Origin of the sequence: Solimonas marina (genome assembly GCF_012241385.1) — a bacterium.
Lineage (GTDB): Bacteria > Pseudomonadota > Gammaproteobacteria > Nevskiales > Nevskiaceae > Solimonas > Solimonas marina.
Window position 1 is genome coordinate 1 of record NZ_JAAVXB010000003.1, and the last position, 55,096, is coordinate 55,096.

Consider the following 55,096-nt stretch of genomic DNA (forward strand, 5'->3'; position numbering starts at 1 on the left):
CGATTGCAACCCGATTTCAACGCGCGCTATCGGCGCCTGCGTCACGCCGGAAAGTGCGCCAAAGTCGCCATCACGGCATGCATGCGTGTCCTCATCACCCGGCTCAACGCCATGGTCCGCGACCAGGCCGTATGGAAAATGAGCCCCGCCCCATAAGACAGTTGCTCCTACAACGCTCTCCAGGTGTTTTGCGAATTCCCCGAACCGTTCATGCCGAGTGCCGCGCGTAGCGCGGTGTATCGAGGCACGCGCAAGGTCCGGATCTGCAGCCGCCGCGACGACACAGTTGCTCCTACAAGGGGGGCGCTTGTAGGAGCGGCGCAAGCCGCGACCTCCGCTCTAACCGTAACGACGCCCACTCGCTTCTGAATCCGCGCAATCTGCGTCATCTGCGGCTCCAGTGCTGTTGCCGCCCGCGGCTCAAGTCTCCAGCAGCCCTGCACGCAGCGCGATCATCGCCAGCTGTGCCTGATTGTCGGCGCCGAGTTTCTGCTTGATGTTGTACAGATGCGTGCCGACGGTGCGCGGCGACAGGTTCAGGGTTTCGGCGATGCCGTTGACCGAGCCCCCCTTGGCCAGCGCGACGAACACCTCGAACTCGCGCGCCGACAGGATGTCGACCGGATTCTGCGTCGCCGACAGTTGTTGCAGCGCCATCTGCTGCGCGACGCGCGCCTCCATGTACATCTGACCGGCGGCGACCTGGCGGATCGTGCGGATCAGCTCGTCGGCGGCGCTGCGCTTGCTCAGATAGCCGCTGGCGCCGGCCTTGATCGCACGGCGCGGATGAATGCTGTCCTCGTGCGCCGACAGCACCAGGATGCGCAGCCCGGCGTGTTTGGCGACCAGGCGCGCGATCGCCTCCAGGCCGCCGATGCCCGGCATCGACAGGTCCATGACGACCACGTCCGGTAGCGACGTCGCGCACTCGCGAATCGCGTCCTCGCCGGTATCGACTTCGGACACGACCTCGATGTCGTGCGTGTTCGACAGCAGCATACGAAAGCCCATGCGCACGACGGCGTGGTCGTCGACGAGCATGACGCGAATCTTCTCGGCTTGGCTCATGGTCGGCTCAGTCGCGGCGGTCGGGTGTGCGCGGAATGTCGGCATGAATGCAGGTGCCGCCGTCGGCGACGCGCTCCACGTGCAGGTTGCCGCCGAGTCCTTGCACGCGCTCGCGCATGCCCAGCAGGCCGTTGCGACCGGAGTCGCGCAGACGCTCGTCGGCGATGCCGACGCCATCATCGCAGACCTGCAGCGTTACGGTGCCGGGCTGGACGTCGAGGATCAGCCCCACCTGCGTCGCTCGTGCATGGCGCGCGGCGTTGGTGACAGCCTCCTGGGCGATGCGAAACAGCGCGATCTCGATTTCGTCGCCGAGTCGCGGCACGTCGGCCGGCGCCCGCAGCGTGATCCGCAGCCCGGGATAGAGCGCGCGCCATTCGCTGACGGCTTCGTCGAGCGTGTCGGCCAGCCCCATCTGCTCCAGCGCCATCGGTCGCAGCCGGCGGATGATGCGGTGCACGGCATCGTAGATCTGCGCGGCGGAGCCGACGATCGCGCAATTGGCTTCCTCGGTCTGCGGGTCGCGCCCGGCGGCGCGGGTCGCGGTGGCCTGCGCCAGCGTCTGGATCGCGGTCAGGTGCTGACCCAGCTCGTCGTGCAGTTCGCGCGCCAGTACCCGCCGTTCTTCTTCGAGGTGCGACTGGATCAGCTGCGTGAACTGGCGATTCTCGGCCAGCTCGCGCTCGGCGGCGACGCTGCGCTGTAGATCGGTGAGCATGCGGTTGAAGCCGTCGCCGATGATCTGCAGCTCAGGCAGCGCGTAGTGCGGCAGGCGCACCGACAGATCGCCGCTGCCGGCTTGAACGAGGCCGCGCACCACCGATTGCACCGGTCGCAGCGAGCGGCTGACCACGGTATAGAGCAGCACGTTGACGAGCACGAAGAAGCCGATCGCCAGCCACGCGAACTTGCTCAGGTTGTCCCAGGCATCGAGCACGCTGCGCGACGCGTCCGGCACGATCTCGACGACGAAGCTGTCGGCGCGCAGCCGCGCCGTCGACAGGGTCGGTCCCACCAGGCGCGTGAACCAGGCCGGCGCACTGCGCCCGGCCTTGTAGGTTGAAGGCGGCGAGACGTAGACGCGCTTGCCGTGCGGATCGATCAGGCGAATCTCGTTGGCGCGCACACGGCCCAGGCCCTGCAGGAAGTCCTGTACCGTCGCCTGCTGCTGCAGGCCGTACGAGAACAGCCGGCTGCTGAACAGTACCGCCGCCATCATCTGCGCGGTGACGCGGTTCGACGCGCTGATCTCCTCGCGGATCTGATCGCGCGTCTGCTCGATCAGCAAATAGGCGCTGGCGACGATGAACAACAGCGTCAGCCCGGTCACCAGCAGATGGATGCGCGCGCGCAGGCTCATGGCCGGGCCTCGCGCAGCCTGTCCATCACGCCGACCAGCGCGCTGCGCAGCGCCGGCTCGAAGGCGCTGTGGCCGGCGCAGACCCACTGCAGGCGCGCATGCGGCAGGCGCTGCGCCAGTTCCCAGGCGCTGACCGGCGGGCACACCACGTCGAGCGTGCCCTGCACGATGTCGATCGGCACGTCCGGCAGCGCGTCGGCGGCGTCCAGCAGTTCGCCGTCCTGCAGGAAGAAGTCGTGCGCCATGTAGTGCATGTAAACCCGAGTGCGTGCGGCCAGCGGATCGCCGATCGGTGTCGGCGGCTTGCCCTGCGTCAGTGCCATCGCCTCGGCCTCCATCGTCAGCCAGGCGCTGGCGGCGGCGCGCGCGTCGGCGGGTTCGCCGTGCAACACGGTCTGTGCGCAGCGCTGCGCCAAAGCGCCACCGCGGGCGCTGGTTTCATCGGCAAAGCCCAACGCCTGCGCCAGCCCCTGCCAGGCTTGCGGCACGAACGCACGCAGGCCACAGGCGAAGGCGTCGACTTCGCTGCGGCGCGCCAGGAACACCCCACGCAGCACCAGCGCCCGCACCGGCGTCGGGTGGCGCCGCGCATAGTCGAGCGCCACGGTCGAACCCCAGGAGCCGCCGAACACGATCCACCGCGCGATGCCCAGATGCGCGCGCAGCCGTTCGAGATCGGCGCTCAGATCGGCGGTCGTGTTCGCGTCCAGTCGCGCTGCCGGCCGGCTGCGGCCGCAACCACGCTGGTCGAACAACACGATGCGGTAATGCTGCGGATCGAAGAAGCGGCGGTGCTCGGCCACACAGCCGCTGCCGGGGCCGCCGTGCACGAACACCACGGGCTGGCCGTGCGCGGCGCCGCAGCTTTCCCAATAGACCTCGTGGCCGTCGCCGACGGCCAGCCAGCCGTGCGCGTGCGGCTCGATCGGCGGGTACAACGGACGGTCCGGTTCACTCATGCGAGGCTCGTGGCAGATGCGGGCGCCACCATACCGCAGCCGTCTGCGCCGCCGCGCACAGCTCATGATTTTCATGAGGTGCGATCGCGCGCAATCGCGATAGCCAGCAGCGGCCGGCGACGCGCAGCATCGAATCAGGCCGGGCATTCGCGCGGCCGGCCGCCACCGGCGGTCTCACAACGTCAACGAGGAGCTTTGCATGGCCTGGACCAAACCCGCTGCCGTCGATCTGCGTTACGGCTTCGAAATCAACCTGTACATCTCGGCACGCTGAGAAGGCGGCGCGAACCGGCCCCGGCCGCGGTTTCTTCCCGCCGCGGTCGCCCGGTTCGCCCGTTGCCGAACCATCCCGCACAGGCCGCACCATGTACGCCGAACCCGCGCCGCCGTGGAGTCGCCCAGCCTTCGAAGAGCAGCTTCGCGGCAAGTCGACGAGCTACCACATCCATCATCCGTTTCACGTGATGATGGCCGAAGGCCGCCTGACGCCCGCGCAGCTGCGCGGCTGGGTCGCCAACCGCTTCTATTACCAGATCAGCATCCCGCGCAAGGACGCGGCGATCCTGTCGAATTGCCCGGATCGCGAAGTTCGTCGCGAATGGGCGCAGCGCATTCTCGATCACGACGGTTATGGCGATGACGACGGCGGCATCGAGGCCTGGATCGGGCTCGGTCAGGCGGTCGGCCTGAGTCGTGACGACGTCACGTCGCTGCGCTACGTCGTCCCGGCGGCGCGCTTCGCGGTCGACGCCTACGTCAATTTCGCCCGGCAGGCGAGCTGGCAGGAGGCCGTCGCGTCCAGTCTCACTGAGCTGTTCGCCCCGCATATCCATCAGCAGCGCATCGACACCTGGCCGCAGCACTACCCGTGGGTCGACGTCGAAGGCCTGCGCTATTTCAAGAGCCGGCTGACGCAGGCGCGCCGCGACGTGCAGCACGGCCTGCATCTGACGCTCGACTATTTCAGCCGCTCGCGCGAGTTGCAGGAGCGCGCGCTGGACATCCTGCAGTTCAAGCTCGACGTGCTGTGGGCGCTGGCCGACGCCATCATGCTCAGCCAATGCGAGATCGAGATCAAAGGGCCGAAGGCATGAGCGTCGCCGCCGATCAGGTCTACACGGTGGCGCGCCTGTTCCGTCTGCAATGGGAGCCGGCGCAGAACGCCTGGGTGCTGCTCTATCCGGAAGGCATGGTGCAGCTCAACCAGAGCGCCGGCGAAATCATGAAGCGGCTCGACGGCACGCGCACGCTGGCCGACGTCACCGCCGGCTGCGAGGCAGACTTCGCCACCACCGGCTTGCTCGACGATGTGCTCGGCTTCGTCGCCGGCGCCGTCGAACAGGGTTGGGTGCGCCGTGTCTGAGCGGCGCGACGTCGGCCCGCCGCTGTGGCTGCTGGCCGAGCTGACCTACCGCTGCCCACTGCATTGCGTGTTCTGCTACAACCCGGTCGACTACGCCGGGCAGGGCGCCGAGCTGAGCACCGACGACTGGAAGCGCGTGCTGCGTGAAGGTCGCGCGCTCGGTGCCGCGCAGCTCGGCCTGTCGGGCGGCGAACCGCTGCTGCGCGACGACCTCGAAGCGATCGTGCGCGAGGCCCGCCAGCTCGGCTACTACATCAACCTGCTGACCTCCGGCGTCGGCCTCACCGAGACGCGCATTGCCGCGTTGCGCGACGCCGGTCTCGATCACATCCAGCTGTCGTTCCAGGACTCGACCCGGGAAATGAACGATTTCCTGTCGAGCACGCGCACCTTCGATCTGAAGAACCGCGTCGCACAGTTGATCAAGCAGTACGACTACCCGATGGTGCTGAACTGCGTGCTGCATCGCTACAACATCGACCATGTGCAGCAGATTCTCGAAATGGCCGAGGCGATGGGCGCCGAATACGTCGAGCTGGCCAACACGCAGTACTACTCCTGGGCTTATCTGAATCGCGAGCAGCTGATGCCGACGCGCGAGCAGGTCGAACGCGCCGAAGCGGTCACCGACGCCTATCGCGAGAAAGTGAAGGCCCGCATGCGGCTGTTCTTCGTGCCGCCGGATTACCACGGGTCCAGACCCAAGAAGTGCACCAACGGTTGGGGTCAGGTGTTCATGACCGTGCGCGCCGACGGCAGCGTCCTGCCCTGTCACACCGCCGGCATGCTGCCCGGCCTCGAATTTCCGAACGTGCGCGAGCACAGCCTGGCCTGGGCCTGGTACGACTCGCCGGGCTTCAACCGCTTCCGCGGCACTGCCTGGATGAAGGAGCCGTGCCGCAGTTGTCCGGAGCAGGAGAAAGATCTTGGTGGTTGTCGCTGCCAGGCGTGGATGATGACTGGCGACGCCGAAGCCGCCGATCCGGTTTGCGACCGTTCGCCGCATCATGCCCAGGTCACCGACATGGTCGCCGCGGCCGGTACGCCGGCCGTCATCGAACGGCCCGTCGTATTCCGCACCGACCGCACGTCGCGCGCATTGATCGACGAGCGCGTCGCCGGCACCCCGACGGCCGATCGTGCGCGCCTGTTCGAGCCGGCGCTGATTGCCGACTGCGGAGGCGAACGGTGAAGGCCGTGATCCTCGGTGCCGCCGCCGGCGGCGGCTTCCCGCAATGGAACTCCAATGCCGCCGGCTGCCGCCGTGCGCGGTCCGGCGATCCGGCCGCGCCGGTGCGCACGCAGGCCTCGGTCGCGGTCAGCGCCGACGGCGAACACTGGTTCCTGCTCAATGCCTCGCCCGATCTGCGCCAGCAGATCGAGGCGAACCCGGTGCTGCATCCGCAGCACGGGCTGCGTTCGACGCCGATCGCCGGGGTGCTGCTCAGCGGCGGCGACGTCGATGCGATCGCCGGCTTGCTCAATCTACGCGAACGGCAGCCGCTGACGGTTTACGCCGACGCGTCGGTGCAGGGCATTCTCGACGCCAATCCGATCTTCCGCGTGTTGGCCGACGACGTCGTTGCACGCCAGACCGTCACGCTCGACACGCCGTTCGCGCTGCAACTGCCCGACGGCCGACCGTCCGGGCTGGAGGCGGAGCTGTTCGCCGTGCCCGGCAAGGTGCCGCTCTATGCCGAAACCTCGGACGAACTGCCGGCGCTGGTCGAAGACGGGCGCACGGTCGGCGTGCGCATCAGCAGTGCCGAGCGCACGCTGTTCTTCATTCCCGGCTGCGCGGCGATGAGTCCGCGCCTCGCCGAACGCCTGCAGGGCGCCGAGCTGGTGCTGTTCGACGGCACGTTGTACCGCGACGACGAAATGGTTCGCGCCGGACTCGGCCACAAGACCGGCATGCGCATGGGCCATATGAGCCTGTCCGGGCCGGGCGGCACGATGGCGGCGTTCGCGCCGCTGAACGTGCAGCGCAAGGTGCTGATCCACATCAACAACTCCAACCCCGTGCTGCTCGCCGACAGTGCCGAGCGCGCCACCGTCGAAGCGGCGGGCTGGGCTGTTGGTTACGACGGGATGGCCTTGTAGCGGATCACGCGCACAAAAAAGCCGGGCATCAGCCCGGCTTTTTTGTGCGGCAGCGCTCAGGCCGAGCGCGCGTGACGCAAACGGCGCTGCTCGACGCTGTTGGCGAGGTGGCGCAGCAGCTCGGTGGTGTCGTCCCAGTGGATGCAGGCGTCGGTGATCGACTTGCCGTAGCTCATGTCGGGGCCGGCGTCCTGGCGGCCTTCCTGCAGATGCGATTCGATCATCACGCCGATGATGCGCTCGTCGCCGCCGGCGATCTGATGCGCGATGTCCTGGCCGACGACGATCTGCCGCTTGTGCTGCTTGCTCGAATTGGCGTGACTGCAGTCGATCATGACCTGCGGCCGCAGACCGGCCTTGGTCAGACCGGCGCAGGCCGCGTCGACGCTCTTGGCGTCGTAGTTGGTGCCGGAGCTGCCGCCGCGCAGGATGACGTGGCAGTCCTCGTTGCCGGTGGTCTCGAAAATGCCGACCTGGCCGTGCGCGTTCAGCGACAGGAAGCGATGCGGGTGCTTGGCCGACATCACCGCATCGACCGCGACCTTGACCGAACCCTCGGTGCCGTTCTTGAAGCCGACCGGGCACGACAGTGCCGACGCCAGCTCGCGATGCAGCTGCGATTCGGTGGTGCGCGCGCCGATCGCGCCCCAGGCGACGAGGTCGGTGAGGTATTGCGGCGTCAGGATGTCGAGGTATTCGACACCGGCCGGGATGCCCATTTCGTTGAGCTGCAGCAACAGCTGCCGGCCGAGGCGCAGGCCCTTGTTGATGTCGAAGCTGTCGTTGAGGTCCGGATCGTTGATCAGGCCCTTCCAGCCGACCGTGGTGCGCGGCTTCTCGAAGTAGACACGCATGACGATCAGCAGATGCTTGTCGAGCTGCGCGCGCAGGGCCTTCAGGCGGCTCGCGTACTCGAGCGCGGCCTTCGGGTCATGGATCGAGCACGGGCCGACGATCACCAGCAGGCGATCATCGCGGCCATGCAGCACGTCCTGGATTTCGCGGCGGGCGTCGAACGTGGTCTGTTGCGCCAGTTCGCTGGCCGGCAGCTCGGACTGCACCTCAGCCGGCGTCGACACCGGGCTGATCGACTTGATTCGCGTATTTTCGGTAACCAGACGCATGACAACACCTGCTTTTGAAGCGCGCAACGGGGTCGGGATGCTAACAGGTTCAGCCCGTCATTTGGGTGTTTCCCCCGTAGCGCCGCGGCAGGCACAATCGTTCACATTATTCGTATTTGGGGGAGTTTCGATGCCGTTTCCGAGCCGCCGGATCCTGTTGTCTGGCCTCTGCGCCGTCCTGGTCAGCCCGCTCGCCGCGGCAGCCGACGACGCGCCTTTCGTCTTCGGCACCTTCAATCAGGCGACGCTGGCGCGTTTCGCGCCGCTGCCGACGCCGCAGGCCGACAGCACCGGCAGCGGCTACCGCGTCGCGGTCGACTGGAGCAATGAATACGTCGCCGACGAGAACGGCCAGGAGACGGTGCTGCTCGACGGCGAAAGCCTGCGCCTCGGCCTGAGCGGCAGGGTTGCGGTTGGTTCATGGTTGTTCGGTGCCGAACTGCCGCTGCTGTTCAACGGCGGCGGCGTGCTCGACGGCCTGATCGAGAACTGGCACAGCTGGTTCAGCCTGCCCAACGGCGGCCGCGAGGAGCGGCCGCACGGCAAGTACACGTTCCGCTACACCGACAACGGCCAGACCCTGCTCGATGTCGAGCACGGTCATGACGGCATCGGCGATGCGCGCCTGTTCGCGGCGCGCTGCAACGACAGCGGCGGTTGTCTGCGCACGATGCTGCAGTTGCCGACCGGCAATGCCGACGATCTGCTCGGTGGCGGCCTCGGTGCCGCGGCCTGGTACGAGCAGGGCTTTCGCGCCAAGACGCTGGGCCCGTGGAGCGGCGCGCTGGCGGCTGGCGTCAGCGGCGTGCACGGCAGCGGCCCGCTCAAGGATCGTCAGGAACATTTCATTCCGTTCGGTTGGGCGTCGCTCGGTTATTCCTTGACGTCGTGGCTGGACGCCGGTGCGCAGTTCTACCTGCACGCGCCGCTGTACAAGGACTCCGACCTCGACACGCTGTCTCGGGTTGGCGGCCAGTTGTCGTTCGGTTTTCGCGCACGCAGTGCGTCCGGGATATCGACCTGGCTCGGCATCCAGGAAGACCTGATCACCGAATCGTCGCCGGACTTTTCGATCCACATCGCCGCCGACTTCCACTGAGGATCACCAGCGCCATCCCCAAAACCGGGCGCCGCACGCGGCCGCCGATTGGCGCAGAATAGAGCCGACATCGCGGTCGCGAATCTTGCGCCGCGATGTTCGTGGCCGCCGTCGACGGCGGCTACAGGGGAGCGGGGGCTCTTGGGGGATCGTCGATATGCGTTTGACTTTGGATGCGCTCGAGACGCTGGATGCGATCGAGCAGCAAGGAAGCTTTGCTCGCGCGGCTGAGGTCCTGCACCGCGTGCCGTCGGCCGTGACGTACACGGTGCAAAAGCTCGAATCGGACCTGGGCGTGCAGTTGTTCGACCGTGCCGGCAAGCGTGCGCGTCTGACCGATGCCGGCCGCGCCCTGGTCGAGCGCGGACGTCATTTACTGCGCGAGGCCGAGACGCTGGAAAACTGCGTCAAGCGCGTCGCGCATGGCTGGGAAGTGCAGCTGACGCTGGCGATCGACGAAATCATTCCGATGTCGCTGATCTACCCGTTGATCGCCGAGTTCGACGCCCTGGGCAGCGGTACGCGCCTGCGCCTGACGCGTGAAACCTTTGGCGGCGGCTGGGATGCGCTGATCGATCGGCGCGCCGACCTGACGATCGGCGCCGCCGGGCAGATGCCGCAGGGTCACGGCCTGGCCAGCCGTGCGTGGTGCAACGTGCCGTTCGTGTTCGCGGTGGCGCCGCATCATCCACTGGCGTCACTGCCCGAGCCGCTGAAGTTCGACGATGTCGTCGCGCATCGCGCGATCGTTGCCGCCGACTCGTCGCGCAAGCTGGCGCCGCGTGCCAGCGGCATCCTCGACGGTCAGGACGCGCTGATCGTGCCGTCGCTGAGCACCAAACGCGAGGCGCAGATCGCCGGCCTCGGCGTCGGCTTTCTGCCCGACTACATGATTGCCGATGACCTGCACGCCGGCCGCCTGCTGGTGCGCGAGGTCGATGCGCCGCGCGGTCCGGCGTTGCTGCACCTGGCCTGGCGCGCCGGCGAGGATGGGCGCGCGCTCAGCTGGTTCCGCGAGCGCGTGCAAGGCGATGCCGAACTGCCAGCGGCGATGCATGCCAGCGGATGACCCCCAGATTAGGGTAGTGCCGCAGATTTGCACTGTGTGACGATCCGCGTGCGCACCGGGGTGTGCGTCTTCAACAGGGGATTTTCATGCGTCAATCAGCAGTGCTGCTCGTTGCGGCGGGCCTGGTCTGTGCCTGCGCGACTGCCAGTGCCCAGGAATCCGAATCCACCGGCGGTGCCACCGCCGCAGCACCGGCGCCGCGCTCGACGCACGGCGCCGCCGTGCGCTTCGGCACCGACGGTTTCGGTCTGGCCTACACCTTCGGCCTGAATCGCTACGTCGATCTGCGTGCCGGCTATCAGTTCGGCGCGTATTCGTACACCGATACCGAGGACGGTACCGACTACAAGGCCAAGCTCAAGCTCAACGCGCTGACCGGCATGGTCGACATCAAGCCGTTCGCCGGCGGCTTCCGCGTGAGCGCCGGCCTGTACGGCAAGGCGCCGGAACTGGACATGCACGCGCACGGCTACGACGACTACGACATCGGCGACGAAACCTATCGTGGTGATCTGGCGCTGAAAGGCCATACCGATCTCGGCAAGGTCTCGCCGTACCTCGGCATCGGCTGGGGCGGCACGTCGAACGGCAAGGGCTTTGGTGTGTCGTTCGACATGGGCGTGATCTTCGGCAAGTCGCCGAAAATCGATCTGGCCGCGTCGGGCATGGCCTGCAACGCCAGCGCCGACCCGTCCTGTGATCCCAACGGTCCGGAAGGCTTCGACGTCAACGACAACGCCGACTTCCAGGCCGAGTTGGAAAAGGAACGCAAGAACATCGAGGACGATGCCAAGGACTACCGCTACTGGCCGGTCCTCAACCTCGGCCTGCACTACCGTTTCTAACGAGCGCTGCCGCGCCGCTGCCCGGGACTTTCGCGGTCCCGGGCGGCGCGCATCACCGTCACAGTACGTGCATGGCGCGCAGCACGCCGGCGAACAGCACGACAAAGCCGCCGATCTCGGCGAGCGACAGCACCACCATGAAGGCCAGCAAGCCGTGTCGCGGCAGTTGAATGCGGCCGATGCGCTGCGGCCGCGCAAACTGATTGTCGGTGTCGTTCAGCCAGCCGTGCAGCACATAGCCGCCGATCGCCGCTGCGAAGAACGCCAGCGGCAGTGCCGTCGCCCAGAAATTGACGCGGGCCGGCCATGCCGAAAGTTGCGCGAACGCGGCCAGCAGCAGCGCCGCGAAGGCGTAAAGCAAGGCGCTGCGGTGCGCAACGTCGACATAGACCGGTGCCTGCGCGCGGTCGCGCGTGGCGATATGCGCGTACTTCCAGACGCCGGTGACCAGTCCGGCGAGAAAGAATACCCCGGCGCTGATCAAGGCAATGCGTGTGGCCGGTGCCAGCAAGGCGGCGTCCATGCTCATTTGGAGATCATCGGCATGAAGCCGGGCTGCGCTTCGACGCGCGCCAGCCAGGCACGGATCTGCGGATAGGCATCGAGTGAAAAGTCGCCCTCGTGCGCGACGTGCGTGTATGCCCACAGGGCAATGTCGGCGATCGTGTACGCCTCGCCGACCAGAAACGGCGTCTTGCGCAGCTGCGTTTCGAGCACGTCGAGCGCCGCATAGCCGCGCGTGCGCGTCTCGGCGATCTTCACCGCCCACTCGTCACGCTTGCCGAGATAGCGGATCCAGTAACGCACGGTGGCGATGTACGGCTCGTGGCTGTACTGCTCGAAGAACAGCCATTGCAGGACCAGCGCACGCAGCCAGCGGTCGTCGGGAAGCAGCGGCGAACCCTCGGCCAGATAACAGAGCATCGCGTTCGATTCGGCGAGCACGCGGCCGTCGTCGAACACCAGCGTCGGCACCTTGCCGTTCGGATTGAGCGCCAGAAATTCGGGCGTGCGCGAGCCGCCGTGGACGATGTCGATCTCGATCCAGCGATGCTCGATGCCAAGCTGATGCATCAGCAACGCCGCCTTGTGGCAGTTGCCGGATCCGCTCATCCCATAAAGCGTCAGCATCACGATGCCCCTTGCTCGACATGACAGAACGTCAAGGCGCGCGAGTATCGCCTGCGGCCGGTCTGCATCCAAGCGCGACGTCTCTGCAAATGAATGGACCGCGGACCGTCAGCAATTTGTCAGCATAAAACGGGGCATGCGCTGCCGGTCCACCTGTCCGTGCCCGCTGCCGCAACGCCTCGCTTTGGTGCTGCCTTAGGGCCGCGCCTGACGTTGGTCAGGGCCCGGCTGCGCAACGGCTTGCCGCGGTGGCCGCCGCGACCACGCGCTACGGCGGTGCGCGACCCCAGCCTTCCGGTGCCCTTAATTACTATGCCAATCGGTATAGTAAAAATTCACTGAGAGGTTTTCCTTTTCAGGATTCTGCTTGTTTTTCCCGCACGATGGCCATTGGGGATGTGGCCGCCCACGGCCACCGTATTACCGATCAGGTTCGGGGACTACATGAAGCGGATTCTCTTTACGGGCGCGCTCGCGCTCGGTGCGGCGACGGCCGCCGGTGCAGCGCAGCCGACGCTGAAGAACTACGACGCGTTCTGGGCCACGCAGAAGAAGACAGCGTACGCGCAGCTGCTGCAGACCAAGGCGGCGCGCACGGACCGTCACTACGATGCGCAGCTGGGCGGTTCGACCTTCGTCTGGGCCGACCGCGTCGCCAGCGCACCGACCGTTGCGCTCGGCGCCAGCAATCGCCGCGGCCAGCTCGAAACCTTCGCGCGCCAGTTCCTGCGCAAGCAAGCCGGCCATCTGGCGATCAAGTCCAGCAGCGTCGAGACCGCGGTGTTGACCGATCTGCAGGATCTTGGCCACGGCCCGGTGATCGCGCGCTTCCGGCAGAAGGTTGGCGGTGTCGAAGTCTTCAACCGCGAAGTCAATGTGATGCTGGACCGCAGCGGTCGTCCGGTCGCCGCGTCCGGCTATTTTGCGACCAGCGACGATGTCCGCAGCCCGCAGGCCTTTGCCGGCGACGCCGCCAAGACCGCCATCGTCAAGGCGTTCGCGCAACTCGGCGTGAGCGTCAGCAGCGGCCTGTTGCAGAAGAACGAAACGCAGGGCGACTACGGTTTGTTCTCGCTCAACACCATCCTCAGCAACTTCGCCATCACGCGTCAGCCGCGCGTGAAGAAGGTCTACTACGCCAAGCAGGACAAGCTGGTGCCGGCGTACTACGTCGAACTGTTCGGCCGCTACGCCGACAAGAGCGGCACCACGGCGTGGTCGTTCGTGATCGGCGCCGACGGCAGCAAGCTGTTCGCCAAGGATCTGGTCGCCTACGACAACGCGCCGTTCAGCTACCGCGTGTTCGCCGACAGCGACGGCATCCATCAGCCGTTCGACGCGCCGCTGGGCAACGGCTATGTGCCGTTCCCGGGGTCGGCCGTCGGTGAGGAACTGACGCGGACCAGTGCCACCGCCAATCTGGTGACGCTGGTCAGCGGTCCGATCTCGACCGCCGATCCGTGGCTGGCCGACGATGCGACCACCACCACCGGCAACAACGCCGACGCGTTCCTCGACACCGGCCCGCAGCTGGCGATTCCGCTGAATCTGCCGGACCCGATCGGCACGCTGACCGGCGACGGCTATATCCCGTATTCGGGTGATCTGCGCGTCGCGCTGACCGGCGATCGCACGTTCGACTATGCGATCGCCGCCGACGATGATCCGTCGACCGACAGCGCCAAGAACGCCGCCATCGTCAACCTGTTCTACATGAACAACTGGCTGCACGACTGGTGGTACGACCACGGTTTCAACGAGGCGGCCGGCAACGCGCAGGACGACAACTACGGCCGTGGCGGCGAAGAAGGCGACGCGATTTCCGCACAGGGCCAGGACTCGTCGGGGCGCAACAACGCCAATATGGCGACGCCGGCCGACGGCGGCTCGCCGACCATGCAGATGTATCTGTTCGACGGTCCGCTCAGCGGCGAAGTCTCGGTGACCGAGCCGACCGGGCTCGATCCGTTCAAGTTCACCGGTGCCAGCTTCGGCCCGAACACCTTCGACGTCAGCGGCGAGATCGCGCTGGCGAACGATGCGGTCGGCGAGCCGGCCGACGGCTGCGCCGGCGATGTCAGCGTGCCGATCACCGGCACCACGATCCCGGCGCCGCCGCAGCCCTCGCTACTCGGCAAGATCGCCATCGTTGATCGTGGCACCTGCTCGTTCACGACCAAGGAGCAGTTCGCGACGCTGTCCGGCGCCAAGGCGCTGGTCGTCGTCAACAACGCCGACGGCAACCCGATCACGATGGGCAACGCCGACATCCCGATCTCGATCGGCATCACCACCGACCAGCTCTACGTGCTGCCGGCGGTGATGATCAGCAAGGCCGACGGTCAGAAGCTCAAGGATCTGGTTGCTGCCGGTACATCGGTGACGATGCACGTCGAGCGTGATCCATCGATCGACTACGACGGCACGATGGACGAGATGGTGATCTCGCACGAGTTCTTCCATCACGTCAGCAATCGCCTGGTCGGCAACGGCTCGGGTCTGTCGAACACCCAGGGCGGTGGCATGGGCGAGGGCTGGAGCGATGTCGACTCGCTGCTGCTCGTGGTGCGCCCGGAAGACGTCAGCGCCGGCTCGGCGACGTATCCGAACGATCACTGGCAGGGCGCCTATCCGACCGGCTTCTACGTCATTCCGGACTACTACTTCGGCATCCGCCGCGCGCCGTACTCGACGCGCATGGACGTCAATCCGCTGACCTTCAAGCACATCACCGAGGGCGTGCCGATCGAAGGTGCGCCGGTGTCGTTCGGCGCCGACGGCACCAACAACTCCGAAGTGCACGACGTCGGCGAAGTCTGGGCCAACATGCTGTGGGAGGTGTACGCGGCGCTGCTCAATCATCACGACTTCGACACCGCGCAGTCGCGGATGAAGGACTACGTGATCGCCGGCCTGAAGATGACGCCGTCGTCGCCGACCTTCACCGAAGCGCGTGACGGCGTGCTGGCGGCGGCGCTGGCCACCGACCCGGCCGACTACGCGCTGGCCGCGCGTGCGTTCGCCAAGCGTGGCATGGGCGTCGACGCCGTCTCGCCGGACCGCAGCAGCACCACCAACGACGGCGTCGTCGAAAGCTATGTCGCGTTCGAGGCGCCGCTGCCGACACTGAAGGCCGGTATCGGCAGTGTCGCCGAAGGTTTCGACGATTGTGATCACGACGGCGTGCTCGACGCCGGCGAGACCGGCCTGCTGACGTTCTCACTGTTCAACAACGGCGCGTATACGCCGGGCGATACCGTCACGGTTTCCGTCGCCTCGACCAACGGCGAGCTGACGCTGGCCGGCGGCACCCTGAGCTTCGTGGCGCCGGCGATCGGCGAGACCGCCGACGCCAGCATCACCGCGACGCTGGCCAGCACCGCCGCTTCGCCGCTCAGCGTCGGCTTGACGCTGACGGTCGAACCGCCGGCGACGGACGACGGTTCGGTGCTCTATCCGGATCCGGGCACGGTCACGCTGCTGACCAACTACGACATTGCCAAGACCGCGACCAGCGATGACTTCGAGTACCCGACGATCGCGGCCTCGGGCTGGACGCGCAGTTCGACCGGGACCACCTCACAGTGGGACATCGTCGACGACAACGACGATCTCGGCACCGGCAAGATCTGGTACGCGCCGGATCCGGAGTCGACGTCCGATCTGTACCTGGTGACGCCGGCGTTCTCGGTGCCGAGCGACGCTACGCTCTCGATCAGCTTCGACCATCACTATGACTTCGAATCGCTGCTGCCGATTCCGTACATCGGCACCGGCTGGGACGGCGGCATGGTCGAAGTCAGCACCGATGGCGGCGCGACGTGGACCGAAGTCACCGACTTCGGCGCCTCGTTCACGCAGAACGGCTACAACGGCACGGCCCAGGTCTTCAGCCACCGCGCGTTCGTCAACAGCAACAGCGGCATGCAGACCTCGGTGCTCGACTTCGCGAAGCTGCTCGCCGGCCAGACCGCGCAGCTGCGTTTCCACGTGGGGGCCGACGAGGTCAACGGCGGCTATGGCTGGGCGGTCGACAACGTCGCGATGACCGGCACCAGCGGCCCGGTCTTCAACAGCGTGTCGGCCGACGACGGCGAGTGCCTGACCCCCGGCGGCACGACCGGCGGCAGCACCACGGGGGGCGGTACCGGTGCGACCGATGCCACGGCGGCACTGACGGCGACGCCGACCAGCGGCGACATCCCGCTGCAGGTGGCGTTCGACGCGTCCACTTCGGCCGGCGCCGACGGTGCGGCGATCACGCAGTACACCTTCGTCTTCGGCGACGGCAGCGACCCGGTGACCACGACCTCGCCGACGCTGAGCTACACGTATACGGCGGCCGGTACGTTTGAAGCCGAAGTCGTCGTCACCGATGCCGACGGCCACACCGCCGAATCGTCGATCGTGACGATCAAGCCGACCACGACCATCGTCGTCGGCGGTTCCGACCATCCGGTTGCGGCGCTGGTCGTGACGCCGACTTCGGGCACGGCGCCACTGAACGTCTCGTTCGACGGCTCGCGCTCGTTTTCCTCGGATGGCGCGTCGATCACCGGCTATCGCTGGAACTTCGGTGATGGCTCGGCTGTTGTCACCACCACCCGCCCCACCACCACGCACGTCTACACGCAGGTCGGCACGTTTACGCCGTCGTTGACGGTCACCGACAGCGAAGGCAGCTCGTCCGATGCCGTGGTCGCGCAGGTCAAGACCGTGGCGGCCGGCGGCGGCGGCGGCACCACGACCGGCGGCACAGGCGGTGGCGGTTCGGGCAGCGGCGGTGGTAGCGGCGGGGCCAGCAACAGCGGCAACAACGGTGGTGCGATGGGCCTCGGCTCTGTGCTGGCACTGGGCGCGGCGGCATTGCTGCGGCGTCGCAAGCCGGGCTTGCGTCGCGGGCGCTGATTGCCGTCTTACGCGGGGGTGTAAGGGGGAGGGCGGCGGACTTCGGTTCGCCGCCTTTTTTGTTACACACGTATTCAGCCGCGCGCACGGCGGATACGGCACAATGCGCGCACGATGCGCCATCCCATTGCCAAGCTCACTCCGCTGCTGCTCGTGCTGCTCGCCGGCTGCGCGCACGATCGGCCCAAGCCTGACCAGCAGCTGCGCGAGCAGTTCAAACAGGCCGATCAGAATGGCGACGAGCAGCTGACACCGGAAGAGTTCAAGGCCCTGAAGCTGCCAGGCGTGAGCTTCCAGATGGTCGACACCGACGGCAATGGCCTCGTTACGCTCGCCGAACTCGAAAACTACATCACCTGGCGCCGTGTTCAGGATGAGGGTCGACGCCGCTACGAGCAGCTCCAGCGCCAGGAGCATCTGCCGCCGACGCCATGACGGCGCTCGACATCGCGATCACGCTGGTCGGTTTCGGAACCGCCGCGTTGTCCGGTGCAGCGGGTCTGGGCGGCGGCACCATCCTGATCGGCGTGTTCTATGCAATCGGCATGACGCCGGCCGAAGCCGTGCCCTTGTTCGCCGCCGTGCAGTTCGTTTCCAACAGCTCCCGTACGGTGGCCTATGTTCGTCATGTCGAATGGTCGGCCGCCGGCTGGTTTCTGCTGGCCGGCATTCCGGCGACGCTGATCGTTGCGCCGTTCATTGCCGACGTCGACGGCGACGTGGTCAAGCTGGTGCTGGCGGGCCTCATCCTCGCGTCGCTGGCGCCGCAGGCCAGCGCCAAGCCGATGCCGGCGCGGCCGGCGTTTGCGCTGGCCGGCTTTCTGAACGGCAGCATCGGCTTGTTCGTTGGTGCCACGGGTTTGTTTGTCGGGCGCCTGTTCTTCCGTCCGGATTGGCGCAAGGAAACGGTGATCGGCACGCTGGCGATGACCCAGATGCTCGGCCATGGCCTGCGGGTGCTGGCTTATGGTCTCGCCGGCTTTTCGGCCATCGCTGCGCCGCAACGGCTGATTCCGCTGTGCATCGCCGTCATCCTTGGCACGATGTTCGGCAAGCGGCTCAACGGCTGGATCAGCGACCGCGCCTTCGCGCGGCTGTTCCGCGTCATTCTCATCGTCCTGTCGTGCAAGCTGATCTGGGACGCCCTGCGAGGTTACGGATGGATCTGAAACTCGATGCGGCCGCCGTGCAGGCGCTGATTCGCGACGGTCTGGTCGCCGCTGGTCGTGGCGGGTTGGTCGTCGAGGAAGTGCGCGTCAACTATGCGCGCATCTGCCTGCCGTTCGAGGACGGCATGCTGAGGCCTGGCCGCGTGATTTCCGGGCCGACGCTGTTCACCGCGGCAGACAGTGCGATGTACGCGCTGGTGCTGGCCCACCTCGGTCCGGCGCTGATGGCGGTGACCAGCGACATGAACCTGCGCTTTCTCGCCAAGGCGCGCCCCGGCGATGTGATCGGCGAGGCGATCTTTCTGAAACTCGGGCGCCGTTTGGCGGTCATGGAAGCAAGGCTTTCGAGCCGCGCCGAGCCTGACCGCATCGTCGCGCATGCGACCGGCAGTTATGCATTGCCGATCGCGAGTGATCATGCGTAAGGCCCGGTTGCGGCGCTGCTCGTGATTGGAGGCGTCGTGAAGAGGCCCAAGCGTGAATGGCCACGTGTGCTGGCCGCTGTATTGTTCACTTCATTGATGGTGGTGGCCTGCCATGAGGCGGGCGCGCCGCCAAAACAAAAAGGCGAAGCGTCAGTTGCCGATGCGGTGGCGGCGACGCTGGAAGCGCCACGCGGCTTTGAAGATCGCGTCTGGCGCGTCAGCGAGTCCACGGCCGTTGCGCCCGGCACGCTCTACGCATTCCTGTCCGACGGCACGCTGCTGGTCACCGCACCCGGCAACAAGCCGTCGCTGGGCGCCTGGGCGTACGAACACGGCAGCCTGACGATGACCGAACAGGGACAGACCTACCCGACCGAGATTCTGACGCTCAAGGCCGACGAGTTCCGCATTCGCAGCCACAATCCGGGCACGCCGGTCGACATCACGCTGCGGCCGGCACCGGCCGCGCTGCGGACCTGAGCGATGTTGGATCACCGCGCGGCGGCGTCGATCTTCGCGGATGGACTCGAAGTGACGCGGCCGTTGGCCTGCGGCGCTTTCCAGAAACACAGATAAGCGCCCTCGATCGCGGCGGCGATGCCGACCATCACGATCAAGACCCAGAGCTGCGCGGCGTCGGTCTGCAGCGTATGCCAGACCAGCGCGCCGAGCGCGAAGGCGCAGGCCAGCGTGCCCAGGCCGGCGATCAGACGGCTGCTGCCGACGGCATGCGCCTGTTTGAAGTTGGCGGCGTTGACGATGGCAAAGATCACCAGAAAGCCGGCGCTGCCCATGGTCGAGATGCTCGACAGGTCGACGAGATTGGCCAGCAGCAAGGCCAGCACCGTCGTGACGAACAGTCCAACCAGTGGCTGGTTCCAGATGCGCTCTTTGAGAAAGCCCGGCAGCTCGCCCTCGGTGGCGATCACATAGCTGAGCCGGGCGGCGCCGTAGAGCGTCGCGTTGATCGCCGACAGCGTCGCCAGCACCGCGGCGGTGGCGACCAGGGTGAAGCCGACCATGCCCAGCGACGGCTTGGCCGCCTGCGCCAGCGCGAAGTCCTTGGCCGCGGCGATCTGGTCGGGTGCGATCGAGCCGACGGTGACGATGGCAACGAGCACATAAAGCACGATGACGAAGCCGACCGACGCGTAATACGCGCGCGGCAACGTGCGTCTGTAGTCGCGGACGTCCGGTGCGGTATTGGCGATCAGCTCGAAGCCTTCGTAGGCGACGAAGATGATCATGCCGCCGCCGACCATCTGCGAGAACGACGTCCAGGTCTCCGGCGCCAGCCGCGCGGGATCGACGTTGGCAAACCCGGCGATCACCACCAGCAGCAAGATGGCGATCTTGATGCCGACGATGGTCGACTCCGCACGACTGATCAGCGAGCTGCTCAGGAAGTTCAGCAGCATCGGCAGAACGATGCCGGCGCTGATCAACAGGTGCCGAATGCCGGCGGACTGCAGACTGTCCGGCAAAAAGGTCTGGGCGTAATTGCCGAACGCCACCGCGTACAACGCCAGCGTGACGATGTAACCGACCCACAGCAGATTGTTCGATGTGCCGGTGAAGAAGTCGACGCCGAATGCCCGGTCAATGAAGACCACCGTGCCGCCGCGGCTCGGATACGCGACCGAGAGCTTGGCGTACGAATAGCTGGTCAGCAGCGCGACGATGCCGGCGACCAGGAATGAGGCCGGCGTTGCACCGCCGGCGAGTTCGACGGCCAGCCCCAGCACCGCAAAGATGCCGCCGCCGACCATGCCGCCGATGCCGATCGAGATCGCACCGAGCAGGCTGACGCTAGAGTTCTGGGCTGGCGGTTTCACGGTTTCATTGCATGCTCGGGGGCTGCGTAGTATCGCAATGATCGACGCGCTTGCGCGCATCAGTTGTTCGGCAGTGGCAATCCTTGTGCGCGCAGGAAACTCAGCTTGTCCCAATAGCCGCGCTGAAAAACGATGCGTCCGTCGACGATGTGAAAGAAGCCGCAGCCGCGCAGGCCGAGCGGATCGCGCCATTCGAGCATCGCCCATTCGCCGTCCTCGAACAGATTCTCGACGAGGCAGACCATGTCCGCGCTGGCGAACTCGTCGGCGAACATCCGGCGAATGGCCGCGCGGCCGCTGACCGGCGATTCAGCCACCTGATGATTGACGGCATCGTCGGCGTACAGCGCGGCCAGTGCGTCGGCATCGGCGCGGTTGAACGCTTCGACCCAGCGGTGCACGACATCCTTTGGTGACATCACATGAGACTCAGAGGCCAGAGCCGCCGAGCGGCTCGGTCTCGATGCGGATTTCAAAACCGGCGATCAGCGGCTTGGCCTGCGCAATGGCCTCGCGGATCGCCGGCAGTTCCAGCGACGCCTGATGGTGCGCGGCGTCGACCCAGACCTCGGTCACCCACAGGGCATCGGCGTCGGCCGGGTCCTGTGCAATCACGTAGCTGAGACAGCCCGGCATGCCGGTCGTCGCCTCGAGCAGGAGGGCCGCCAGCGCATCACGCTCGCCGCACATGGCGCGCATCTTTGCGATCAGTCCGTACATGGCCGCCGACCTCCTCGATGGTTTTGCGTCTTGCCTGCGTGCCGTTGCCGCAGCATATCGCGTCGCGCCCGGCGCGTGCGCTTAGCGCAAGACGGCATGCCCGGCGTCGCGCGGCAGCGTCAGGCTGTCGAGGATCGCCAGTGTCGCCAGGCCGGCGATCAGCCAGAACGCAAAGTGGAACTGCGCAACTGTCGCATCGCCGGCATGCCCGCCGAGCACCGCCTGCGCGATGGCCAGCGCCAGCGCGCCGATGGCGATGCCCATGCCGGCATTCATCTGCTGGAACACCGAGAACAAGGTTGTGGCGTCGCGCATCGCCGGCGCCGGAATGTCGGCGAAGCCGATGGTGTTCAGCGCCGTGAACTGCATCGAGCGTGTCATGCCGGTGACGAACAGCAGCGCGCAGACCAGCGCGTACGGCGTTTCGGCGCTGAGCAGCGCGCAGGCCATGAAGCCCAGCGCCACGAGCACACCGTTGCCGACCAGCACCGGCTTGAAGCCGAAGGTTTGCATGATCCAGGTCGTCGCCGGTTTCATGCACAGATTGCCGGCGAACAGCCATAGCAGCAGTGCCCCGGCCTGTACCGCCGAATAACCGAAGCCGAGCTGGAACATCAGCGGCAGCAGAAACGGCGCGCTGCCGATCGCGGTGCGGAACAGCGAACCGCCGACGGCAGTGACGCGGAAGGTCTGCACACGAAACGGTTCGAGACTGAACAGCGGGTGCGGTGCGCGGCGCAGGTGTGCAGCCGCGGCCAGCAGCAAGGCGATACCGGCGGCGAAGATCGACCACGATAACAGCGCCGGCACGTCGCGCCGACTGATGGCCTCGATGCCGCTCATGAACAGGCCGAAACCCAGGCCGGACAGCACGAAGCCGCGCACGTCGAACACCGGCCGTTGCGCTTCGCCGTCGCGCACCAGCCACAGCGCGGCGATCAGAGCCGCGACGCCGAGCGGCAGGTTGAGCAGGAAGATCCAGTGCCAGCTCCAGTGCATGCTGATCCAGCCGCCGACCGGCGGGCCGAGGATGGGCGCGACCAGCGCCGGCCAGGTCAGGATCGCGATGGCGCGGACGATGCCGTCCTTGGGCGTGTCGCGCAGCACCACCAGCCGGCCCACCGGCACCATCATCGCGCCGCCGATGCCCTGCAGCGTGCGCGCCGCGGTGAAGGTCCACAGGCCGCCGCTGAGCGCGCACAGCAACGACGCCAGCGTGAAAACGACGATGGCGGCGCTGAAGATGCGCCGCGCGCCGTAGCGCTCCGCCGCCCAGCCGCTGATCGGGATGAATACCGTCAGCGCGACCAGATACGCCGAAACGCCGACCGACAGGTGCGCCGCGGCGGTGCCGAAGTCGAGCGCCATCGCCGGCAGCGCCGTGGTGATCACGGTCGCGTCCAGGTTCTCCATGAAGAAGACCGCCGCGACCAGCAGTGCGGTGGCGGTGCGGCGGTCCATGCGCATCAGGCGGCGGCCGGCGCGGCGCGGCTGGCGCCGTCGAGCGCGCCGAGGTCGTCGGCGTCCAGCGTCAGCGACGCGGCGCGCGCGAACGATTCGATATGCGCGCGGCTGGTGCCGCTGGCGATCGGTGCCGTAACGCCGTCGCGGGCGATCAACCAGGCCAGCGCCACTTCCGCTTGTTTGACGCGGTGCCGGCCGGCGACTTCGTCGAGGGCGTCGAGAATGGCCATGCCGCGCGCGTCGAGATACTTGGCGATGCCGTCGCCGCGCGCGCTCTTGCCGAGGTCCGCCTCGCTGCGGTACTTGCCGGACAAAAAGCCCGACGCGAGGCTGTAGTACGTCACCACGCCCAGCCCCTCGCGCAGGCACAGATCGCGCAGCGCGCCGTCGTAGCTGCCGCGGTCGTAGAGGTTGTATTCCGGTTGCAGCACCTGATACGCGGGCAGTTGCTGTACGCGCGAAACGCGTAGGGCCTCGCCGAGCTGGGCGGCATTGAAGTTGGACGCGCCGATCGCGCGGATCTTGCCGGCCTGCTGCAATTTGGCATAAGCGCCCAGGGTTTCGGCATGCGCGACCTCGTCATCCGGAAAGTGCGAGAAGTACAGGTCGATCTGCTCGATGCCGAGCCGTGCCAGCGACGCGTCCACCGCCTGCATGATCCACTGTTCCGACAAGCCCTTGTGGCCGGGCTCGCCGAGGTCCATGCCGACCTTGGTGAAGATCTTCAGCTTGTCGCGAACGCCGGGACGCGCCTTGAGCCAGCGGCCGATGATGGTTTCCGATTCGCCGCCGCGATTGCCGGCCACCCAGCGCGAGTAGACGTCGGCGGTGTCGATCGCGTCGAAGCCGTGATCGACGAACGCGTCGAGCACGTCGAAGCTGGCCTTTTCGTCGAGGGTCCAGCCGAACACATTACCGCCGAAGACGATCGGCGCGATGTCGAATCCGGTCTTGCCGAGGGGGCGTTTGTTCATGGTCTTGTACTCCGGTTCTTGGGGGATGTGGGCCGCGTCGGGGGCGCGGCCGCGGGGGAGATCAGGGAATCAGACGGCGTGCGCGGAACTGCTCGAACAGATCGACGAACATCCGCGTGCTGTCCACGCAGTCGTGGAAACCGGCCTGGCGAATCTTGGTGGTGCTGGACACCACGTCCCAGTCGCAGCGGAAGATGAAGTCGCCGAAACCCCAGGAGGCGATCTTGTCGTACGGCACGTCCTGCAAGCCGTGCTCGGCGACCAGCCGTTGCCACAGCGGCGCCTTGTCGGCCATCTGTTCGGTGAGCTGTACGGTCTGCGGGTCGGCCAGCGGCATGTCGAACCAGCGCGCCACCGCCTCCCAGACCTGCTGCCAGCGAAACACATCGCCGTTGGTGAGGTTGTAAGACTCGCCGGCCGGCGCCTGCGTCGCCGCCCACACCGAGCCGCGCGCCAACTGCGCCGCATCGGTGACCTGCGCCAGCTTGCCGTAACACGTCGTCGTGCCGGGAAAGCGCAACGGCAGGCCCAGCGCCTTGCTGATCGACGCGTAAACGGCGATCACCATCGCCAGATTCATCGGATTGCCGATCGCGTAGCCGCAGACCACGTCCGGCCGCAGCACCACCGCGCTCCACGGCTGGCTGTCGGCGCGCGCCAGCAGCCAGTCCTGCATGTCGTAATAGAAGTTCGGCGGCATGTGGCGCGGATCGTCTTCGTGCGCCGGCGTCTTGAACGCGCCGAGGTGCGCGCCGTAGTACTTGGCGCCTTCGTACAGCACCACGCGCTGCAGCGCCGGCGACGTCGCCGCGACGGTGTCGACCAGATGGCGCAGCATGCCGAGGTTGGTGTCGATCAGCGCCTGCGGTATCGCATGTTCCTGGTAGGCGGCGTGAAAGATGTGCGTGACATCGTCGAGGCCGCCGAGCTTGGCGCGCACGTCGGCGGGGTCGAGCAGGTCCACCGACAAATAGCGGCCGACGGCGTCGTCCGGCGCCGCGCGCCGCGACAGGCCGATGACATCCCAGTCGTCGCGGCGGTTCAGGTCTTCGACCAACTGACGCCCGATGACGCCGAGGCCGCCAGCCACCAGGGCTTTCTTGCGAGTGCTCATATTGGATTCCTCAAACGATGTCATCGACGACGCCGCCGTCGACGCGCAGTGCCGCGCCGGACGTGGCGGACGCCAGCGGCGAGCAGACGTAGACCACCATGTTCGCGACTTCGTCGACGGTTGCCGCGCGTTGAATGATGGAACTGGGGCGTGCCGCCATCACGAACTCGCGCGCCAGTGTCTCCAGCGACTTGCCGGTGCGCGCCACCTCGTCCTTCATCATGTCGGCGAAGCCGTCCGAGATCGTCGGGCCGGGCAGCACCGTGTTGACGGTCACGCCGCTGCCGGCAACGCGCTTGGCGAGGCCGCGCGACAGCGCCAACTGTGCGGTCTTCGAGACCCCGTAATGAATCATGTCCGCCGGGATATTGCGTGCCGACTCCGACGAGATGAACACCACGCGGCCCCAGCCACGGTTGACCATGCTCGGCAGCAGCGCACGCGACAGGCGCACGCCCGACATCACATTGATCTGCCAGTACTGTTCCCAGGTGGCGTCGTCGGTGTCGTAGAAATCGAGCGGGCCGTAGATGCCGGCGTTGTTGACCAGCACGTCGACCGGCGGCAAGGCGGTGAGCAGCGCATCGACGCCGGCCGCCGTGCCCAGGTCCGCCGCCACGCCGGTCAGCTTTGCACCTGGCACGGCTGCCGAGAGTCTGGCCTTGGCGCGTTCGACGGACGCCTCGCTGCGGCCGTTGAGGATGACGGTGGCGCCGCTCGACGCCAGCCCCTGCGCGATCGCGTATCCGATGCCGCCGGTCGACGCCGTGACCAGCGCGGTGTGCCCTGTCAGGTCGATCTTCATGAGGAAACTCCGCTGTGCGGCGGCCATTGCTCGTCTGAGCCCACCATGCGAGCGGCCGCCCGTGGGTTTGAGGCGAACTATTCTGAGACGTGCCCGTTCTTCGAGTAACAGCAAGAATGGGAATACACTCTTTCCAATATGGATAGAGTCAATGCCCTGCACGATCTCGACGCGCTGCGCGTCTTCGAACGCGTGGCCTCGCTGGGCAGCCTGACCGCGGCGGCCGAGGACATGGGCCTGTCGCTGGCGGTCGTCAGCAAACGCCTGGCACGGCTCGAAAGCGGCCTCGGCCTGCGTCTGCTGCAGCGAAGCACGCGACGCCTGTCGATTACCGAAGAAGGCCGGTTGCTGCGCGAGCACACCTTACGCGTGCTCGCCGATCTGGAGCAGGCCGAGGCGGCGCTGGCGCGCCAGCAGGGGCATATCGCCGGCACCTTGCGGCTGACCGCGCCCAACAGCTTCGGCCGGCGCTACGTTGTCCCCTTGCTGGCGGGATTCACGGCGCTGCACCCGCATTTGCAACTGCAGCTACAGCTCAGCGACGACGTACTCGACCTGGTCGCCGACAACTTCGATCTGGCGATCCGCTACGGCATGCCGCCGGACTCCAGCTATGTCGCCGTGCCGCTGGCGCCCAACCATCGCGTGCTCTGCGCCTCACCGGATTACATCGCCCGACGCGGAGCGCCGACGCGGCTTGCCGAACTGGCCGCGCACGACTGCATCGTCCTCGGACCGTCGCCGGCCGCCGAATGGCGTTTCGGCAGCGGTCAGAAGCAGCGCAGCGTGCGCGTGCGTGGCCGCTACTGCGCGAACGACGGCGAGGCCACGCACGCGATGGCGCTGGCCGGCATGGGCATCGCGCTCAAGTCCATCTGGGACGTCTACGACGACTTGCAGGCCGGCCGCCTGCGGCAGATTCTGCCGCGCCACGCCGAACTCGCCGTGCCGCTCAATGCCGTCTACTGGAGCGGCCGGCATGTCGCGCCGCGCGTCGGCGCCTTCATCGCCTATGTCCGCGACAAGCTGGTGATTCCGACGCGGGTCGGTTGAGCCGCCCGAGCCGCAGCCCCGACTATCGGACTACCACGACTGCGCTGCCGGGGTGCCCTGGTGATAGCGCAGTTGCCAATGCCCATCGACCATGATCCATAGCGATGAACGCAGAGCGTGAAGCGTCAACCCGTGTTGCGCGTCCCGTCGCGCCGAGCGGTACGTCAGCAGCGCCACGCCGGGCGCGATGGCGGCAACGGCAAAATCGTCGGACACCACATTGGCCGGCGCCTGCTCCTGCGCCAGAAAGCGAATCACCGTCTCACGATCGTAAGCCTGACCGGAACGTCCTACCTCGTGAAAATCCGGGTGCAGGAGCTGTTCGAGCCGCCCGCGGCTGCAACGCGTGCCCGGATGATGCAGCTCCGTCTCCAACGCTCGAAGCACTTCGATCAGCGTCGACAATGCGGCCTCCTAAAGCGCACTGATCATGACGTAGTAACCGTCGGGATCGCGCAGCGCGAACTCCTGCGTGCCGGTCGCGCGATTCAGATGCGGCTCCTCGGTCAGGCGACCGGCAAGCATGCGGGCGCGCGCCAGCGCCGCATCGAAGTCGTCCACGCGAAAGAACAGCAGCAGACCGTTGCCCGGCGTCGCCGATTCCGCGCTGGCCAACGGCGGATGGTCATGGTCGCCCCAACGGTGCAGGCACAGCAGCACCGTGCCATCCACATCGAGAACCTGCCCGAAATCATCATGTGCCGGAGCCGTCAGCACGAGCCCGAGCAGCGACTGATACCAGCGCTGACTGCGCGCAACATCCGCAACCCCGATGATCGTCCAGATGCGTTTCATCGCGCTCCGCTGCTGCATGACTTACAACCTGAAAGGGCTAGCTGCCCATAGCGTAGCGCGCGTGGCGAGGCTCGGACTCACGAAGTGCAGCAGGGCCGGATTTATCCCGCCATCCTGGACGGGTGTGACTGACGGGACAAACACCGATTACTGTGCTTGCTAGCGCGACCGGCGGAGTAAATTCCGCCCTACGCGAGCTAGACGCCCCAATGCGAAGACCAGAACAGCAGCAAGAGTAATGAGGCCAAATTGGCCAGGCACATAGTAGAGCCCCGGGAGATCTGTATACGCACCGCAGTAAAGGCCTCCGGCCGCGAGAAGCGTAGCGAACAATAGTGCGATTGGAAGGCGCCAGAAAGAAGTGCGGAATAGAGGTGGCTTGAGAATTAAATACAGCGATGCTGTGGCGATCCCGAGAAACAACCAAGTGCATAACAGGCGCGCCAGGGGATACGGGGCTTGCATTGGATTTCCGACGTAGCCTGGCCACTCAGCTGCGTGCACTGCGAGGACGGCGAACGACAGCCAGTACAACATGAATAGTGGTCGGTAAATGAAAGCCATTCTTTGAGCCCTAACGCCTGCGTTCACGTGCGGCCTGGCCGGAGCGGCGAAGCCGCGGAGGCCGGGACGTCGCGTGGAGACGATGGTTGGGCAGCACTGGCACTACTCCCATGTGATGCCCCTGACTAACGGAATGCTTGGAACGATGGCTTTTACGTGCTCCCACAGCGCATCAACGGCCGGCCTAATGGTCTGAGGCTTGAAAAGACGCTGGAGAAGCGACGGTTCTGCCACGGGGAAGATGCTCCACTCAGTTGTTGATCCATCGGTGTTGCCGCAGCCCAGCCAGAGCATGAACGGCCTCCGGGACACCATGACTACCCAACCGAAGTCTTCTGGGATGATGCCCTCTACCTCCACGCCTCGTTTACGCAACTGCGTTTGAAGCCACTCCGCAAGGGCCTGACCGAAGCGCCCCGGATTGGTTTTCTCTTCTTCACCCGCTACGGGCTGGAAAAAGTCCGTTTCAAATGTGACCTGAGCTTTCATGCTGCCGCACTTCAGCCGCGTGACAGCCGCGCAGCGGCTGGCACGTCGGCTGGAAGTGCCTGCTATACCGAAGCATCACGGAACGCGCGGAGAACGGCATTAATTCTGGTCTGATAGCCCGGACCTTGATCTTTGAACCACTCCAGAACATCTTGATCCACACGCAGCGAAATGGATGCCTTGGGCGGGATAGGCTGCAACCCCTTACGAACGACACCGCGAACAATGTGCCGAACTTCACTTTCAGGATGCTCTGATGAAGCGAGCTCCGTCGCTTCTTTCGCCTTCAGGCGAGACCAGTCAGTTTTTGACTTCACTGAAGTAGATTTCTGCTTCACGTTTCGTGGCTTTTCGGAATGAGATGATGCGGATTTCATGCTCGTTCTCCGTATGAACGATGGATACTGGAATTCTCGCGAGCAACCCAAGTGTTACAAAGCGCTGCTCGCCGTAGGAGAACCGATCATCCTCGAAGGTATACGTGATGCCTGCGAAGACAAGCACGGCATCCACGAAATCCAAGCCGTGTTGCTTCAGATTTGTGGCTCGCTTTCGCTCTGACCAAGAGAACTCCATCCGTCAACTGTATATACACAGCGTCAATACGTCAAACGATTGCTAGCTCAGGTATAACGCCAAGGTTCACTCGCGTCCCTGACGGCGCGAAGCGGTGGCAGGGACGCGAGTGGCACCGTTGGTTGGGCCCCAGGCCCAGTGGCGCGGGACTCTTCATCATTTGGCGGGAGCGCAAGCTTGGCCTACGGTTGAGGGAGTCGGACTGACATCTAGAAAGCGGAGTTCGTCCGGAAAGTATCCCCAACGGTCTTCTGTTGTAAATGCTGGACGGCGACTAGGAAGAAAAATAGGGGACAGACCACGTTTTGAAGGAAAATAGGGGACAGGAAAATAGGGGACAGACCACGTTTTCACGGCCGCAGCTCCGCTGCTTGTCGCGGCCGGCCGGCCTTCCCCCGTACCACACGCCGCCCCAACACCTGCGCGATCTGCTCGGCAAAACGCTCGGATCCCAATACGTAGTTGCCATTGGTCGCCGAGCGAATCTCGTCGACCAGGTCGGCGTTCATGTCTGTCTTGAATAAGGCTCGGTAGCGTTTACGCCGTTCGGCGGGCGTCGCCCCGAGTTGCTGGTACAGCAGATGCGGCGAAACCGCTGGGTTCGTTTGCCCCTGTCCATTGCAGGCGTAGCTCGACCACGGGTAGTCGCCTGGATGTTCGACCATCCCGGCGCGCACAGGATTGGTTTCAATGTAACGCTGGCAGCTCAGCAGATAAGCGTCGTCCTGTACCAGGCAGGATCGGAAGCGCCCTTCCCACAAGGTTCCGCTGCGCCGGTACTGGCGGTTGACGTACTGGACATAGCGCTGTCCCAAGGCTTTCATCAGCACGCCCGTTCCATCACCCCGGACGCTGGAAACCAGCAGGTGGACGTGATTGGTCATCAAGACGTAGCTGTGAATCTGACAGCCCGCCTTCTTGGCGTACTCGGCCAGCCACTCCAGATACAACCGATAGTCCTCTTCGGTATAGAAGCACGCCTGCCGATTGTTCCCGCGCTGGATGATGTGCTGCGGGACACCCGGGAGTTGTATGCGGGGGCGGCGAGGCATGGGTGCTCGTGGATCAGATGCCAGTTGAGCCTAACATAAACGTGGTCTGTCCCCTATTATTGCTTCAAGCGGCAGTGGCCGGAGATCCGGCAGCGGTTTGCCGAACAGATTCCGGGCCTGGCGTGGGAAAGTCTGGACGTGCTCTATGCCGAACTGGGCCGCGTCCACGAACGGATACTGGAGCTTGATCGCCGCATCAAAGCTTTCGTGCGTGACGATGAAGCAGCTGCTCGTTTGGCAGAAGTGCCCGGTATCGGCGTGGTAACCGCGTCGGCACTGGTGGCCACCGTCGGCGACGCTCGCGATTTCAAGAACGGTCGGCAATTCGCAGCCTGGCTCGGCTTGGTGCCGCGACAATCCAGTACCGGCGGTGTTGCCCGGCTCGGCCGCATCACCAAGCGAGGTGATCGTTACCTGAGAACCTTGCTGATTCACGGTGCTCGCAGCGAAATGACGCGCACACCGCAGCGCGTCGATCGCAAGAGCCGATGGGCTGAAGCCATCAAATCCCGCAAGGGCTGGAACAAGGCCGCAGTGGCCATGGCCAACAAGCACGCACGCATCGTGTGGTCGATGCTGGCTCATCATCAGAGCTACAACGCCGCCTGAGACGACTGCGTCTTTGTTGATGCTGACGGTCTGACCGCCATCCGACGAACCTGATTAAGCTCGCGGCCCATCGAGGCCGACTAACGAATGAGGGTCGGATGCGCGAATGTCATCAGGGCTCGTGGCTTAATCCCCACACGTAGAAGCCGAATATAGATTCGCAGTCGATCGATCAGTTCATCAACACAAGCCGTGCCGTCGCAACCGGAGCAGAACAATGAACTGATGCAATTCGCTGGTAAAAACTAGAGAGGTCCATATAGCCCCGCTTAAGCTGCGGCCCGCGAGCGCAGCGAGTGGGACGTCGGCTTGAAGCGTTGGTTATGTTTCATTTTCTGAGCCACGAGACGAACTCCGGACTAAGAAGGATAGCTAGATAAAACCCGAGCCCCGCCCAGTAGAGAAAATTGTTTCGAAGTATCGACCATGCACCAAGATACTTGCGCTCAAGGTACTTCCGCACCTCAGCAACATGGACATCTTTTGTTTCCTTCTCTAGTTCCCGCAGCGTGCGTATGGTCACGGGGATCCTTTGCGTCGCATTAAAGGCGAGCGCGGCAACGATGGGGGCACAGAACCAAGCAGACTTGCTTGGGTTGGGCGTTCCCATGCATGCCAGAGCTAGAGTAAAAACAACAAAGCCAAAGCCGACGTTCAAATACTCACTTTGTTGCTGTGCTTCAGCTTTTACCTCTTCTTCCTTAAAAAGACTCGACTCCACTGCTCACCTCCCTGAAACATAACGCCGCGCTTCAGCCGCGGATTTGCCGCAGCGAAGCGGAGGCAAATACGGGGACTTCCTACGCAAAAGTGGACACCCGTTGGTTAGCTGCATAGTGCTTCAAACTCCACCGGGGTACGGTAGCCGAGCGACGAGTGTAGCCGTCGGGTGTTGTAGAAATCGAGATATTCACGAATCGCGCTTCGCAGTTCCTTGTCGGTGCTAAACGTCCTGCGGTGATACATGTCGGACTTCATCGACTTGTTCCAGGATTCGATATGTGCGTTATCCGTCATGCGGCGCGGGCGGTTCACGCTCTGCTCGATGTTGGCGGTTGAGAGCTTCTTGCGGAACTCAGCTGCCAGATATTCCACGCCACGGTCGGTGTGGAAAATGATGCGCCCCGACGGAGCACGCCGCCGCAGTGCGGATGCCAGAGCTCTTGCGGTCAATGCTGCAGTCTTCTCCAGGCCGATGGCCCAGCCGATCAGACGGCGTGAGTAGCGATCCATGACCGTGGCCAGGTAGCGCCACTTGCCCGCAACCTTGAGGTAGGTCACGTCGCCGACCCAGACCTGATCGAGTCTGTTGATTTCGAGATGCTGGATTTTGTTGTTGCCGCTGATGAAGAAGCGGCCGATGCCGGGAATACGCTTGTACAGCTTCGTCGAGCACGCCTGAATGCCGTTTTCCCGCATGATCCGTTCGATCCGCCGCCGCCCCACAGCGTGCCCGTCCTTCTTCAGCTGTGCGTGGACACGAGGGCTGCCATAGGTCTCTTTACTTCCCTCGTGCGCGTTACGGACATGATCAAGCAGCCGGATGTCGACCAGAGCACGGTCACTCACCGGGCGATTGAGCCAGGCATAGAATCCGCTCGCGCTGACCCCGAAAACTCGACACATCTGCCTCACCGGGTGTTCCCCTTGACGGCTTTGGATGTAGGCGAAGATTTCGCTCTTCGTTCGGAAGTGAATGCGATCGCTTTTTTTAAAAGGTCGTGCTCAAGCTTGAGTTGCTCATAGGCCTTCTTCACCTTGCGCAGCTCCTTGAGCTCCTCCGCTACATCCCGGTCCACCGACACGCCCTTGGTCACAATCAGGCCCTCTCGCGCTTGCTTTCGCCAACGAGACAACATGAACGGGTGGATGTAAAGCGATTCGGCAACATCCTTGATCGCCACTCCCGGTAACTGACTCAATCTGACAGCAGTGGCTTTGAATTCCGGACTAAATCGATACGTTGTTCTTGGACCTGGCATCGGCATTTGAGGACTCCTGAAGGGTTAGTTCAGGGTGTCCACTAAACCGTAGGAATCGTCCCGTCGGGTGGAACCTCTGGTTATGCGGCCTCACCATTGGTGCTCCAGAAAACCTCGACGACATTGATGGACGACGCAGGAGCAGAAGCAAACTCTTGAATTTCTTCTGCGTTGATAACTGCGCGAGGACCGCTACCACCGGGCTGAGCTTGGTCTATCTCTGGATGCTCATTGGATGCCAGCGCCACAGCAGCCGTAACTGCTTCGTCTACGGTGGCCGCCGAGACGATGCCACTCAATTCAAACGAAGCATCTACTCCCTCGCGCACGAAACCAGCGCCCCAAAGCTGAACCTGCCAAATCTTCATGGCCTTACCCTAGACGCATAACGCCAATTAGCCATCAAATTGACGCACAATCTGGAACATGGACGTATAATCCATCGAATATTTCCATAAGTTGTTATTTTATATGGAAACGCGAAAGTAAAATGCATCAGCGGCAGCGCTAAGTCCTTCATTAAAAAGGCCTCCGAAGCTTCTCGAGCAGGTGCGGCAGTCAATCCGTGCGAGGCACTACAGCTTGCGCACGGAGCAGACGTATCTTCACTGGATTAAACGCTTCATCGTTTTTCACGGCAAGCGGCACCCTCGTGAGATGGGGGCGGCGGAGGTTGAGGCGTTTCTCTCGCATCTCGCGACAGATTTGAATGTGGCGGCAAACACGCAGAATCTGGCGCTTTCGGCGCTGGTGTTCCTTTACAAAAACGTACTAGAAGCGGACTTGCCTTGGCTGAGTGATGTAACGCGAGCCAAGAAGCCACAGCGTCTGCCGACGGTGTTGAGCCGCGATGAAGTCAAAGCCTTATTGGACGCGTTGCCGGACGACGTTCCCAGCCTCGTGGTACGCCTGCTTTACGGTACGGGCATGCGGGTCATGGAAGGCGTGCGGTTGCGAGTGAAAGATGTGGATCTTGTGCAACGTCAGATTGCGGTGCGTGACGGTAAAGGGGCAAAGGACCGGGTGACGATGTTGCCGGCCTCGCTGGTCGAGCCGATGCGCGCGCAACTTGCCGTGCGATCTACGGTGTTCGAGCGCGATCGCGCAGCGGGGCGCGCTGAGGTGTGGTTGCCCGACGCGCTGGCGCGCAAGTATCCGAACGCCGTGCGCGACTGGGGCTGGCAGTACGTGTTTGCGGCCTCGGCTTTTTCAAGCGATCCGCGTAGCGGAACGGTTCGCCGTCATCATCTGAATGAGCAACTCGTACAACGTACGGTACGTGGTGCGGCGACACGTTCCGGGCTTGCCAAACCTGCGACGCCACACACGCTGCGGCACTCCTTTGCTACGCATCTGCTGGAATCAGGCTATGACATCCGCACGGTGCAGGAGTTGTTGGGGCACTCGGATGTCAGTACGACGATGATCTACACCCATGTCCTCAATCGCGGCCCACGCGCGGTTGTGAGTCCACTGGACCGGGTCGGTTGAGCGCGCTCAATCCGCCAATGCCCGCCCACGGGTTTCGACGACCAGCGGCATCAGCAGCAGGCCGGCGAGCGGCACGAGGCCGATCCAGAACAGCACGCCGACGGCACCGCTGGCGACTTTCGAGGCGAACAGGCCGACCATGAACGGGCCGAGCGCGGCGATGACACGGCCGATGTTGTAGCAGAAGCCGGCACCGGTGGCGCGCAGGCGGGTCGGGAACAATTCCGGCAGGTAGTAGGTGAAGGCGCCGAACACGCCGAACACCGACAGGCCGATCAGGAAGTAGCAGTACAGGCGCATCTGCGGTGCCAGCGGTGCGCCGAAGGTGAAGAAAATCGAGGCCATGGCCACGGCGAAGTAGATGGCGAACATCGGCTTGCGGCCGAGCAGCTTGGCGGCGGGGATGGTCAGCAGCGTGCCGATCAGGCCGCCGATGTTGAAGGTCATGGTGGCGTTGAACTTCCAGTCTTCGACCAGGCGCAGCGTGGCGCCCTTGTCGAGTCCGTGCAGCGCCGCTTCGGTCTGCGCCAGGCCGGTGGCGAACACTGGCAGGAAGGCGTTGCAGGTCCACCAGGCGATCAGTGCGATCAGCGCCATCAGAAAGCCGCTCAGCGTCAGGCGCCGATACTCCTTGGAGAACAGTTCGGACAGGCGAGGCGGGGTGCTGTTGCGCGCGGCATGCACCCAGCGTTCCGGTTCCTTGACGAACAGGCGCACGCCGAAGGCGATGACGGCCGGGATCAGGCCACAAAGGAAGACGTAACGCCACGAGACTTCCGGCTGGTCGGCGAACCAGTTGCCGGCGATCTGCAGGTTGAGGAAGGTGGCCAGCGTGGTGCCGAACACGGCGGAGGTGTAGAGCAGCGCGCCGGCTTCGACGCGGCGCTTCTCCGGCATCACTTCGGCGACCATCGAGGCGCCGGCTGCCCATTCACCGCCGATGCCCAGCGAGGCGACGATGCGGCAGGCGACGAGCACGCCGATGTTCGGCGCGAACGCGCAGGCGGCGGTGCCGAGCGCGTACATCAGCATCGTCAGCAGCATGGTCCGCGTGCGGCCGATGCGGTCGCCGATGTAACCGAACAGCACGCCGCCGACGGCCCAGCCGACCAGCAGCAGCGAGGTCAGGATGCCGGTCCAGTACAGCGTCGCCTGCTTGGCTTCCGGCGAGCCGATCTGCAGATGCAGCAGCGTCGGCACGCAGTTCGGCGCGACGAAGTTGAACAGGATGCTGTCGAACAGATCGAAGCCCCAGCCAAGCCAGGCGGCGAACAGCACCAGCCACTGGTAGCGCGTCAGTCCGAACATCCGCTTCTCCTCGTTCTTGTTGTGGCCCGATTCTCTGTCAGGACGCGCAGAGAAAACAGGCGGTGCCGGTCGACGGTGACGCTTCAGTCGCCTCGCGTCGTTGCCAGATCGTCGTCGCGCGTCTCGCGCGACAGCCACAGCGCCGCCAGCGTCACCAGTGCGGCGATCGCCAGGTAGTAGCCGACCGCCTGCAGGCCGTAGGTCTTGGCCAGATAGGTCGCGATGTACGGCGCCAGCGAGGCACCGACGATGCCGGCCAGATTGAAGGTCAGCGATGCGCCGGTGTAGCGCACGGCGGTCGGGAACAGTTCGGAGAGAATGGTGCCGAGCGGCCCGTAGGTCAGGCCCATCAGCGCCAGGCCGATCGCCAGCGTCACCATCACGCCGGGCAGCCCGGCCTGGAACATCGGCGCCATGACGAAGCCGAACACGGCGATGGCGCCGCTGACCCACATCAGCGTGCGGCGTCGGCCGTGGCGGTCGGCGAGCTTGGCCGACCACGGAATGGTGGCGGCGAAGAACAGGATGCCGAACAACTGGATCATCAGGAACTGCTGGCGCGGATAGCCGAGCGCCGTGGTGCCCCACGACAGCGCGAACACCGTCATCAGGTAGAACAGCACGAAGGTGGCGACCGCGATCAGCGTGCCGAGCACCAGCGCTTTGGTGTGCAGCTTGAAGACGTTGAACATCGGCACGCTGACGCGCTCGTGATGTTCCAGCGCGCGGCGGAACACCGGCGTTTCGGAAATCTTCAGACGCACGTACAGGCCCATCAGCACCAGTACCGCGCTGACCAGGAACGGAATGCGCCAGCCGAATGCGAAGAACTGCGCGTCCGTCAGCGTTTCCGACAGGGCCAGGAAGATGCCGCCGGAGCAGATGAAGCCCAGCGGCGCGCCGAGCTGCGGGAACATGCCGTACCAGGCGCGCTTGCCCGGCGGTGCGTTCTCGGTGGCCAGCAGTACCGCGCCACCCCATTCGCCGCCCAGGCCCAGGCCCTGGCCGAAGCGGCACAGCGCCAGCAGCAGGGGCGCCATCGTGCCGATCTGCGCGTAGGTCGGCAGCATGCCGATGGCGACGGTCGAGATGCCCATGGTCAGCAGTGCCGCGACCAGCGTCGCCTTACGGCCGATGCGGTCGCCGAAGTGGCCGAACAGTGCCGAGCCGATCGGCCGCGCGAAGAAGGCGATGGCGAAGGTCGCCAGCGACGACAGGATCGCCGAGGCCGGATCGCCGCTGGGGAAGAACAGCTTGGGGAACACCAACACCGCGGCGGTGGCGTAGATGTAGAAGTCGAAGAATTCGATCGTGGTGCCGATCAGGCTGGCGAACAACACACGGCCGGGGGAATTGATCGCAGCGGGGGCTGCGACGCCTGTCTGGTTCACTGCTAACGCTCCCTGGGAAACCGTCGCCGATTGCTCGTTTCTTGTTCAGGCGACTGTCAAGCGGAGGCATTGTGCGTCAGGCTGCCGACCGGCGCCAGAACGATATGCCGGGTGCGGCTGCGGGCGTCTGTCGAAGGGCATGCTGTCGTTGCGAGCGCGCGTGTCTCGATACGGCCCTGCGGGCCTACTCGACATGAACGGGCCTTGCTGCGCCGGTGCGTGTCCACCAAGGCTGCGGGCCGGACGAGCCGCGATCGGTAGCGCCCCAGCCGCGGCTTCGCGGCATGCGCCGCGCATGCCGTGGCGAACGCCGGTTGCTGTCGGCTCCCCCCGGACCGTTCATGCCGAGTGCCGCGCACGGCGCGGCGTATCGAGGCGCGCCGCAGACCGGGATCGGTGACTGGCCGGGTCGCTGACGGTGGCCCGATAGGCGATGGCCTTCCGGCGCTGAGGGCATGCTGCCGTTACGTGCGCGCGTGTCTCGATACGGCCCTGGGGGCCTACTCGACATGAACGGGCCGGGGGCTTGTCGTCTCGGCCCGCAGGCCGGGTGAGCCGCGATCGGTGGGGGTGAAGCTGCGGCTTCGCGGCTCGCGCCGCGTATGCCATGGCGAACGCCGGGTGCTGTCGGCTCTCCCGGACCGTTCATGCCGAGTGCCGCGCACGGCGCGGTGTATCGAGGCACGCCGCAGGCTCAGCCGTGCCCGTCACTCACCTTGGAAGCATGTGGCAGGTTGCGTCAACGCTGCTAGACTCGATCGCCTCGAATGGCTTGAGGGAGGGCATGCCATGCTTCGATTGGTGGTCTGCGCCGCAGCAGTGACGGTGGCATTGGTGGCGTGTCATCCGAAGGAAAGTCCGGAACACGTCGACGACCACAAGGGGCGTGCGGAGACGCAAGGGATCCGCAACACCGAGGCGGTGGGCTATGCCGGCGACGCGATCGCCGACAAGGTCGACGCCGCGCTCGACGCCAACGATCAGGCCAAGCAGAAGCTCGACGACGCGATCGACGCGCAGTCGCAATAACGCGCGGTCCGGTAGGTACCGCCGGGCGTTCAGAGTGCCGGGGGCATCTGCTCGCGGTGATGGACGAGGATGCGCTTGTACTGGTCCGGGTCCTTGACGTGCACCACGTCGCCTTCGCGCGGGAACATCCAGTCGTACAGACGTGACAGCCAGAAACGCAGCGCCGCGGCGCGCAGCACCAGCGGCCAGGCGGCGCGCTCAGCCTCGGTGAACTCGCGGCGCGAGCGATAGGCGCCGACCAGCGCATCCCAGCGCGCCGGATTGAGCGTGCCATCCGGCTCGAAGCACCAGTCGTTGACGGTGACGGCCAAGTCGTAGATCAGCGCGTCGTTGCAGGCGTAGTAGAAGTCGATGACGCCGGTCAGCCGGTCGTCGACGAACAAGACATTGTCGCGGAACAGGTCGGCGTGAATCACGCCCTGCGGCAGCGCATCGAGCTCGATCGACATCTGCTGCGCCAGTTCGTCCTCGATCAGGCGGCGGATGCTCGCCTCGCGCGTCTTGCGCGCCAGCAGCCGGCCGGTCTGTTCGCGCCACAGGGCGCCACGCGAGTTGTCGCAATGGCCGGCATACGACTGCGCGGCGACGTGCAGCTCCCCCAGCGCGCGGCCGACCTGACTGCACTGCTCCAGATTCGGGAACAGCACGCTCTGGCCGACCAGGCGGCGCACCAGCGCTGCGGGCTTGGCCTGCAGCGTCACCAGATTGCGGCCGTCGTGCGTGCGCGCCGGCATCGCGCTGACGAAGCCGCGCGACGCGAGGTGATCCATCAAGCCGAGAAAGAACGGCAGATCGGCGTAGTTCAGACGCTCGAACAGCGTCAGCACCCAACGGCCGTCTTCGGTATCGACGAAGTAGTTGGTGTTCTCGACGCCCTCGCCGATGCCCTGGAACCCGATGAGCGCCCCGACCGGGTACTGCTTCAGGAAGCGGCGGAGCTGCGTGTGGCTGACTTTTGTAAAGACCGACATGTGACGAGCGTGTGAACAGTGGGCAACGCCGACCGATTAGACCAGAGCGCGGCGCGGCCGGCTACGGCGGACTTACATCTCATTACAGTCCGCGCGGCCCGTGTGACGGGGAAACCCTTACGGTGGCTTACAGATTTTCCGCGTTCGAGTGCCGGTATGTCCGTTCTGCCCACCCTGGCCCTGCGTCCCATGCCTCTGGCGGTGCGGGACGAGATTGCCGCCTGGTATCCGTCGTCGGAGCGCGCGCTCGTCGAGCGCCGCCTGGGCGATCTGGTGATCGCGGCGCCGGAACCGCGGCGCAGTGAGCTGTGTATTGCCATCGTGCAGCGCACGGCGGGTTCGCTGCGCTTGCTGGAGTCGGCGATCGTCGCCGTGCTGGAGCGGCGAACCGACGTGATCTGATCGCGCTTTAGCGGCGCCAGAATGCCGGCGTGAAGATCACCAGCAGGGTGAACACTTCGAGTCGGCCGATCAGCATGCCGAAGATCAGTACCCACTTGCCGAAGGTCGAGATCGACGCGACGTTGGCGGCGACGTCGTTGAGGCCCGGGCCGGTGTTGTTGATCGCGCCGGCAACCGCGGACAGCGCCGTCAGCGGGTCCAGGCCGGTGCCGATCATGATGCAGGTCAGCAGGATGGTGGCGCCGATGTAGATCGAGAAGAAGCCGCCGATCGCATAGACCACGGTGTCGGACACCAGCTTGTTCTCGACCTTGATCGGCACCTCGGCGTTGGGGTGAATCAAATGGCGGATTTCACGGCCGGCCTGCTTGAGGAACAGCACCAGACGGATGACCTTGACGCCGCCGCCGGTACCGCCGGCGCAACTGCCGACGAAGGTGATCAGCACCAGCAGCAGTGGCGTGTACAAGGGCCAGCCGCTGGGATTGTCGATGGCGAAGCCGGTACTGGTGCCATAGGCGACCACCGCGAACAGGCCCTCGCGGATCGAGGTGCCGAGATCGGCGTAGCTGCCGCGCAGGTAAAGCGTGGCGCAGACCACGCCGGCGATCAGCAGATAGATCGCGATGTACGCGCGAAATTCCGTGTTGTGCCAGTACAGGCTCAGTGAGCGGTTGTTCCAGGCCAGATAGTGCAGCGTGAAGTTCGACGCGCCGATCAGCATGAAGATCATCGCCGCGGCTTCGATGCCGACGCTGTGGTAATAGCCGATGCTGGCATCGTGCGTGGAGAAGCCGCCGGTCGACAGCGTCGACATCGCGTGGCAGATCGCGTCGAACGGCGTCATGCCGAGCACTGCGTAGACGAGGGTGCAGGCCAGCGTCAGCAGCACGTAGATCGCCCACATCGCACGGGCGCTGTGCATGATGCGCGGCGTCAGCTTGTTGTCCTTCATCGGACCGGGCGTTTCGGCCTTGTACAGCTGCATGCCACCGACGCCGAGCATCGGCAGCACAGCGACGGCGAGCACGATGATGCCCATGCCGCCGAGCCAGTGCAGCTGCGCGCGGTAATAGAGGATGGCACGCGGCATCTCGTCGAGGCCGGAGGCGATGGTGGTCGCGCCGGTGGTCGTCAGGCCGGAAACCGATTCGAACAGCGCTTCGGTGTAGGTATGCCAGCCGACATGCGTCGCCAGCAGCGGCACCGCACCGAAGGCCGACAGCACCGCCCAGAACAGCACCACGACCAGAAAACCGTCGCGAACCTTGAGATCGCTGCGATGGTGGCGGACCGGCCACCACGTTACCGCTCCGACCGCCAGCGACAGCCCCATGCCTTCGAGAAACGCGTAGGCCGTGTCGCCGCCGTACCAGAGGTCGACGAAGATCGGCGGCAGCATGGTGGTCGAGAAGCTCATCAGCAGCAGGCCGATGACGCGTTGCACGGCCGCAAAGCGCCGGCGCTGCGGAGACATGGTGTGATGACTGGTCAGCGCGAGACGCATGCGATGGAAACGCTAGAGCAGCGAGAAGCCGACCTGGAACAGCTTTTCCACGTCATGCACGCGCTTCTTGTCGACGATGAACAGGATCACGTGGTCCTCGGCTTCGATGACCGTGTCGTGATGCGCGATGATGACTTCGTCGCCGCGAACGATGGCGCCGATCGTGCAGCCTTGCGGCAGCTTGATCTCGTCGAGACGGCGGCCGACCACCTTGGAGTTGTTGCGGTCGCCATGGGCGACGGCTTCGATGGCTTCGGCCGCGCCACGACGCAGCGAATGCACGCGCACCACATCGCCGCGGCGCACGCGCGACAGCAGCGCCGACACGGTGGATTGCTGCGGCGAGATGGCGACATCGATGCTGCCGCCTTCAACCAGTTCGACATACGAGAGGCGGTTGATCAGACACAGCGCCTTGCGCGCACCGAGGCGCTTGGCGAGCATCGCCGAGAGGATGTTGGCCTCGTCGTCGTTGGTGACCGAGCAGAACACATCGATGTCCTCGATGTTTTCCTCGCGCAGCAAGGCTTCATTGGCGCCGTCGCCGGACAGCACGACGGTGTTGCGCAAATGCTCGGAGAGAAAACGTGCGCGATCCCGCGAGCGTTCGATGATCTTGACCTGCACGCGGCTGTCTTCGAGCGCGCGGGCCAGGCGAAAGCCGATGTTACCGCCGCCGGCCAGCATCACCCGGCGCACCGGCCGGTCGAGGCGGCGCAGCTCGGCGATGATCTTCGGCGCATTCTGCGCGGCAGAGACGAAGAACACTTCGTCTTCGGCTTCGATCGTTGTGTCGCCCTCGGGAATGATCGGCCGGCCGCGGCGGTAGATCGCGGCGACGCGGGCGTCGACGCCCGGCAGATGTTCCGGCAATTCCTTGAGCTGGCGCGACACCAGTGGCCCGCCGTAGTACGCGCGCACGCCGACCAGCTGTACCTTGTCGTCGGCGAACTCGACCACCTGCAGCGCGCCCGGATATTCGATCAGGCGCTTGATCTGATTGGTGACCAGCTGCTCCGGCGAGATGTGCATATCGACCGGAATCGAATCGGCGCCGAACAGCTTCTCTTCCTTGAGATAGTCAGTGGCGCGAATGCGCGCGATCTTGGTCGGCGTCTTGAACAGCGTGTCGGCGATCTTGCACGCCAACATATTGGTCTCGTCGCTGTCGGTGACGGCGATGATCATGTCGGCGTCGTCGGCGCCGGCTTCGCGCAAGACCTTGGGGTAGGACGCGTGCCCCCGGACCGTACGCAGGTCGAGGCGCTCCTGCAGGTCTTCGAGCGCAGCCGCGTCGGTGTCGACGACGGTCACGTCATTGCGTTCACTGGTGAGGTTTTCGGCGAGCGTCGAGCCCACCTGGCCGGCACCGAGAATGACGATTTTCATGGGCCGCGCACCTTACGCCTCTTGAATGCTGCACCGCAAGATGTTCGGCCACGGGGCCGTGGCATGCAATCCGCCTGCAGGGGTTAATGCTCAGGGCCTTGTAGGAACTTCGCCAATGCTTCGGCAATGGTGCTTTTTTACTATTCGCCGGGCAGGTCCACCCGCCTATAGTCATCCCACGCCGATGACGGGACACTTTCTGGTCACGCCGTCGGGGGCGCAGTTCCTTGTTGTTGTGGAAGTTTTTGCGGGCGGTCGTCGCTTCGGGGGAGGCGGCGGCCGCGCCGCTCTTCCAGATTGTGATTCGACCTCGCTTCGGCGGGGTCTTTTTCTTTGTGGCGCCCGTTGCGGGCCGCCTTTGCGCCGCTCAGCCGGCCTTTTCCAACAGCGCGTAATAGAAGCCGTCGTGCAGATTGCCGGGTGCGAGGCGCCGGCCGTGCGCGGTCGCTTCGCCCCATTCGGCATCGATGGCGATGGGGCTTGCATCGGCGGTCTCCGCGACGAAGCGCTCGATGACGTCGTCGCCTTCGGCGCGCAGGATCGAGCAGGTGGCGTAGAGCAGGCGGCCGCCGGGGCGCAGCATCGTCCAGCAGCCGTCGAGCAGGCGGCGCTGCTGCGCCTGCAAGGCGTCGATGTCGGTGTCGCGGCGCAGCCACTTGATGTCCGGGTGACGGCGGATCACGCCCGTGCCCGAGCACGGCGCGTCGAGCAGGATGCGGTCGAAGGCCTGGCCGTCCCACCAGCGCGCGGGTTCGCCGGCATCCCCGGCGATGATCGTTGCCGAGAGCTTCAGGCGACGCAGATTTTCGTCGATGCGGATCAGGCGCTGCGCATCGCGGTCGACCGCGGTCAGCGTCACGTCGTGGCCTTCCAGCAAGTGCGCCGTCTTGCCGCCCGGGGCCGCGCAGGCGTCGAGCACGCGCTGACCGGCTGTGGCGCCGAGCAGCTCGGCGGCCAACTGGGCCGAAGCATCCTGTACGGAAACCTGGCCGCCGTTGAAGCCGGGAATCTTTTCGACCGGTCGCGGTGCGGCCAGCGTCACCGCGTCGGCGACGTGCGGCACCGGCGTCGCGTCGATCTGCATTTCCGTCAGGCGCTGCAGATAGGCATCACGGCTCAGGCGTCGGCGGTTGACGCGCAGCGTCAGCGGCCCTTGTACGTTGTTGGCGGCCAGCACCGCTTCCCACTGCGTCGGCCAGTCGGCGCGCACGCGCTCGACCAGCCAGGCCGGGTGCGAGTAACGCACGGTTGCCGCGTCGCTGAGGCCGGCTTCCAGGGCTTCCTGCTCGCGCACGTAGCGACGCAGCACGGCATTGAGAAAGCCCTGCGATTTCGGCCGCTTCAGCAGCTCGGCGGCGTCGACGGTTTCGTTGATCGCGGCGTGCGGCGGTGTGCCGAGTTCGCGCAGCTGATAGAGGCCGACCAGCAGCAGCGAATGCAGGTCGTCGTCGACCACCATCGGTCGGTCGCTGAGCGCGGCGGCAATGGCCTGCAGCAGCGAGAAATCGCGTAGCACGCCGTAGGCGAGCAAGCGCATCATTGCGGCGTCGGCCGGCACGCGGAAGCGCTCGGCCGGCGGCAGGGCGTCGTCGAGGCTGGCGCCGCGCAACACGCGGCTCACCGCGCGGGCCGCAGTGGCGCGGACATTGGCGTGGTAGCGGGACGGGGACGCGGGTTTCATCGCGAGGGCCGGCATACGAAGGGCGCACATCATAGGCCTTGCCGGCGCGATGGCAATCGCGACCGCAAACCGGGATGCCGGTGCCGGCCGCAAATGTTGCGCGCGGCCGCGCGCCGGTCAGGCGTGGTGTGAGCGCTGCCGCTCGTCGGCCTCGATCATGTCCAAGAACTGCCGCTCGTAGCGTGAAACGGTGGCGCGCGCCCAGATCTGCAGGCTGCGGACGGCGCACCAGATCACGGTCGCCAGCAGGGCGTTGATGACGATGACGGCCATCAGCGAATGCGTGGCCGCCGGTGCCGGGCCGGAAGTGAGGCTGAAGATGCGGCCCAGTCCGTACCAGAAATGCGGCAGGAGCACTTCGATGATGCTGAGCATGACGGCGCCCAGCGCCATCCATTGCCGCGAGCCGACCCAGGCCAGATTCAGCAGTAGCAGACCGACGACCGCCAGTTTCAGCGGTCCGACGGTTGCAATGACTTGCATGAGCATCGAACTCCTCCGTTCGTGTCCCTCAGGGGCGCGCGCAAGCGCGGTGCCTGTGACGATGGGATGAACGGTAGCGACATACTCGACCGTACGGTGGCCGATGACGACAGACGGCGCTGTTCGGGCCGCTGAATTGCGTGCAGGTCAGCTGGGCGTCTGGCCGCCCGTCTGGCGGCGCTCGGCGCGTCGACGTTCGATCTCGTCGACCTTGGCGCGCCAGCGCTGCATCTCCTCGGTGTAGTCGTCGAGCACGCACTGTGCGCAGCCGCCGGCGCAGCAGTCCGGGCGGTCCGGCGGCGGCGGCAGTTCCTCGTCGTCTTCGTTCGGCAGCGGCGGTTCGGGGCTCATGCGAATTGGCGTCCGGCCAGAGTGCGGCCTTGTGCGACTTGTGCGGCCGGTAGTGGTTTGCCGCCCGGCCATTGCAGGCGCCGCAAGCTCAGCACGCCGTCGCCGGTGGCGACGACGATGCCATCGGCGCCACTGTCGACGATCGTGCCGGGTGCCTGGCCTGCCGCCGTCGGCGAAGGCGCGACCGCGTCGAAGATGCGCACACGCTCGCCCTCCAGCTCGGTCCAGGCGACCGGCACCGGGTTGAACGCCCGGACGTGACGCGCGATCTGCAGGGCCGGCAGCGTCCAGTCGATGCGTGCTTCGTCCTTGTCGAGCTTCTTTGCGTAGGTCGCGCCGTCGGCGGGCTGCGGTGTCGCCGTCAGCGTGCCGGCGGCGAGTCGCACCAGAGCTTCGACGATCAGCCGTGCGCCCATCGGCGCCAGTGCATCGTGCAGGCTCGCGGCGGTGGTCGTGTCGTCGATCGGCAGCGCTTCGCGCAACAGCATCGGGCCGGTGTCGAGGCCGGCGTCCATGCGCATGATGGTGATGCCGGTCTCGGTGTCGCCGGCTTCGATCGCGCGCTGAATCGGCGCCGCGCCGCGCCAGCGCGGCAGCAGCGACGCATGAATGTTGAGGCAGCCGTGCCGCGGAATGTCGAGCACCGCCTGCGGCAGGATCAGGCCATAGGCGACGACGACCATGACGTCCGGCGCCAGCGCGCGCAGCTCGTCCTGCTCGGTGGCGCCGCGCAGGCGTTCGGGTTTGAACAGCGGCAGGCCCAGTGCCTCGGCGCGCTGCGCGACCGGCGACGGCGTCAGCTTGCGGCCGCGGCCGGCGGGGCGATCGGGCTGGGTGTAGACGCCGACGATCTGATGACCGGCAGCATGCAGGGCATCGAGGGCGGCGACCGAGAACTCCGGCGTGCCGGCGAAGACCAGCCTCACGCGCGGCGGGCCTTGAGCAGTTTCTTCTGGATGCGCTCGCGCTTCAGCGCCGACAGATAGTCGATGTAGAGCTTGCCGTCGAGGTGGTCGATTTCATGCTGCACGGCCTGCGCCAGCAGACCCTCGGCGTCGAGTTCGAACGGTTGACCCTTGCGGTCGAGGGCGCGCAGCTTCAGGCGGTTGTAGCGCTGCACCTTGTCGGCAACGCCGGGCACCGACAGGCAACCTTCTTCCATTTCCTGGCGATCGCTCGGCTCCAGCACTTCCGGGTTGATGATGACGATCGGCTGCGGCTTGCTCTTGTCTTCGCTGCAGTCCATCACCGCCAGACGCAGCGCGATGCCGACCTGCGTCGCGGCGAGGCCGACGCCGGGGGCGTCGTACATCGTCTCGAACATATCGTCGATCAGCGTCTGCAGGGCGTCGTCGAACGTCGTGACGGGCTTGGCTTTCTCGCGCAGGCGCGGGTCGGGATGGTGGAGGATGGTGAGCAGCGACATGAGATGAAACCAGGCTTGAGAATCAACCGCTTAAGTTGACGGCAAACGATTGAACCGTCTAGAGTTTGTGCACATTGGCTTAGCCTCCGGGGGAAGCGCCGCCATGCGCAACTTGCGCAAGTATAACGGCTTGATGATCTTGCTCGGCGTGCTTCCGGCACTGCTGCTCGCGGCTTGCGCGCAGCACCCCGCCCTGCACGAACAGCATGACGGCATGGCTCTGCCGGAAGCGCCGGCCACCGGCGATGCTGGCCAGGTGGCACCGCCCGTCGCGCCGGCGCCGGCGCCGGTCCAGCCGGCCGCTGCAAGCCTGCGCAGCGACGCGCCCATGCACTACGTCGTCAAGAAGGGCGACACGCTGTGGGGCATCGCCAGCCACTTCCTGCGCGAGCCGTGGCAGTGGCCGGAGATCTGGTACGTCAACAACCAGGTCGCGAATCCGCATCTGATCTATCCGGGCGACGTGCTGACGCTGGTCTGGCGCGACGGCCGGCCGATGGTGATGGCGACCGACGGCTTGTCGGCCGACACCGAACATCTCGAACCGCGCGTACGCGAGCTGCCGCTCGCCGATGCGATCCCGACGATCCCGCTCGACGCGATTCGCGACTTCCTGCATTCACCGCGGCTGGTCGACGCCAAGCAATTGCGCAAGGCGCCGTATGTGCTGTCGTTCGTTGACCCGCACGTGGTCGAAGGCACCGGCAGCCTCGTCTATCTGCAGAACGTCCCGGACGGCAGTGCGACGCGCTGGGATACCGTGCGCCTCGGCCAGAAATTCGTCGACCCGGATACCGGCGAGATGCTCGGCTGGGAAGGCACCCCGGTCGGCAGCGTCGAGATTCGCGAATTCGGCAAGCCGGCCACGGCGTTGATCACCGACAGCACGCGCGAGACGCGGCCGGGCGATCGCCTGATCGAGCCGCTCGATGACGTCTACACCGCCAATTTCTATCCGCATGCCCCCGATCACGCCGTCGGCGGCCGCATCCTGTCGGTCTACGATGGCGTCTCGCAGATCGGCCAGTATCAGGTTGTCACGCTCAACCGCGGCACGCGCGAAGGCATCGACCCGGGAACCGTGCTGAGCATCGAGCAGGCCAACCGCACGGCGCGCGATCCGTACACCAATCGTCTGGTCAAGCTGCCGCCGCTATTCGCCGGCACGCTGATGGTGTTCAAGGTCGACGAGAAGGTGTCGTACGCGCTGGTGATGAGCGCCAAGCGGGAGATTCACGTGCTCGACCTCGTCGAGAAGCCGAAGCCCGGCGAGGACTATTGATGCGGGGTGCGTTTCCGCGCCCGGCCGGAGTGCCGTGTCCACGGCGCTGAACGCCTGGCTGACCCTCTGCCGCGCCCCCGGCGTCGGCAGTGCCGCTGTCGCAACCCTGATCGACGCCTTCGGCAGCGCCCCGGCCGCGGTCGCGGCATCGCGTGCGGCACTCAAGGGCCTGGGCCTCGACGCCGCGCAAATCGACGCGCTGAAAGCGCCGGACGCGGACGGCATCGCGCATGACCTCGACTGGCTGGCGGCACCGCAGCACACACTGCTGACCTGGGACGATCCTCGCTATCCGGACGCGCTGCGCGGGATTGCCAGCGCGCCGCCAGTGCTGTTCTGCCACGGCGATCCGGATCTGCTGGCGATGCCGCAGGTAGCCATCGTCGGCAGTCGCAGTGCCACCGCGCAGGGCATCGAGAACGCCAAGGCCTTCGCCGCCGAACTGGCGCGGCGCGGCTTCGTCATCACGTCGGGACTGGCACTGGGTATCGACGGCGCCGCGCATCGCGGTGCGCTCGATGCCGATGGTCACACCGTCGCGGTCTGTGCGACCGGACTCGACCGCGTCTATCCGGCGCGGCACAAGGGACTCGCACACGAGATCGTCGTGCGCGGCGCGCTGATTTCCGAGTTTCCGACCGGCGTCGCGCCGCTGGCCGAGAATTTTCCGCGTCGCAACCGCATCATCTCCGGGCTGGCGCTCGGTACGCTGGTGGTCGAGGCGGCGCCCGGTTCCGGCTCGCTGATCACCGCCCGCTACGCGCTCGAGCAAAGCCGCGAGGTCTTCGCGATTCCCGGCTCCATCCACAACCCGCAGGCGCGCGGTTGTCACGCGTTGATCCGTCAGGGCGCCAAGCTGGTCGAAACCGTCGACGACATTTTCGAGGAGCTGGGGCCGCTGCTCGGGCCGCTGCTGCGGCGTACGCCCGCGCCGCGCCCTGCCGATGCGACGCCACCCGATGATCCGCAGGCGGCGGCGGTGCTCGCCGTCCTCGGGCACGAGCGGCTCGATCTCGACGCGCTGCTGGCGCGCAGCGGCCTGCCGATCGGCGCGCTGCAGGCCGTGCTGACGCGCTTCGAACTCGACGGTCGGATCGTGGTCCAGTCAGATGGGCGCTACGAAGCCGTGCATCGCGCATGATCGGCAAATCCGGCGCGCTCTTTGCAAACGCATCAAAGTCATTACACTGCAGTTCACAGCACGGGAGACTCGCGACATGAAAGAAACGGTCCTGGATGTGCTGATGTACCTGTTCGAGAACTATCAGGAAGGTGAATTCTCGGACGCCGAGTACCACGACACCCTACGCGAGGAGCTGCTCGCCGCCGGTTTTCCGGACGAGGAAGTCGGCAGCGCCTTCGCCTGGTTGGATGGACTTGCGCAGCAGCGCCAGCTGCCGCTGGTGTTCGGCCCGAGCCGCGCCACACGTATTTATACGCGCGAAGAGACGGCGAAGATCTCGACCGACTGCCGCGGTTTCATCATCTACCTCGAGCAGCTCGGCATCATCAGCCAGGAAGCCCGCGAACTGATCATCGACCGCCTCATGGCCCTGGCCGAGGATGTCGATCTGGAGCGCGTGAAGTGGGTCTGCCTGCTGGTGCTGATGAATCAGCCGGACGCCGAAGAGGCCTTCGGTCACCTCGAAGAGCTGGTCTATTACCACGGCGACTTCAAGCACTAGCGACACCGACTGAACGGCTGCGCGGGCCGCCATCGCGCCTGCGGTGCTCGCCGTGCACGGCTCGGCTGTGCGCCGCAGGCGCGGCGGCGGCCCGGTTCGCGACGCCGCTCGATGCCGCTGCGCGTCCGTCCTCAAGCCCCACTCGCGATGGCCGCTCGGCGGTTTCAGGGCGGACTGTCGCGCGACGCCCGTTCTGTCGGCTGCGCCTGCGCTTGACCCGCTTGCCGGGTGCTTCCTGTTTTCTGACACGCCGGTTGCGCGCGGCGGCCTTGTGGCGGCGGTCCGCGGTGGCGATTTATTTGTCGCTGGCGATTTCGTAGCCCCTTCAAAGCAAAGCGAATTTACGGCCTCGCGTGTGCGCGTACGCGCACGCGGCCCGCTGGACAGCCGCCGAGACTTGCGCTTATAAGGCGCCCAAACGCGGTCGCCGACCGCTTCCACTAATTAGAGTGTGAATGAGCAAGAACCTGGTCATCGTTGAGTCGCCCGCCAAGGCCAAGACGATCAAGAAATATCTCGGCAAGGACTTCGAGGTCCTGGCGAGCTACGGGCACGTGCGCGACCTGGTGCCGAAGGACGGCGCCGTCGACGTGACGCACGGCTTCGACATGAAGTACCAGATCATCGATCGCAACGAAAAGCATGTGAAGGCGATCATCTCCGCGCTCAAGGAGGCGGACGAGCTGTGGCTCGCCACCGACCCTGATCGCGAGGGTGAGGCGATCTCCTGGCATCTGGCCGAGCTGCTGCGCGAGAAGAACGCGCTGAAGGGCAAGCCGGTCAAGCGCGTGGTCTTCTACGAAATCACGCAGCGCGAGGTGCAGAAGGCGATCGCCAATCCGCGCGACATCTCCGATGATCTGGTCAACGCCCAGCAGGCGCGCCGTGCGCTCGACTATCTGGTCGGTTTCAATCTGTCGCCGCTGCTGTGGCGCAAGGTGCAGCCGGGCCTGTCGGCCGGTCGCGTGCAGTCGCCGGCACTGCGTCTGATCTGCGAGCGTGAGGAACAGATCAAAGCTTTCGTGCCGCGCGAGTACTGGACGCTGGAGGCGCTGGTCGAAAAGGACACGCAGTCGTTCAGCGCCAAGCTGGTCGAGTTCGACGGGCGCAAGGTCGAGCAGTTCACGCTGACCAATGTGGTCGGCGCGATGGCCGCCAAGTCCGCCGTGCAGAAGGCCGCCGACGGCGTGCTGGTGGTCGGCTCGGTCGACAAGAAGCAGCGTCGCCGCAATCCGGCGCCGCCGTTCACCACGTCGACGCTGCAGCAGGAAGCCAACCGCAAGCTCGGGTTCACCGCGAGCCGCACCATGCGCGCTGCCCAGCAGTTGTACGAAGGCATCGACATCGGCGGCGAGACCGTCGGTCTGATCACCTACATGCGTACCGACTCGGTGAGCCTCGCGCAGGACGCGCTGGCCGATATCCGCCAGGTCATTCCGCAGCAGTTCGGTGCCAAGGCCTTGCCGCCGGAGCCGCGCTACTACAAGACCAAGAGCAAGAACGCGCAGGAAGCGCATGAAGCCGTGCGCCCCAGCTCGGCGGCGCGCGTGCCCAAGGAGATTGCCAAGTTCCTGTCGCCGGATCAGGCCAAGCTTTACGAGCTGATCTGGCGTCGCACGATCGCCAGCCAGATGACGCAGGCGGTCTACGACACGGTCACCGCCGAGCTGCGCGCCGGCGATGCGCCGGCCGGCGGCCGTGGCGCGCACGCATTCCGCGCCAGCGGTTCGACGCTGGTCGAGCCCGGCTTCATCGCTGCGTATCTGCAGAACGTCGACACGCCGAGCGGCAAGGAAGACGATGACGACGACAAGCGCCTGCCGGCGCTGGAAGTCGGTGACCGCCTGAACCTCAAGGATCTGGCCGCCGATCAGCATTTCACCGAGCCGCCGCCGCGCTATACCGAAGCGAGCCTGGTCAAGACGCTCGAGGAATACGATATCGGCCGTCCGTCGACGTATGCGTCGATCATCTCGACGCTACAGGCGCGCGATTATGTGCGCCTCGACGGCAAGGCGTTCTCGCCGACCGACGTCGGCATGATCGTCAACAAATTCCTGACCGATCACTTCACGCAATACGTCGACTACGAATTCACCGCGCATCTCGAAGACGAGCTCGACGCGGTGTCGCGCGGCGAGAAGCAGTGGAAGCCGCTGCTCGCGCAGTTCTGGGGCAGCTTCAAGCCGCGCGTCGACGAGAAGATGGAGTTGTCACGCACCGAGATCGCCGAAGATCGTCAGCTCGGCACCGATCCGGTCAGCGGCAAGCCGGTCTCGGCGCGCCTCGGCCGTTATGGGCCTTGCGTGCAGATCGGCACGCGTGACGATCCCGAAAAGCCGCGCTTCGCGTCGCTGCGCGCCAACCAGCGCATCGACACCATCACGCTCGAAGATGCGCTGGCGCTGTTCCGCCTGCCGCGCGATCTCGGCACGCTGCCGAGCGGCGAGGACGTGGCCGTCAACATCGGCCGCTTCGGCCCGTACGTGCGCTACGGCAAGAACTTCGTGTCGCTGAAGAAGGACGACGATCCGTACACCATCGAACTGCCGCGTGCGATCGAGCTGATCGAGCAGAAGATCGCGGCGATCGAAGCGGCGACGATCAAGACCTTCGGCGACACCGGCATTCGCATCATCAAGGGCCGTTTCGGGCCGTACATCACCGACGGTTCGCGCCGTGCGCGTATTCCCAAGGGCCGTGAGCCGGAATCGCTGACGGTGTTCGAGTGCGAGGCCTATCTGGCCGAAGCCGAGGCGGCGGCGCCGAAGAAGGGCGCGAAGAAGGCGACCAAGAAGGCTGCCGCAAAGAAAGCGCCGGCCAAGAAGGCCGCGACCAAGACGGCGACCAAGACCACGGCCGCGAAGAAGGCGACGAAGAAGGCAGCCGCCAAGTGACGATGGACATCGCGCCCTGGCATCTGCGCACGGCGATCGCTGCGCTGGACGCCGGAGGCGTGATTGCCTGTCCGACCGAAGCGGTTTGGGGACTGTCGTGCAATCCGCTCGATGAGCGCGCGTGCACGCGCCTGCTGCGGCTCAAGCACCGGCCCTGGGAAAAGGGCCTGATCCTGATCGCGTCCGACTTCGCCCAGCTCGAACCGTTCGTCGAGGTGCCGTCGAACAACGCCCTGAAGCGTGCGACGGCGACCTGGCCCGGTCCTGCCACGTGGATCTTCCCGGCCAGCGAGTTGACGCCAATGTGGATCAGCGGCGATCACGATGGCGTTGCCGTGCGCGTGACTTCGCACCCGCTGATGCGCGCGCTGACCAAGCGCTACGGCGGGCCGTTGGTGTCGACCAGCGCCAATCCCGCCGGCCGCGATCCAGCGCGTAGCGCATACGAAGTCCGCCGCTATTTTCGTGACCGCATCGACGCGGTCGTGCCCGGCGCGCTCGGCGGCCTGGCCAAGCCGACCACTATTCGCGATGTGGCCACCGGCCACATCCTGCGGCGATGAGCGTCGAGCCTGTCGACAGTACGGCGGTCGAGACCTATCTGCGCGGGCTGCAGCAGCGCATCTGCGAAGCATTGGAAGCGATCGAGGGCGAGCACGGGGCGCGCTTCGTTCGCGATGCCTGGCAGAAGCCAGCCGATAGTCCGCTGCAGGGCAGCGGCGAGACGCGCGTAATGAGCGACGGTCGCGTCTTCGAGCGCGCCGGCGTGGCGTTTTCGGATGTGCGCGGTAGCCGGTTGCCGCCGTCGGCGACGCAGAACCGGCCGGAACTGGCCGGTCGTGGCTTTCGCGCGATGGGCGTGTCGCTGGTTTTTCATCCGCGCAATCCGTATGTGCCGACGGTGCACGCCAATGTGCGGTTCTTCGTGGCCGAGGCGACGCATGCGCTCCCGGTCTGGTGGTTTGGCGGTGGCTTCGACCTGACGCCGTACTACGGCTTCGACGACGACGTGCGCCATTGGCACCGCACCGCGCGACGCGCCTGCGACGGCTTCGTCGATGCCGCAGGCGAACCCGCTTATCCGCGGTTGAAGCGCTGGTGCGACGACTACTTCTTTCTCAAGCACCGCGACGAGCCGCGTGGTGTCGGCGGCCTGTTCTTCGACGACTGGAATGTCGGCGGCTTTGCGCGCAGCTTCGCGTTGCAGCGCAGCGTCGGCGATCACTTTCTCAATGCCTACCTGCCGATCGTCGAGCGTCGCAAGGGCATGAGCTATGGCGAGCGCGAGCGCGATTGGCAGCTCTATCGGCGCGGGCGCTACGTCGAATTCAATCTGGTCTGGGATCGCGGCACGTCATTCGGCCTGCAGTCGGGCGGGCGCAGCGAATCGATCCTGATGTCGATGCCGCCGCTGGCGGCCTGGCGTTACGACTATCGGCCGGAGGCGGGGACGGCGGAGGCGGAACTGCTGGAGCAGTATCTGGTGGCGCGGGACTGGTAAGCGCTGGCGTGTCGTCCGCGATGCGTTTTGCTTTTTGCGTTTGACGTCGTCCTCGCAAGGACGAACTCGCAAGGACGAAGCGGAAACTCGATCCCCCGCTGTCACGACCGCGAAAACATCGCTGAGATGCGATGCCATAATCCGCCCATGACGCTCACCGAACTCCGCTATCTCGTCAATCTCGACAAGGAACGTCACTTCGGCCGTGCTGCCGAGCGCTCGTTCGTGTCGCAGCCGACGCTGTCAGTGGCGCTGAAGAAGCTTGAAGACGAGCTGGGATTGGCGCTGTTCGAGCGCAACCGCGGCGAGGCGCGGCCGACGCCGATTGGCGAGCGCATCATCGCTCAGGCGCGGCGCGTGCTCGACGAGGCGCGGCGCATCGAGGATCTGGCGCGCGAGGGGCACGACGAGCTGGCCGGGCCGCTGCGCTTCGGTGCGATCTACACCGTCGGGCCTTACCTGTTGCCGAATCTGGTGCCGGTGCTGCGCGAGCGCGCGCCGATGATGCCGTTGGTGATCGAAGAGAATTTCACCGCACGGCTGATGGAACAGCTGCGCGACAACGAGCTCGACGTGATCTGCGTGGCATTGCCCATCGAGCAGAACGGCCTGCATGCGTGGCCGGTCTACGACGAGGATTTCGTGGTACTGGTGCCGCCCGAGCATCACTGGGCGGATGCCGAGGCCATCCCGGCCAAGCAACTTGCGGGCGAGAAGCTGTTGCTGCTGGGGCCCGGACATTGCTTTCGCGAACAGGTCATCGAGGCCTGTCCGAAGTGCATCGACCCCGATCGCGACGGCCCGCAGCCGCAATCCGGCAGCTCGTTGGAGACGATCCGCCACATGGTGGTCGGCGGCCTCGGCATCACCGTGCTGCCGCGCTCGTCGGTCGACAATCGACCGGACGATCGTTCGCGCCTGATTGCCAAGTCGTTCGTGCCGCCGGCGCCGAACCGGCGTATCGCATTGGTCTGGCGCAAGACCTTTCCGCGCCGTCAGGCGATCACGCAGCTGCGCGATGCGATGCTGGCCTGCGGCATGCTCGGCGTGCAGTTCCTGCCCGACGTGCCGCCGCCGCGCGAGGACTGAGCGCACACCGCGCAGGCCTGGCGTCTGCCTGACGGTGCTGACCCGCGGGCCGCGTCCCGCGTCCGCGTTGCCAGGGCTTCGTTCACGGTGGGGTCGGGCGGCTCGTCTAGAATGGATCGCCGGGGTTCAAATCATGAAAGCAACCAAGATTCGTTCGCTGCTGTTGTGTTGCGCGCTGGGACTCGGCGTGCCGACCGTCGTCCACGCCGACGACGATGCCGTGCGACAGCAATTCAGCAACGCGCTGGAACAGGCGCGCGCGGGTGTCACGCCGGCCAAGGCCGACAGCCGTCAGCTGCGTGACTACGTGCTTTATCCGTATCTGCAGGCGGTGCGTATCCAGTCGCAGATTTCACGCGGCACGCCGGGCAGCGCCGATCAGGCGGCGGCCAGCTGGCTGCAGGCGCATCCCGACCTGCCGGTGGCGCGCGAGCTGCGCCGTCAGTGGCTGCTCGATCTGGCCGATCGTCAGGACTGGGCTCCGTTTCTGGCCAACGATGAAGGCGGCGAGCGCGATCGCACGCTGACCTGTTATCGCTGGCAGGCGCGCATTGCCAC

The 55,096-nt window shown here is 65.6% G+C and carries 58 protein-coding genes and 2 pseudogenes (1 of these 60 cut by a window edge); 27 read left to right on the top strand and 33 right to left on the bottom strand.

The window, feature by feature from the left end; genetic code table 11:
• Positions 1-156 (top strand): annotated as a pseudogene (locus tag G7Y82_RS21400) (IS110 family transposase); the annotation flags it as partial.
• A gap of 264 nt (positions 157-420) precedes the next feature.
• Here G7Y82_RS21400 and G7Y82_RS06170 read toward each other — a convergent pair.
• From G7Y82_RS06170 to pip, 3 genes are read right to left on the bottom strand one after another with little or no spacing between them, the layout of a single operon-like run.
• Positions 421-1,068: a response regulator gene (locus G7Y82_RS06170; protein WP_206370418.1), complete on the bottom strand. Its 648-nt coding sequence runs from the start codon at positions 1,066-1,068 to the stop codon at positions 421-423.
• Positions 1,069-1,075: 7 nt separating this feature from the next.
• Positions 1,076-2,428, bottom strand: a complete 1,353-nt coding sequence (locus G7Y82_RS06175; RefSeq protein WP_168147168.1) for a sensor histidine kinase — start codon at positions 2,426-2,428, stop codon at positions 1,076-1,078.
• The gene (pip, locus tag G7Y82_RS06180) at positions 2,425-3,387 is read right to left on the bottom strand and encodes a prolyl aminopeptidase (protein WP_168147169.1); all 963 of its coding nucleotides are present in this window, start codon (positions 3,385-3,387) and stop codon (positions 2,425-2,427) included. Before pip ends, G7Y82_RS06175 begins: the two co-directional genes overlap by 4 nt.
• Before the next feature lie 199 nt (positions 3,388-3,586).
• On the opposite strand from pip, the gene pqqA reads away from it, so the two are divergent.
• The 5 genes from pqqA to pqqB all read left to right on the top strand — a co-directional run bounded on the left by pqqA (position 3,587) and on the right by pqqB (position 6,853).
• The gene (gene pqqA, locus G7Y82_RS21875; protein WP_168147563.1) at positions 3,587-3,661 is read left to right on the top strand and encodes a pyrroloquinoline quinone precursor peptide PqqA; all 75 of its coding nucleotides are present in this window, start codon (positions 3,587-3,589) and stop codon (positions 3,659-3,661) included.
• A gap of 91 nt (positions 3,662-3,752) precedes the next feature.
• Entirely contained in the window at positions 3,753-4,481 is a 729-nt protein-coding gene (pqqC, locus tag G7Y82_RS06190) for a pyrroloquinoline-quinone synthase PqqC (protein ID WP_168147170.1), read from the top strand.
• Complete coding sequence (gene pqqD / locus G7Y82_RS06195) at positions 4,478-4,750, top strand: pyrroloquinoline quinone biosynthesis peptide chaperone PqqD (RefSeq protein ID WP_168147171.1); 273 nt, start codon at positions 4,478-4,480, stop codon at positions 4,748-4,750. Before pqqC ends, pqqD begins: the two co-directional genes overlap by 4 nt.
• The gene (pqqE, locus tag G7Y82_RS06200) at positions 4,695-5,942 is read left to right on the top strand and encodes a pyrroloquinoline quinone biosynthesis protein PqqE (protein WP_168147172.1); all 1,248 of its coding nucleotides are present in this window, start codon (positions 4,695-4,697) and stop codon (positions 5,940-5,942) included. Before pqqD ends, pqqE begins: the two co-directional genes overlap by 56 nt.
• Positions 5,939-6,853 carry a pyrroloquinoline quinone biosynthesis protein PqqB gene (gene pqqB, locus G7Y82_RS06205; protein ID WP_168147173.1) on the top strand — a complete coding sequence of 305 codons (915 nt, stop codon included), beginning with the start codon at positions 5,939-5,941 and terminating at the stop codon, positions 6,851-6,853. The genes pqqE and pqqB overlap by 4 nt, the downstream gene beginning before the upstream one ends.
• A 56-nt stretch (positions 6,854-6,909) precedes the next feature.
• On the opposite strand, the gene G7Y82_RS06210 is transcribed toward pqqB, so the two are convergent.
• Positions 6,910-7,977: a 3-deoxy-7-phosphoheptulonate synthase gene (locus G7Y82_RS06210; RefSeq protein WP_168147174.1), complete on the bottom strand. Its 1,068-nt coding sequence runs from the start codon at positions 7,975-7,977 to the stop codon at positions 6,910-6,912.
• 130 nt (positions 7,978-8,107) lie between these two features.
• Here G7Y82_RS06210 and G7Y82_RS06215 point away from each other — a divergent pair, with 130 nt between their 5' ends.
• The 3 genes from G7Y82_RS06215 (at position 8,108) to G7Y82_RS06225 (ending at position 10,990) form a co-directional block, all read left to right on the top strand.
• Positions 8,108-9,076 carry a DUF3187 family protein gene (locus tag G7Y82_RS06215; protein ID WP_168147175.1) on the top strand — a complete coding sequence of 323 codons (969 nt, stop codon included), beginning with the start codon at positions 8,108-8,110 and terminating at the stop codon, positions 9,074-9,076.
• A gap of 157 nt (positions 9,077-9,233) precedes the next feature.
• Positions 9,234-10,145, top strand: coding sequence for a LysR family transcriptional regulator (locus G7Y82_RS06220; protein ID WP_168147176.1), 912 nt, complete (start codon positions 9,234-9,236; stop codon positions 10,143-10,145).
• An 86-nt stretch (positions 10,146-10,231) separates the two neighbouring features.
• Complete coding sequence (locus G7Y82_RS06225) at positions 10,232-10,990, top strand: hypothetical protein (protein WP_168147177.1); 759 nt, start codon at positions 10,232-10,234, stop codon at positions 10,988-10,990.
• A 58-nt stretch (positions 10,991-11,048) separates the two neighbouring features.
• Here the strand turns inward: G7Y82_RS06225 and G7Y82_RS06230 are convergent, their stop codons facing one another.
• Positions 11,049-11,519, bottom strand: coding sequence for a hypothetical protein (locus G7Y82_RS06230; protein ID WP_168147178.1), 471 nt, complete (start codon positions 11,517-11,519; stop codon positions 11,049-11,051).
• Positions 11,516-12,121, bottom strand: coding sequence for a glutathione S-transferase family protein (locus G7Y82_RS06235; protein ID WP_168147179.1), 606 nt, complete (start codon positions 12,119-12,121; stop codon positions 11,516-11,518). Before G7Y82_RS06235 ends, G7Y82_RS06230 begins: the two co-directional genes overlap by 4 nt.
• Before the next feature lie 444 nt (positions 12,122-12,565).
• On the opposite strand from G7Y82_RS06235, the gene G7Y82_RS06240 reads away from it, so the two are divergent.
• The 5 genes from G7Y82_RS06240 to G7Y82_RS06260 all read left to right on the top strand — a co-directional run bounded on the left by G7Y82_RS06240 (position 12,566) and on the right by G7Y82_RS06260 (position 19,103).
• Positions 12,566-17,029 (top strand): M36 family metallopeptidase, encoded by a 4,464-nt coding sequence (locus G7Y82_RS06240; protein ID WP_168147180.1) that lies wholly within the window; start codon positions 12,566-12,568, stop codon positions 17,027-17,029.
• A 114-nt stretch (positions 17,030-17,143) separates the two neighbouring features.
• Positions 17,144-17,464 carry an EF-hand domain-containing protein gene (locus G7Y82_RS06245; protein WP_168147181.1) on the top strand — a complete coding sequence of 107 codons (321 nt, stop codon included), beginning with the start codon at positions 17,144-17,146 and terminating at the stop codon, positions 17,462-17,464.
• Positions 17,461-18,198, top strand: a complete 738-nt coding sequence (locus G7Y82_RS06250) for a sulfite exporter TauE/SafE family protein (protein WP_168147182.1) — start codon at positions 17,461-17,463, stop codon at positions 18,196-18,198. Before G7Y82_RS06245 ends, G7Y82_RS06250 begins: the two co-directional genes overlap by 4 nt.
• Complete coding sequence (locus G7Y82_RS06255; RefSeq protein ID WP_168147183.1) at positions 18,189-18,623, top strand: PaaI family thioesterase; 435 nt, start codon at positions 18,189-18,191, stop codon at positions 18,621-18,623. The genes G7Y82_RS06250 and G7Y82_RS06255 overlap by 10 nt, the downstream gene beginning before the upstream one ends.
• A gap of 36 nt (positions 18,624-18,659) precedes the next feature.
• Entirely contained in the window at positions 18,660-19,103 is a 444-nt protein-coding gene (locus G7Y82_RS06260; RefSeq protein WP_168147184.1) for a hypothetical protein, read from the top strand.
• Positions 19,104-19,114: 11 nt separating this feature from the next.
• Here G7Y82_RS06260 and G7Y82_RS06265 read toward each other — a convergent pair whose 3' ends face one another.
• The 7 genes from G7Y82_RS06265 to G7Y82_RS06295 form a co-directional block, all read right to left on the bottom strand.
• Positions 19,115-20,458, bottom strand: coding sequence for an APC family permease (locus tag G7Y82_RS06265; protein WP_206370420.1), 1,344 nt, complete (start codon positions 20,456-20,458; stop codon positions 19,115-19,117).
• 59 nt (positions 20,459-20,517) lie between these two features.
• Entirely contained in the window at positions 20,518-20,877 is a 360-nt protein-coding gene (locus G7Y82_RS06270) for a nuclear transport factor 2 family protein (RefSeq protein WP_206370422.1), read from the bottom strand.
• A gap of 10 nt (positions 20,878-20,887) precedes the next feature.
• Positions 20,888-21,178, bottom strand: a complete 291-nt coding sequence (locus tag G7Y82_RS06275) for a putative quinol monooxygenase (RefSeq protein ID WP_168147187.1) — start codon at positions 21,176-21,178, stop codon at positions 20,888-20,890.
• 81 nt (positions 21,179-21,259) lie between these two features.
• Positions 21,260-22,645, bottom strand: a complete 1,386-nt coding sequence (locus G7Y82_RS06280) for an MFS transporter (protein WP_366515622.1) — start codon at positions 22,643-22,645, stop codon at positions 21,260-21,262.
• On the bottom strand, positions 22,645-23,616 hold the full coding sequence (locus tag G7Y82_RS06285; RefSeq protein WP_168147188.1) for an aldo/keto reductase: 972 nt from the start codon (positions 23,614-23,616) through the stop codon (positions 22,645-22,647). The genes G7Y82_RS06280 and G7Y82_RS06285 overlap by 1 nt, the downstream gene beginning before the upstream one ends.
• 61 nt (positions 23,617-23,677) lie before the next feature.
• A complete protein-coding gene (locus G7Y82_RS06290) occupies positions 23,678-24,730 on the bottom strand; it encodes an SDR family oxidoreductase (RefSeq protein ID WP_168147189.1) in 1,053 nt (350 codons plus the stop codon).
• 10 nt (positions 24,731-24,740) lie between these two features.
• On the bottom strand, positions 24,741-25,535 hold the full coding sequence (locus G7Y82_RS06295; RefSeq protein WP_168147190.1) for an SDR family NAD(P)-dependent oxidoreductase: 795 nt from the start codon (positions 25,533-25,535) through the stop codon (positions 24,741-24,743).
• A gap of 138 nt (positions 25,536-25,673) precedes the next feature.
• Between G7Y82_RS06295 and G7Y82_RS06300 the strand changes: the two genes are divergently transcribed.
• A complete protein-coding gene (locus G7Y82_RS06300; RefSeq protein WP_168147191.1) occupies positions 25,674-26,588 on the top strand; it encodes a LysR family transcriptional regulator in 915 nt (304 codons plus the stop codon).
• Between the two features lie 30 nt (positions 26,589-26,618).
• On the opposite strand, the gene G7Y82_RS06305 is transcribed toward G7Y82_RS06300, so the two are convergent.
• The 6 genes from G7Y82_RS06305 to G7Y82_RS06330 form a co-directional block, all read right to left on the bottom strand.
• Positions 26,619-26,993, bottom strand: a complete 375-nt coding sequence (locus G7Y82_RS06305; protein ID WP_168147192.1) for a nuclear transport factor 2 family protein — start codon at positions 26,991-26,993, stop codon at positions 26,619-26,621.
• Positions 26,994-27,002: 9 nt separating this feature from the next.
• Complete coding sequence (locus G7Y82_RS06310) at positions 27,003-27,383, bottom strand: VOC family protein (RefSeq protein ID WP_168147193.1); 381 nt, start codon at positions 27,381-27,383, stop codon at positions 27,003-27,005.
• A 666-nt stretch (positions 27,384-28,049) separates the two neighbouring features.
• A complete protein-coding gene (locus G7Y82_RS06315; protein ID WP_168147194.1) occupies positions 28,050-28,436 on the bottom strand; it encodes a hypothetical protein in 387 nt (128 codons plus the stop codon).
• A gap of 62 nt (positions 28,437-28,498) precedes the next feature.
• On the bottom strand, positions 28,499-28,813 hold the full coding sequence (locus G7Y82_RS06320; protein WP_168147195.1) for a BrnA antitoxin family protein: 315 nt from the start codon (positions 28,811-28,813) through the stop codon (positions 28,499-28,501).
• Entirely contained in the window at positions 28,737-29,012 is a 276-nt protein-coding gene (locus tag G7Y82_RS21880) for a BrnT family toxin (RefSeq protein ID WP_168147196.1), read from the bottom strand. Before G7Y82_RS21880 ends, G7Y82_RS06320 begins: the two co-directional genes overlap by 77 nt.
• A gap of 350 nt (positions 29,013-29,362) precedes the next feature.
• Complete coding sequence (locus G7Y82_RS06330) at positions 29,363-30,064, bottom strand: transposase (protein WP_168147197.1); 702 nt, start codon at positions 30,062-30,064, stop codon at positions 29,363-29,365.
• Between the two features lie 75 nt (positions 30,065-30,139).
• On the opposite strand from G7Y82_RS06330, the pseudogene G7Y82_RS06335 reads away from it, so the two are divergent.
• A pseudogene (locus tag G7Y82_RS06335) lies at positions 30,140-30,673 on the top strand (IS110 family RNA-guided transposase); the annotation flags it as partial.
• 328 nt (positions 30,674-31,001) lie between these two features.
• Here the strand turns inward: G7Y82_RS06335 and G7Y82_RS06340 are convergent.
• From G7Y82_RS06340 to G7Y82_RS06355, 4 genes are all read right to left on the bottom strand, one after another.
• Positions 31,002-31,394, bottom strand: coding sequence for a hypothetical protein (locus G7Y82_RS06340; RefSeq protein ID WP_168147198.1), 393 nt, complete (start codon positions 31,392-31,394; stop codon positions 31,002-31,004).
• A gap of 104 nt (positions 31,395-31,498) precedes the next feature.
• The gene (locus G7Y82_RS06345) at positions 31,499-32,371 is read right to left on the bottom strand and encodes an IS3 family transposase (protein WP_168147566.1); all 873 of its coding nucleotides are present in this window, start codon (positions 32,369-32,371) and stop codon (positions 31,499-31,501) included.
• On the bottom strand, positions 32,305-32,661 hold the full coding sequence (locus G7Y82_RS06350; protein ID WP_168147199.1) for a transposase: 357 nt from the start codon (positions 32,659-32,661) through the stop codon (positions 32,305-32,307). Before G7Y82_RS06350 ends, G7Y82_RS06345 begins: the two co-directional genes overlap by 67 nt.
• 74 nt (positions 32,662-32,735) lie before the next feature.
• Positions 32,736-33,023 carry a hypothetical protein gene (locus G7Y82_RS06355; RefSeq protein WP_168147200.1) on the bottom strand — a complete coding sequence of 96 codons (288 nt, stop codon included), beginning with the start codon at positions 33,021-33,023 and terminating at the stop codon, positions 32,736-32,738.
• Between the two features lie 181 nt (positions 33,024-33,204).
• On the opposite strand from G7Y82_RS06355, the gene G7Y82_RS06360 reads away from it, so the two are divergent.
• Positions 33,205-34,146 (top strand): integron integrase, encoded by a 942-nt coding sequence (locus tag G7Y82_RS06360; RefSeq protein WP_168147201.1) that lies wholly within the window; start codon positions 33,205-33,207, stop codon positions 34,144-34,146.
• 6 nt (positions 34,147-34,152) lie between these two features.
• Here the strand turns inward: G7Y82_RS06360 and G7Y82_RS06365 are convergent, their stop codons facing one another.
• Positions 34,153-35,454, bottom strand: coding sequence for an MFS transporter (locus G7Y82_RS06365; protein WP_168147202.1), 1,302 nt, complete (start codon positions 35,452-35,454; stop codon positions 34,153-34,155).
• 83 nt (positions 35,455-35,537) lie between these two features.
• Positions 35,538-36,845, bottom strand: a complete 1,308-nt coding sequence (locus tag G7Y82_RS06370) for an MFS transporter (RefSeq protein ID WP_168147203.1) — start codon at positions 36,843-36,845, stop codon at positions 35,538-35,540.
• Positions 36,846-37,634: 789 nt separating this feature from the next.
• Between G7Y82_RS06370 and G7Y82_RS06375 the strand changes: the two genes are divergently transcribed.
• Positions 37,635-37,874, top strand: coding sequence for a hypothetical protein (locus tag G7Y82_RS06375; protein WP_168147204.1), 240 nt, complete (start codon positions 37,635-37,637; stop codon positions 37,872-37,874).
• Positions 37,875-37,903: 29 nt separating this feature from the next.
• On the opposite strand, the gene G7Y82_RS06380 is transcribed toward G7Y82_RS06375, so the two are convergent.
• Positions 37,904-38,845 carry a homoserine kinase gene (locus G7Y82_RS06380; RefSeq protein ID WP_168147205.1) on the bottom strand — a complete coding sequence of 314 codons (942 nt, stop codon included), beginning with the start codon at positions 38,843-38,845 and terminating at the stop codon, positions 37,904-37,906.
• Positions 38,846-39,001: 156 nt separating this feature from the next.
• Here G7Y82_RS06380 and G7Y82_RS06385 point away from each other — a divergent pair, with 156 nt between their 5' ends.
• Positions 39,002-39,247 carry a hypothetical protein gene (locus G7Y82_RS06385; RefSeq protein ID WP_168147206.1) on the top strand — a complete coding sequence of 82 codons (246 nt, stop codon included), beginning with the start codon at positions 39,002-39,004 and terminating at the stop codon, positions 39,245-39,247.
• 7 nt (positions 39,248-39,254) lie between these two features.
• On the opposite strand, the gene G7Y82_RS06390 is transcribed toward G7Y82_RS06385, so the two are convergent.
• The 7 genes from G7Y82_RS06390 to def all read right to left on the bottom strand — a co-directional run bounded on the left by G7Y82_RS06390 (position 39,255) and on the right by def (position 46,084).
• A complete protein-coding gene (locus G7Y82_RS06390) occupies positions 39,255-40,754 on the bottom strand; it encodes a TrkH family potassium uptake protein (RefSeq protein WP_168147207.1) in 1,500 nt (499 codons plus the stop codon).
• 12 nt (positions 40,755-40,766) lie between these two features.
• Positions 40,767-42,143, bottom strand: a complete 1,377-nt coding sequence (trkA, locus tag G7Y82_RS06395; protein WP_168147208.1) for a Trk system potassium transporter TrkA — start codon at positions 42,141-42,143, stop codon at positions 40,767-40,769.
• Between the two features lie 367 nt (positions 42,144-42,510).
• Positions 42,511-43,824: a 16S rRNA (cytosine(967)-C(5))-methyltransferase RsmB gene (rsmB, locus tag G7Y82_RS06400; protein ID WP_240954123.1), complete on the bottom strand. Its 1,314-nt coding sequence runs from the start codon at positions 43,822-43,824 to the stop codon at positions 42,511-42,513.
• 117 nt (positions 43,825-43,941) lie between these two features.
• Positions 43,942-44,307 (bottom strand): hypothetical protein, encoded by a 366-nt coding sequence (locus tag G7Y82_RS06405; protein ID WP_168147210.1) that lies wholly within the window; start codon positions 44,305-44,307, stop codon positions 43,942-43,944.
• 147 nt (positions 44,308-44,454) lie between these two features.
• Complete coding sequence (locus G7Y82_RS06410; RefSeq protein WP_168147211.1) at positions 44,455-44,658, bottom strand: oxidoreductase-like domain-containing protein; 204 nt, start codon at positions 44,656-44,658, stop codon at positions 44,455-44,457.
• Entirely contained in the window at positions 44,655-45,584 is a 930-nt protein-coding gene (gene fmt, locus G7Y82_RS06415) for a methionyl-tRNA formyltransferase (RefSeq protein WP_168147212.1), read from the bottom strand. Before fmt ends, G7Y82_RS06410 begins: the two co-directional genes overlap by 4 nt.
• On the bottom strand, positions 45,581-46,084 hold the full coding sequence (def, locus tag G7Y82_RS06420) for a peptide deformylase (protein ID WP_168147213.1): 504 nt from the start codon (positions 46,082-46,084) through the stop codon (positions 45,581-45,583). The genes fmt and def overlap by 4 nt, the downstream gene beginning before the upstream one ends.
• Positions 46,085-46,187: 103 nt before the next feature.
• Here def and G7Y82_RS06425 point away from each other — a divergent pair, with 103 nt between their 5' ends.
• The 8 genes from G7Y82_RS06425 to G7Y82_RS06460 form a co-directional block, all read left to right on the top strand.
• Positions 46,188-47,366 carry a LysM peptidoglycan-binding domain-containing protein gene (locus tag G7Y82_RS06425; protein WP_240954124.1) on the top strand — a complete coding sequence of 393 codons (1,179 nt, stop codon included), beginning with the start codon at positions 46,188-46,190 and terminating at the stop codon, positions 47,364-47,366.
• Positions 47,367-47,400: 34 nt separating this feature from the next.
• A complete protein-coding gene (gene dprA / locus G7Y82_RS06430; RefSeq protein ID WP_168147214.1) occupies positions 47,401-48,507 on the top strand; it encodes a DNA-processing protein DprA in 1,107 nt (368 codons plus the stop codon).
• A gap of 76 nt (positions 48,508-48,583) precedes the next feature.
• Positions 48,584-49,051: a Smg family protein gene (locus tag G7Y82_RS06435; protein ID WP_168147215.1), complete on the top strand. Its 468-nt coding sequence runs from the start codon at positions 48,584-48,586 to the stop codon at positions 49,049-49,051.
• A 455-nt stretch (positions 49,052-49,506) separates the two neighbouring features.
• Positions 49,507-51,948 carry a DNA topoisomerase I gene (locus tag G7Y82_RS06440; RefSeq protein ID WP_168147216.1) on the top strand — a complete coding sequence of 814 codons (2,442 nt, stop codon included), beginning with the start codon at positions 49,507-49,509 and terminating at the stop codon, positions 51,946-51,948.
• Positions 51,949-51,950: 2 nt separating this feature from the next.
• Positions 51,951-52,511 carry an L-threonylcarbamoyladenylate synthase type 1 TsaC gene (gene tsaC, locus G7Y82_RS06445; RefSeq protein WP_168147217.1) on the top strand — a complete coding sequence of 187 codons (561 nt, stop codon included), beginning with the start codon at positions 51,951-51,953 and terminating at the stop codon, positions 52,509-52,511.
• The gene (gene hemF / locus G7Y82_RS06450) at positions 52,508-53,449 is read left to right on the top strand and encodes an oxygen-dependent coproporphyrinogen oxidase (protein WP_168147218.1); all 942 of its coding nucleotides are present in this window, start codon (positions 52,508-52,510) and stop codon (positions 53,447-53,449) included. Before tsaC ends, hemF begins: the two co-directional genes overlap by 4 nt.
• A gap of 147 nt (positions 53,450-53,596) precedes the next feature.
• Positions 53,597-54,538 carry a hydrogen peroxide-inducible genes activator gene (locus G7Y82_RS06455; protein WP_168147219.1) on the top strand — a complete coding sequence of 314 codons (942 nt, stop codon included), beginning with the start codon at positions 53,597-53,599 and terminating at the stop codon, positions 54,536-54,538.
• 133 nt (positions 54,539-54,671) lie between these two features.
• A protein-coding gene (locus tag G7Y82_RS06460) for a lytic transglycosylase domain-containing protein (RefSeq protein ID WP_168147220.1) crosses the window boundary here: on the top strand, positions 54,672-55,096 show its start. The gene runs 1,519 nt beyond the window's last position; only the first 425 of its 1,944 coding nucleotides appear in the window; the start codon lies at positions 54,672-54,674; the stop codon falls past the right edge of the window.

What these genes read in the sequence shown, in the direction of transcription:
- G7Y82_RS06170 (WP_206370418.1), bottom strand. Translation starts at nt 1,068, where the DNA reads ATGAGCCAAGCCGAGAAGATTCGCGTCATGCTCGTCGACGACCACGCC.
- G7Y82_RS06175 (WP_168147168.1), bottom strand. Translation starts at nt 2,428, where the DNA reads ATGAGCCTGCGCGCGCGCATCCATCTGCTGGTGACCGGGCTGACGCTG.
- pip (WP_168147169.1), bottom strand. Translation starts at nt 3,387, where the DNA reads ATGAGTGAACCGGACCGTCCGTTGTACCCGCCGATCGAGCCGCACGCG.
- pqqC (WP_168147170.1), top strand. Translation starts at nt 3,753, where the DNA reads ATGTACGCCGAACCCGCGCCGCCGTGGAGTCGCCCAGCCTTCGAAGAG.
- pqqD (WP_168147171.1), top strand. Translation starts at nt 4,478, where the DNA reads ATGAGCGTCGCCGCCGATCAGGTCTACACGGTGGCGCGCCTGTTCCGT.
- pqqE (WP_168147172.1), top strand. Translation starts at nt 4,695, where the DNA reads ATGTGCTCGGCTTCGTCGCCGGCGCCGTCGAACAGGGTTGGGTGCGCC.
- G7Y82_RS06210 (WP_168147174.1), bottom strand. Translation starts at nt 7,977, where the DNA reads ATGCGTCTGGTTACCGAAAATACGCGAATCAAGTCGATCAGCCCGGTG.
- G7Y82_RS06215 (WP_168147175.1), top strand. Translation starts at nt 8,108, where the DNA reads ATGCCGTTTCCGAGCCGCCGGATCCTGTTGTCTGGCCTCTGCGCCGTC.
- G7Y82_RS06220 (WP_168147176.1), top strand. Translation starts at nt 9,234, where the DNA reads ATGCGTTTGACTTTGGATGCGCTCGAGACGCTGGATGCGATCGAGCAG.
- G7Y82_RS06225 (WP_168147177.1), top strand. Translation starts at nt 10,232, where the DNA reads ATGCGTCAATCAGCAGTGCTGCTCGTTGCGGCGGGCCTGGTCTGTGCC.
- G7Y82_RS06230 (WP_168147178.1), bottom strand. Translation starts at nt 11,519, where the DNA reads ATGAGCATGGACGCCGCCTTGCTGGCACCGGCCACACGCATTGCCTTG.
- G7Y82_RS06235 (WP_168147179.1), bottom strand. Translation starts at nt 12,121, where the DNA reads ATGCTGACGCTTTATGGGATGAGCGGATCCGGCAACTGCCACAAGGCG.
- G7Y82_RS06240 (WP_168147180.1), top strand. Translation starts at nt 12,566, where the DNA reads ATGAAGCGGATTCTCTTTACGGGCGCGCTCGCGCTCGGTGCGGCGACG.
- G7Y82_RS06245 (WP_168147181.1), top strand. Translation starts at nt 17,144, where the DNA reads ATGCGCCATCCCATTGCCAAGCTCACTCCGCTGCTGCTCGTGCTGCTC.
- G7Y82_RS06250 (WP_168147182.1), top strand. Translation starts at nt 17,461, where the DNA reads ATGACGGCGCTCGACATCGCGATCACGCTGGTCGGTTTCGGAACCGCC.
- G7Y82_RS06255 (WP_168147183.1), top strand. Translation starts at nt 18,189, where the DNA reads ATGGATCTGAAACTCGATGCGGCCGCCGTGCAGGCGCTGATTCGCGAC.
- G7Y82_RS06270 (WP_206370422.1), bottom strand. Translation starts at nt 20,877, where the DNA reads ATGTCACCAAAGGATGTCGTGCACCGCTGGGTCGAAGCGTTCAACCGC.
- G7Y82_RS06275 (WP_168147187.1), bottom strand. Translation starts at nt 21,178, where the DNA reads ATGTACGGACTGATCGCAAAGATGCGCGCCATGTGCGGCGAGCGTGAT.
- G7Y82_RS06280 (WP_366515622.1), bottom strand. Translation starts at nt 22,645, where the DNA reads ATGCGCATGGACCGCCGCACCGCCACCGCACTGCTGGTCGCGGCGGTC.
- G7Y82_RS06285 (WP_168147188.1), bottom strand. Translation starts at nt 23,616, where the DNA reads ATGAACAAACGCCCCCTCGGCAAGACCGGATTCGACATCGCGCCGATC.
- G7Y82_RS06290 (WP_168147189.1), bottom strand. Translation starts at nt 24,730, where the DNA reads ATGAGCACTCGCAAGAAAGCCCTGGTGGCTGGCGGCCTCGGCGTCATC.
- G7Y82_RS06295 (WP_168147190.1), bottom strand. Translation starts at nt 25,535, where the DNA reads ATGAAGATCGACCTGACAGGGCACACCGCGCTGGTCACGGCGTCGACC.
- G7Y82_RS06300 (WP_168147191.1), top strand. Translation starts at nt 25,674, where the DNA reads ATGGATAGAGTCAATGCCCTGCACGATCTCGACGCGCTGCGCGTCTTC.
- G7Y82_RS06310 (WP_168147193.1), bottom strand. Translation starts at nt 27,383, where the DNA reads ATGAAACGCATCTGGACGATCATCGGGGTTGCGGATGTTGCGCGCAGT.
- G7Y82_RS06315 (WP_168147194.1), bottom strand. Translation starts at nt 28,436, where the DNA reads ATGAAAGCTCAGGTCACATTTGAAACGGACTTTTTCCAGCCCGTAGCG.
- G7Y82_RS06320 (WP_168147195.1), bottom strand. Translation starts at nt 28,813, where the DNA reads ATGAAATCCGCATCATCTCATTCCGAAAAGCCACGAAACGTGAAGCAG.
- G7Y82_RS21880 (WP_168147196.1), bottom strand. Translation starts at nt 29,012, where the DNA reads ATGGAGTTCTCTTGGTCAGAGCGAAAGCGAGCCACAAATCTGAAGCAA.
- G7Y82_RS06330 (WP_168147197.1), bottom strand. Translation starts at nt 30,064, where the DNA reads ATGCCTCGCCGCCCCCGCATACAACTCCCGGGTGTCCCGCAGCACATC.
- G7Y82_RS06350 (WP_168147199.1), bottom strand. Translation starts at nt 32,661, where the DNA reads ATGCCGATGCCAGGTCCAAGAACAACGTATCGATTTAGTCCGGAATTC.
- G7Y82_RS06355 (WP_168147200.1), bottom strand. Translation starts at nt 33,023, where the DNA reads ATGAAGATTTGGCAGGTTCAGCTTTGGGGCGCTGGTTTCGTGCGCGAG.
- G7Y82_RS06365 (WP_168147202.1), bottom strand. Translation starts at nt 35,454, where the DNA reads ATGTTCGGACTGACGCGCTACCAGTGGCTGGTGCTGTTCGCCGCCTGG.
- G7Y82_RS06375 (WP_168147204.1), top strand. Translation starts at nt 37,635, where the DNA reads ATGCTTCGATTGGTGGTCTGCGCCGCAGCAGTGACGGTGGCATTGGTG.
- G7Y82_RS06380 (WP_168147205.1), bottom strand. Translation starts at nt 38,845, where the DNA reads ATGTCGGTCTTTACAAAAGTCAGCCACACGCAGCTCCGCCGCTTCCTG.
- G7Y82_RS06385 (WP_168147206.1), top strand. Translation starts at nt 39,002, where the DNA reads ATGTCCGTTCTGCCCACCCTGGCCCTGCGTCCCATGCCTCTGGCGGTG.
- G7Y82_RS06390 (WP_168147207.1), bottom strand. Translation starts at nt 40,754, where the DNA reads ATGCGTCTCGCGCTGACCAGTCATCACACCATGTCTCCGCAGCGCCGG.
- trkA (WP_168147208.1), bottom strand. Translation starts at nt 42,143, where the DNA reads ATGAAAATCGTCATTCTCGGTGCCGGCCAGGTGGGCTCGACGCTCGCC.
- rsmB (WP_240954123.1), bottom strand. Translation starts at nt 43,824, where the DNA reads ATGAAACCCGCGTCCCCGTCCCGCTACCACGCCAATGTCCGCGCCACT.
- G7Y82_RS06405 (WP_168147210.1), bottom strand. Translation starts at nt 44,307, where the DNA reads ATGCAAGTCATTGCAACCGTCGGACCGCTGAAACTGGCGGTCGTCGGT.
- G7Y82_RS06410 (WP_168147211.1), bottom strand. Translation starts at nt 44,658, where the DNA reads ATGAGCCCCGAACCGCCGCTGCCGAACGAAGACGACGAGGAACTGCCG.
- def (WP_168147213.1), bottom strand. Translation starts at nt 46,084, where the DNA reads ATGTCGCTGCTCACCATCCTCCACCATCCCGACCCGCGCCTGCGCGAG.
- G7Y82_RS06425 (WP_240954124.1), top strand. Translation starts at nt 46,188, where the DNA reads ATGCGCAACTTGCGCAAGTATAACGGCTTGATGATCTTGCTCGGCGTG.
- G7Y82_RS06435 (WP_168147215.1), top strand. Translation starts at nt 48,584, where the DNA reads ATGAAAGAAACGGTCCTGGATGTGCTGATGTACCTGTTCGAGAACTAT.
- G7Y82_RS06440 (WP_168147216.1), top strand. Translation starts at nt 49,507, where the DNA reads ATGAGCAAGAACCTGGTCATCGTTGAGTCGCCCGCCAAGGCCAAGACG.
- tsaC (WP_168147217.1), top strand. Translation starts at nt 51,951, where the DNA reads ATGGACATCGCGCCCTGGCATCTGCGCACGGCGATCGCTGCGCTGGAC.
- hemF (WP_168147218.1), top strand. Translation starts at nt 52,508, where the DNA reads ATGAGCGTCGAGCCTGTCGACAGTACGGCGGTCGAGACCTATCTGCGC.
- G7Y82_RS06455 (WP_168147219.1), top strand. Translation starts at nt 53,597, where the DNA reads ATGACGCTCACCGAACTCCGCTATCTCGTCAATCTCGACAAGGAACGT.